The following is a 56,483-nucleotide window of genomic DNA, read 5'->3' on the forward strand; positions in this document are numbered from 1 at the left end:
TACGCTGGCCGTGCTCACCGCAGGCCGCTGGCAGCCTCTGGGCTACGACGTGCGAGCCGAGATCCTGGGGGCGCAGGGCAATTTGCTCGCCGGCGTCAATGAGGCGCAGGAGCCCGGCGCCCAGATCACACCGCATCACAGCGGGTACTGGGATCGATTCGCGAGCGCCTACCGGGCCCAGGTCGAGGCGTTTCTTGTCGAGGTGGCCGGCGGCCCGCACGATCCGGCTGCGGGCTGCTGGCGTGACTCGCACGCCGCCTTGCGCTGCGCGCTGGCCGCCGAACGGTCCGCACGGGCCGGGACGGCACCCACCACTCCATGACCGGACGGGCCCGTGTGATGTCCGGTCCGTCTCAATCAAGAACCCGGCGAAAGGAAATCATGAGCGACATCCGTGTTGCCATTGTGGGCGTGGGTAACTGTGCCTCGTCCCTGGTCCAGGGCGTGCAGTACTACAAGGACGCGGACGAGAACTCCACCGTTCCCGGCCTGATGCACGTGAAGTTCGGCGACTACCACGTCCGCGACGTGAAGTTCGTCGCCGCGTTCGACGTCGACGCCAAGAAGGTCGGGTTCGACCTCTCCGAGGCGATCAACGCCAGCGAGAACAACACCATCAAGATCGCCGACGTCCCGCCGCTGGACGTCCCCGTCCAGCGTGGCCCCACCCTCGACGGCATCGGCAAGTACTACGCGCAGACCATCGAGGTCTCCGACGCCGAGCCCGTCGACGTCGTCAAGGCCCTGAAGGACGCCCAGGTCGACGTCCTCGTGTCCTACCTGCCGGTGGGCTCGGAGGAGGCCGACAAGTTCTACGCGCAGTGCGCCATCGACGCCGGTGTCGCGTTCGTCAACGCGCTGCCCGTCTTCATCGCCTCCGACCCGGAGTGGGCCGAGAAGTTCCGCGCGGCCGGTGTCCCGATCGTCGGCGACGACATCAAGTCGCAGGTCGGCGCCACCATCACCCACCGCGTGATGGCGAAGCTGTTCGAGGACCGCGGCGTCGTGCTGGACCGCACCTACCAGCTGAACGTCGGCGGCAACATGGACTTCAAGAACATGCTCGAGCGTGAGCGCCTGGAGTCGAAGAAGGTCTCCAAGACGCAGGCCGTGACCTCCAACCTCAACGGCCCGCTGGCCGGCAAGGTCCACGACCGCAACGTCCACATCGGTCCCTCGGACTACGTGGAGTGGCTCGACGACCGCAAGTGGGCGTACGTCCGCCTCGAGGGCCGCGCGTTCGGTGACGCCCCGCTGAACCTGGAGTACAAGCTCGAGGTCTGGGATTCCCCGAACTCGGCCGGCATCATCATCGACGCCATCCGCGCCGCGAAGATCGCCAAGGACCGCGGCCTGGGCGGCCCGATCCTGCCGGCGTCGGCGTACCTGATGAAGTCCCCGCCGGTCCAGATGGCCGACGACAAGGCGCGCGCCGAGCTCGAGACCTTCATCAGGGCGAGTTCCGTTGCATCAATACAGCTATGAGTGGGAGGGCACGCCCGCGTCGGCCCGAACCAATAGGATTACATTCGAACATGGTGCCAGCAGTAACTGCGACTTCGGAGCAGACGCTCGGACGAGACTTCCGTTTGCTTTGGATCGGCTCCGGAATCAGCCAGCTGTGTGGTATGGCGACGGTCATCGCCTTCCCACTGCTCGCCGTCGATACACTCGGCGCGAATGTTGGAGAGGTTGGTCTCATCACCGCGGCGGGATATCTGCCGTGGCTGCTGCTGACCCTGCCTGCGGGCGTGTACGCCGGCCGACTACGCCCACGGGCCGTGCTGGCGACTGCCGACGTGAGTCGCGCGATAATCGTCGCGATGGTGCCGGTGCTGGCGGCCACGGAACATCTGGCGCTGTGGCATTTGTACTTGTCAAACGTGCTGGTGAGCTGCGCGACAGTGTTCTACGAGATCGTGTATCTGTCCATGCCGCCGAAGATGCTACCTCGGGACAAACTGTTCTACGGGAATGTCCGGTTGCAGGTCGCCCGCGCGGTCTCACTGGCATTCGGGCCGGCACTGGCCGGATTCACAGTGCAGGTGCTCGGCCCGCACGTCGCTCCGCTGGTCAATACGGCGGGATTCGCCGTTTCGGTGATCTGCAATCTACTAATGCGGTCGCATATCGAGGCGTCGGCACCGCAGACCGCCGGTCGCGGTGTACTCGCCGACATGGGCGAGGCGATCCGGTTCGTGTCCGGGAATCCGGTCATTCTCGCCTCGACAGCAGCCTCCGCGGTCGGCAACTGCTGCTTCGCGGCCTACGAGGCTTTGGTGGTGATCTTCCTGGCGAAGGACGTCGGGGTCACCCCTGGCACGCTAGGTTTTCTACTGGGAGCGGTCGGAATCGGCGCGCTGATCGGCGCGTCCATTGCGGGCCGGATCAGCCGGTGGATCGGCACCGCGCGGGCAGCATGGATACCAGCCGCGGTCCTCGCTCCCGCGGGCTTGCTACTTCCGTTCACCCACGAGGGATCCGGACTGCTTCTTTTCATCACCGGGGCGTTGCTGTTCCACGCCGGGTACACGGTGTTCACCGTGGGCCAGGCGACCCTGGTGCAAATGCTGACTCCGGATCAACTGCTGCCGCGCACCGTCGCCTGCGTCCGGTTCATCAGCCGCGGCATGTTGTTCGTTGGTGGTCTGGTCGGCGGTGGACTGGGCAGCGTATTCGGTCCTCGGCTCGGGCTGGCCATCGTGATGGTTGTGTGGCTCAGTGCCCCGATCATCACCGCAACCTCACGGCTACACACGTGGCGGGACATCCCCGCATTGGAGTTGGAGAAGGAACATGACTGACACGATCGATATCGTCATCACCACGATCGGTTCCGGGGAGTTTCTGGAGCAGTTCACCGACACTCTGGCCGAGACCGGCGCCCGGCTCGTCGTAATCCCCGACCGCAAGACGCCGGCCGCGTTCCACAACGCGGTCGAGCGTGCCCGCGGCCGCGGAGCCATGATCGTGGCACCAGATATCGACGAACAGGACCGACTGCTCGCCAAACTCGGGGTGCCGGAGTTGATTCCGTACGACTCCGACAACCGGCGCAATATCGGATACCTGCTGTCGTATCTGAACAACAGCTCCTTCGCAGTGTCGATGGACGACGACAATCTGCCTGTCGATCAGCCCTTCCTGAACGAGCACAAAGTCGTACTGCAGGGCCCAACAAGCTATCGGGTCGTGTCGACCGACACCGGGTGGTATAACGCCTGTGATCTGTTGACCGTGGATCCGTGCCGGATTTTTCCGCGAGGATTTCCTTATGGGCCAAGGGAGGGCGCGACGCGGATGACTACGTTCGAGTCGACCGAAGACGTCCGAGTCAATGCCGGGCTGTGGCTGGACGATCCAGATGTGGACGCGGTCACCCGGCTGGCCATCCGGCCTCAAGTGATCGGCTACGGCGGCGAGACGGCGGTACTCGCACGAGATACCTGGTGCCCCATCAACTCCCAGAACACCGCCGTTCACCATGACTCCCTGCCCGCGTACTACTTCTTGCGGATGGGCCAGCCGATTGGTGGCGCACCAGTGGAGCGGTTCGGAGACATCTTCAGCGGCTATTTCGTCGCGGCGTGCGCCAAACACCTAGGTCATGCGGTCCGCTTCGGGGGCCCGCTGGTCGACCATAAGCGCAATGTGCACGACCTGCTTGACGATCTCGCTATTGAATTGCCCGCGATCCGGTTCATGGACGAACTGCTGGACTGGCTCACCGGTTTCCATCTGGATGGCTCCGACTACGCCGAGGCGTACGAGTCGCTCAGCTACGGCCTACAAGACTTCGCGGAACAGGCAGGTGGACGGGCGTACACACCAGAGGCACGGGCTTTCCTGCATCGCAGCGCACACCACATGCGGACCTGGTTGCGCGCCATCCGCATCATCCACGGTGGATGATGCGGATGGCGCACAACGGATCTGACTCTCAGCTCCTGTCGAGGATCGTGTCGACGGTTTCAGTCAGCGTCAGGTTGGTACTGTCGATCCAGGTGCCTTCACCCTCAAGCTCGGAGCGCAGGGCCTCGTCGAGGAAGGACCAGTCATCGGCTAGCTTCTTGTCGCGCGCCGCGATCCGGTTTCCTGCGGTCTCCGGCGTCGGTGCCAGCACAATCAGCCGAAGAGGGAGGTCCTTCATGTGCTCCTGATAGAACTCCAGATGCGCGCGACGAACCACCACGTCGTCGATGACCGGCACTACACCGGCGGCGTGGAAGCTGCGGGCCAGCACCGAGGCATTTCGGGCTCGCAACAGAAGCTGCCGGTCGGCCTCCCGATCTTCCTCCGGGGAGGGAAGATGCCCGCCAGAGACAATCAGGTCCTGCAGGTGGTCACCCTCGATATGTGCGCTGATCGGAAACCGTCGCGCCAATTCGTCGGACACCGAGCTCTTTCCGGATCCCGGGATGCCGATCACGAGGAATGCGTGTGAGGCCGGGACAGTATCGACGACTGTACCTTGGAAGGAATCTTCTGGCATGCTCAAATATCCCATCTCTTCGAATTGTCGACGGTTTTCGTCGAACGGCAAATATTTCGAACCCTCGCCCTGATTGAACCCGACTCTTTATCAATCATGCAATGAGAGAAGTAGCACGAATTTCGACCCGAACGCAAGGAGGGGGTTATGCTCAATACCGACGGGACATCGGCGGTACCACCGTGGTTGTTGCTCTATTCAGCGGCCGATCACTCAGGATTGGCCGATGCGGCGCTGGCGGACGCGAGATCCCTTTCCGAGGGCAACGATCCCGCGGCGGCCGGCCGCCGCGGACCTGGGGCCTATCGTCTGGCTGTTGCGGCGGGGGACCGAGCTGGGCTCATCGAGGGACTGACCTACTTCGCCGACGGCCTGGCCAGCCCACGCTGGGTGACGGGAAAGGCCGACAGCGCCGCCGCACGTGTCGCATGGTGCTTCGGCGGGCACGGTAGCCAGTGGTCCGGCATGGGTCGTGCGCTGCTGGACTGGTCGCCAGAGGCCGCGGAAGTGCTCACCGAGCTGGACGACTTGTTGCCCGGCGGTGTGCTCCGCTCACTGACTGGGCAGGCGGAAACGTCGCAGGACACTCCGGCCGCAATACAGCCACTGATCTTTGCAGTGCAGGTTGCCACCGCACGGTGGTTGTGGGCGCGTGGGCTTCGCCCTGCGGCGGTCGTTGGACATAGTCTGGGGGAGGTCGCAGCTGCACATGTCTCTGGGGCGCTCAGTCTAACCGAGGCAGCGCGGGTGGTGACGGTACGAAGTCGGCTGCTGGACGCTGCGGGTGACGGCGGCGCGATGGCCACCGTCGGATTGGATCGCGAGACCGCGGCGGCCCGGTGCGCCGCGGTCATCGGCGGCACAGTTGTTGTCGCCGCCCACTCGGCGCCGGAGGAGACGGTGATCACCGGCGACGAGCAGGCCACCACAGCGCTGATCGAGAAGCTCCAGGCGGAAGGAGTGCGCTGCCGGATGATCCGCATCACCGCAGCCTCTCACAGTCCGCGGGTCGACAGCGTACTGCCCGAATTGCGTGCTGAGCTAGCGGATCTGGCCCCGGCCCGAACACACACCGCCTGGGTATCGACCGTCGATCCCGGCTCGAAACCCAGCGCGGACGCAGACTACTGGGCCCGCAATCTGCGGCAACCCGTGCGGTTCACCGAGGTAGTCAGCACGCTGGCGGGCCGCGGTATCCGGGCGTTCTTGGAAATAGGCCCACATCCGGTGCTACTCAAGCCATTGCGTGACACCCTTCATGCGAACGGTATCGACGCCCCATTACTGATAGCCTCTGGCCACCGCGGCACCCCCGAGTCCGTTTCGCTGTTGCGGGCACTGGGCGCCCTCTACTGCCGGGGTGCGAATGTCCCGGTTCTGACCGACCAAGAACTGGGACGGAAATGACCAAGACTGCTCCTCTTGACCGTTCGGCGACAGTGTTGGTGGCCGGATCGACGGGACTCGTCGGCTCGGCTATCGTCCGCCACCTGCGCGACCAGGGGTTCACGTCAGTAGTCGGCGTGCACTCCGTCGACGTGAACTTGACCGACGCTGTGGCCACCACGGACTACTTCGACTCGGTCCGGCCCGCGGTGGTCGTGGACGCCGCCGCGAGGGTGGGCGGAATCAACGCCAACAACACCGAACCCGTCGAATTCCTCAACGACAACCTGCGCATCCAGACCAACCTATTCACCGCTGCACACGCGGTCGGTGTCGATCGACTCCTATTCCTCGGCTCGTCCTGCATCTACCCCAAGCAGAGTCCACAACCCATTCCCGAATCGGCATTGCTGACCGGCCCGTTGGAAGAGACCAACGAAGCCTATGCAATCGCCAAGATTGCGGGTGTGATCGCGGTGCAGTCCTACCGCCGGCAGTACGGTAGGCGGTGGATCTCGGCCATGCCCACAAATGTCTACGGCCCTGGAGATAACTTCCACGCCACCCGCTCGCACGTGCTGCCCGCGCTGATCCGCCGCTTCCACGAGGCGGTCGAATCGGGTGCGGAGGAGGTCGTCGTCTGGGGTACCGGAACACCGCGTCGAGAGTTCATTCACGTCGATGACCTCGCGGCGGCCTGCCTGCACTTGCTCGACCACTACGACGATGCCCAATCGGTCAATATCGGAATCGGGACGGATATGAGCATCGCGCAGTTGGCCGCCATGGTCGCTGATACCCTTGGATTTACCGGCCGAATCATCTGGGATACAAGCAAACCAGACGGCACCCCCCGCAAGCTTCTCGACATCTCCCGCCTGACAGAAATCGGGTGGAAGCCCACGATCGGGCTGGCCGATGGGCTGCGCGACACTGCGCAGTGGTATGCAGATTCGGTCCGGGCATCGTGAGCGGTTGGTCACCCAGAGCGGGTGAACAGACCCGCATCCATCGCGATTCCGCGCTCGGTGGACACCTGGAACAGCGCATCGTTGCCGCGCTCCCAGATGCGCACCGACAGCGTCTGTCCAGGGAAGACCGGTGCGGTGAACCTGGCGGAAATGGTCCCAAATTGGGCAGGATCACCGCCGCACAGCGCGTGCAGCAGCGCCCGCCCAGCGAACCCAAACGTGCACAGGCCATGCAGCAGCGGACCTCGCAGACCAATTCGGGCCGTGACTTTCGGGTCCGAATGCAGCGGATTACGGTCGCCGCTCAGCCGGTAGAGCAGTGCCTGATTCGGGGCTGTGCGGTAATCGATCACCTGATCGGGAGGGCTGTCTGGACGATCCCACGGGTCGTCAGGGCCGGGCTCGCCGCCGAAGCCACCCTCTCGCCTGATCGTCAGTCCGGTACGCAGGTCGGCCAGAGGTCTTCCGGTGCTCGGGTCCACGCAAGTCGAATCAATGACCGCGAGGGCGCTGTGCCCCCGATCGTAGAGCGCGGTCAGACGTGAGGTTGACGCGGCAGTGCCGGTGGTCGGCAGCGGGCCATGCAGGGTCAACGACTGGTGGCTGTGCAGTAGCTGGACCGGGTCGAAATCGCCGAACGACGGCTGCCGCTCTCGCGAGAGCAACGTCGTGGCGAAAGTGGGCAATACCGCCGGCGGACAATCGACCGAATTATCGGTGGTGAATTGTAACTCGGCACCGGGGTTGTCCGCACCCGCTCCCACTCCGAGCGCATAGAGTGCAGTGTCGGAAAATCCCCAATTCCGCGTTCCGGAATCCCAATTGTAGCCGACCAGATCGTGCCACAGAGTCATGATTAAGTAACCAATCTTTTATGGAGTGTCGAGACGTTGTTTCTGCAAATGACAGGATGGAATTGGTGATGATCACAACGCTGTTGGTGGACGCGGGTGGGGTTTTGTTCAACAACATCATCGAGGAGACCCGTTTCGTCGGGGACCTCGCGCGGCGTTACGCTGCGGACCCGGATCGACTCCTGGCGCAACTGAAGGGCTCGGCGTATCAATACGAGAGCGGCGATGATCATGTGCATGCGGTCTTGCGCGACACGCTTACCTCGGCGGGCGCTGCCCGAGCCCACGAGTTCGATGCCGATTGGGCGGATCGGCTCTACCTCGCCAACGTGCACTGCTACGACGACAACGTCGCCGCGCTGGCCGAGGTCGTGCGGTCCCATCCAGGATTGACCGTAGTCCTGGCCAACAACGAGGCCAAGCACTGGGACGAGTTGAAGAATTCTCGCTTCGGCCACTACAAGCACTTTCACCGACTGTGCTCGTCGTGGCGAATGGGCCAGGTCAAGCCGTCGGCTGAGTACTTCGCCACAGTGTTGGACCACTGCGAGACGCATGCGCAGGAATCGTTGATGATCGACGATCGTGCCGAGGTGATCGATATCGCCCGAGAATTGGGGATGTCAGTGCTGCATATCAGAACCCCCGAAGTGCTTCGTTCCCAACTGCGTTCAACCGTCGCGGGCGTCACAACGTCGGTCAGAACTCGCTGATTCCGGCATCGATGGCCATCGCGTGCGCAGTGATGTGCCGCGAGGCATCGGAGGCCAGGAAAAGCACCGTCTCGGCCACATCATCGACGGAGATCCCCGGAACCGGCAGCATGTTCACCAGCATGCCGCGCAGCCGGGGATCGGCCAGGCTGGCGTTGGACAACTGAGCCAGCATGGCTCGGCCTCCCATATCAGTATCCACGCCGGTCGGATGCACGCTGTTGACCCGGATACCAAAGCGCGCCAATTCGGCGGCGAACCCCTTGGCCATTCCCCGGACGGCGAATTTGCTTGTGGTGTAAGGAATCATGAACGGCTGTGCTTTGAGGCCTGCCGAGGAGCTTATCAGCACGATCGAGCCGCCACCGGCTTCGATCAGATGCGGCGCAGCCGCCATCACTGTGTTCCATGTGCCGCGCACATTGACACCGATAGTGTCGTCGAAGTCTTGCTCGGTGACCTTGTCCCAGGCCCGCGGGATACAGATGCCCGCGTTGGCCACGACGACGTCGAGGCGCCCCAGCTCGGCGACCGCCTCGTCCACAGTTGCACGCAGATCTGCGAGATCGCGGACGTCAGAGATCGCGGCCACCACCTTCGCACCAGCCGCTCGAGCCAATTCGGCGGTGGTGTGGAGGTCGGTCGGTACGGGCGATGGATAAGAGACACCGGGCAACGTGGCGCAAAGATCGACGGCGATGATGGCCGCGCCCTCGCCCGCCAACCGCAACGCGTGTGCGCGTCCCTGTCCACGTGCGGCACCGGTAATCAATGCGACCTTGTTGTGCATGAGCAGAGTCATCTGAACGTCCTTTCCGGACACGAACTGCTCCGCGTCCGACAAGCGAATCGGTATGTGAAGAGCAAGCTGTGCGGGACCGCAATCAGCCTGCATTGGTAAGTCGGCGTTTGTCGGCATCCGTGATCCCTGGGCCGACGGTCGGACGGGCAATGACCCGGTCTGGCTCGAGTGTCGTTATGGGGCCTTCATACTCACCGGCGCTTTTCGAGAGCCAACCCAGCGCGGACTCGTGCATAGGCAGGTAGCTGTCCGACTCTGCGATTGTTATGTGTGGGTGCGCGGTCAGCCACACGGCAACGGCGCGCAGAGCGAAAGGCAGGTAGTCGCAGCGTCGGGCGACGCGGGCTAACGCATCGGGCTCGGCACCGGCTCGGCGGTCCCCGATCACCGATCGGATGAGATCGGTTGCGGCATCGAGAGTCAACGGGCTCACGGGAAACCGAGTCGCGGGTGCGGGTGCCATCAACAGGCCGGTCAGTGGCATGCGGCTCGTTACCACTACGGCACACCCCTCCGTGCCAGGTACCAGCGGCCCTACCTGTGCGGATGTTTCGGCGTTGTCCAACACCACCAGAACCGAACGGCCCACCAGCAGCGAACGAAAGGCGGCAGCCCGCTCGGCTTCGCCGTCAGGAATGCAGTCGAACGGTGCGCCGAGAGCGCGCAGAAATCGGCCCAGCACGTCCACCGGCGCCTCTGGTGACCCGGTCGAGGTGCGGCCACCGAGGTCCGCGTAGAGAGTTCCATCGCCGAACCTGTGCGAGACTGCGTGGGCGCAATGCAGCGCCAAGGTGGTCTTCCCGATGCCGGCCGGGCCATCGACACAGACCACCGGTACACCGCCCGGCGCGCCGTCACCTATGAGGAGCCGTTCCAACTGCTCAAGTGCCTGCCTTCGGCCGAACACGTGGCGGGGCGCTGCGGGTAGCTGTGCCACCCGCAGTCCTTCACCGCGAATCTTGGGTGCCGCAGCTATGACGCATCCGACCAGTTCCCCGCGGGCGGCGAGAACCCGATCGCAGGCCTGAGCCAGTTCCATCGTCATGGGCTTTCTGCCGTTCTCCACCTTGGACAAGTATCCCTTGTTGTAGTGGGTGAGTTCGGCGAGTCGGGCTAAGGAAAGACCGGCCTCCCGCCGCAATCGCCGTAGCGCTCTCCCTGCGTCGTCCATTCCTGTTTCTGCCATCAATCAACCTCCACAGAAGAGAGCAAATTGAGCCCAAAGCACTTGGATAACGATGGTCTATCGAACCGATGAAGGTCATACTCGCGCAGGTCTTTTCTCGGTCCTGGGCCTTGACGGTGACGAATGCGTCGACGATGGTCGTGCCATCGGATTCGAGGAGGGGATCGTGTCAGGCCTGGTGCATCGGACCACCCGCTGGGCCTCGGGTAGATGGAACCGGGGAGGGCTGTGGCTTTGGTGTTCGACAGATGGATTCTGCAGCAGGTCCGCGGCACGGATATACGCTTGCGGTCGTCGGAGGCTACGCGCGAAATCACGTCGGGCAGATAGGCAATGTTGGTGGTCTCGGCGGCCAAACTGTAGGTTTCGACAGAACCACGCGTCTTGATCGCCCGGTCCTCCTCCGCCGGATCGGGAGCCTTGCCCCTCAACGTCACAGTTGACGCACTGGGAAGTCGCGGTGTCAAATCTCGGACAGTGATAGCGTCGGCGCCGATTGCGGCCCAAAAGGCTGGCTTCTTTGGCACAGATCATCTCCTAGTTTCGGACCGGGGGAGGAGACCAAGCGCCACCGCATTGCGAGCTCCCAGGTTCCTGTCAAACAACAGCTGGCCTAGACAGGGCCGAGCCGCCCTCGGTCATCTCTCAGGGGACAGACTCTCACATACCGGTCAGCCAGTCTTGTTATGGCCTCGCAAACACAGAGCAAGTTGGTCGCCTGCGAACGTCACTGTCTGACAGATGTTCTGAGGACTACGTAGAATCGGGATAGTTCTAGGGAACGGCAGCTGAGCTGCGATGACACCTTGACGTGGATGCGACCACACAGAAGGGCGATTTGAAGCCCCGTCCATCGGATCGAGACGGAACATCGGCCCCGAAAGCCCCGGCCTATATGGGCGTGTCGAGAGTGGTTGGCAACCGCTCAGGATCCTGTGTGGCAACAGGTGGGATGCAATCGACGAGTCGCAACCCCTTCCTGGGAGCCATATTCCAGCTATCGGCGTTTGTCGACCTCCGGGTTCTCTAACAGTGTCGGCATCGATGGAGGCAATGTCCCGAGGTGTGGGCATTGCGCTGCCGGACCGTTTCCCTTCCCGCTCGACACCGTGTTCTACAGCGTGTCATCTCATCCCAGTGATGCAGAGTATAAAACCGACGCACCGGTATGGTAGTGCGTGTCGGATGGGCTGTTCGCTGCGAGAGTCTTGGAACCGCGAATGTCATTGACTCGAAGACTGATTCTGCAAACCCAGACATTTCGCAATGCGGATGGGGCTATAGTCCGTATCCGGGGAAAGCCGGTTGGTTGGAATGTTGAGGACAGGCGCGGGGGATGGATCGAGTGTTGAGCTTTCAGTCGGCTGTCGCGAGGCGGTTCGTGCATCGGCAGGCGATCGCGGAGGTGTATCTCACGGATTGCGCACCAGTTGATGACGGCCGGTTCCTTGTCGGGGCGCAGTGGCCGCGACTGCACGCCTTCTATCGCACCTGCACGGGACGCTACGACACGATGCTCCTGGCGGAGACGGTGCGACAGTGCGCGATCTATCTTGCGCACGTGCGATACGCGGTGCCGATGGACTACAAGTTCACGATGCAGAGGATGCAGGTCGAATGTAGCGTGGATCTGCTGGCGATCGGAGCCCGGCCGGCGGATGTCACCATCGATGCGCATGTGACGGGAACCGCCCAGCGCCAGGGGATTCTCTCGGCGTTCAGCGTGACGCTCGAGTTTCGTCTGGACGGAGTCATAATCGGCCACGGTTCAGCTGCGGCGAATGTGCTCTCCCCATCTGCGTACGAGCGCGCGCGGTGGCAGGGGAATGCTGCCCGGGCGGTCGGGCAGCCGCAACAGCTGCCGCCCGTAGACTCGGATGCGGTGTGCGTGCCGGATCCGCGGGCAGTCGTCCTGGGACCGCATCCCGCGGGAGCGCAGCGTGGAAAATGGCTGCTGAGAAGCGATCCGACCCATCCAGTGTTGTTTGACCATCCCTTGGACCACGTGCCGGGCGTCCTGATCCTCGAAGCCGCGCGGCAGGCCGCTCGACTGCGGTTGGGCCAGTCGTGTGCGGACGTCGAGCACGTCGACATAAGATTCCGCCGGTTCCTCGAACTCGACGAGCCCACCACCGTCGCAGCCCGAATCCTCGAAGGCGAAGAAGGCGGCGTCGAGGTTGAGTTTTCACAGTGGGGTGAGACACACGCCTCCGGGAGCGTGCGGCTGTCGATCCCAGTGAAGCCTCGCGATCACGCGATGGCCGGGACCCAACGCGCATGACGGATCCGGTCGATCTTCGCGCGTCGCCGCGGTGGGACGATCGCGGCGAGGACGAACGTGAGCATCTGGTCGATACGCTCATCGAGGTCGGCCCGTTCGGTGAGCACGTTCGAGACGAGCTGGACGCCGGTGAAGGCGGAGACGAAGTAGTGGGCGAGGTGTGCCGGGTCGACGGTGTTGAGCACGTCGCCTTGCTCGATCGCGGCGTGGAACATCTGCTCACAACTGTCGATCCAGTCGAGGTACGGCTTCGGCGGGCCTGCCACCGCGCTCATTTCGAGGGTCAGACGAATCCCGGCCCGGACGATAGGATCGTCAACCATCTCTCGCTTCATCTCGTAACAGAACATCACGATCTGCTCGAGTGCTGGTGCGCCCGTGCGATTAATCGCGTTGACTGCGTTCATCGAGACAGCATGCTGTTCTTCGATGACAACCGCGGCCAATTCGTCCTTGGATTTGAAATGAAAGTACAACGCGCCCTTCGTCAGCCCCGAGTGATCGACGATATCGGCCAGGGTCGCACGTTCGTAGCCTTCTCGATCGAACAGCTCGGCTGCACTCTTGACGATCTGGTGCCGGGTCGCGAGCGCTCTCGCCTGTCTGACCACTGTGTCGAATCCTCTCTATCGCCGACCGCCCATCAGGGAGCACCATGACCGACCACACGCCGGCCGAACGGCGCCGCACCGAAACGGCCTCAGCAGTGTGCATGCATTCGGTGCAGGAGTGCCACCTACGTAGTATTGCAGTAATAGGGTCATCCGGTTTCATTGGTGCCGCCACCTTACGTGCATTGACGGTGCTTCGCGTACGCGGCAGCGCACTGACGTAGGCAATGCTGTCGGCCCCGCGTGTAATAGTGGCCATAGGAGGTCGACCGGATCTCTACATCGACGCCGGGTATCTGCTTGCGTCCGCCGCAACGCGTGTCACTGGCACCTCGCTGCACAGCGGGATCCACGGAGAAAACCGAGAAGACTGTCAGCAGGGAGCTGATCGACGAGGTCGCGGCACGGGTTCTCGTATCGTTCCAGGAGAGCACCACCGCTGGCGACAAGCTGCAACTTCGACGTGCGAAGCCGTCGATCCCACGAGACAACGACCGTGCGCTGCTGCTCGACGCGTCCGACGTGATGCAGAAGTACGACCTGGACGAGGGGATCCGATACCGGTGGCGTGCGCGCTGCTGGGAGAAGTACGACGAGGCATGAACCAGGCTGCCGGCCGACCAACGGTGGATCCGGGCTGGCCCGACCCGCCCCTTTCCACGGTTCGGCGCTATGGGATGAGGAGGATGACGAGCCAGAAGACGATGGAGATGTAGCCAAGGACGAGTCCAGCGATGGCCATACCGCGACCGCTCTCTCCGGTGCGCCGTATCTGGCTGAGGGCGATGTGGCCGAAGACGAGGGCCAGCAGTCCGCCGAGGATGCCGAAGACGAGGGCAAGGATCGCGAAGACGTTCGTTCGCTGGGAGTGGATCGGCGCGCCGTAGACGGGTTGTCCGTCAGCGGTATGGCCGACAATGGGTGCTGCCAGGGGGCCGGTTGGTGCCGGGGTTGGTTCCTTCGAAGCCTGCACGGCCGCCATGATTCCGCCGACGATCAGGGAGATGAGTCCGGCGAAGCTGACGAGACCGGCGATCACTGCGAAGAGACCCAGGTCTGTTGCACGGTTGAGCGAGTGGAGGAAGAGGCTAGTGCCGAAGGCGGCGAGCAGCAGATGCCACCACTGGATTCGCGTGCTCTGGCGGTACGCGCTGAATGCTATTGCGCCGCCACCGACGCCGATCGCAAGCGCAATCAACGCGACCGCTACCCATCCCGGAGTCTTGGCCTCCATCCCCCCCCCGACCACGAACAGCACTGAGCTGACAATGCTTCCGAGTACTACGCCCAACCCGATCCATACGAGGAACTGTCCAAGAGGCGGGCGGATCCCGTGTCCAGGCATAGGTGGAGCAATCGTGCGCGGCTGCGGTTGCATATCAGACATCCGGCCATCATGTAGCACCCCAGGACATCGTTCGGGCGCTTCCACCTGGATGTGTTCGACGTCATGCAGACGCGCGACTTGGATGAGCCATCCTGGGCCGACTTGATCCGAATGTTCGATGACGCAGTACTCGAACCGGCTCTCCGATAGTCGATTCCGACGTCCCTCTGTCGCCGCGGAGCGCCGATCGGGGTCGCTCTCGATCGATCTATCGAGTCGAGCGTCACGGGCGCTCAGGATCGCGATCAGCGCGTCGGTTCCTGGCGGGCCCTACGTCAGCACCTCGCTCGCTTCGCCCTGAGCAAGAGAGAAGAGCTCGTCATGTCTGCTCGGATTGTCGAGCAGCTCGATGGGCATCGCTTGGTCTTCCGTCCAGGGATTCGGGGCGAACCACCACGATGCGACCGCCCAGGGATCGTCCTGCGCCTCGAGAAGGGCGTTGATCTCTTCGACGAGCTCCCGTGTGGCGTCCGATCGGAACTGGAACGCGGGGTAGAGGACCGTATCGCCGGTCTTGAGTCTGATCAGGCCGGCCCGCGACGCCATCTCGATCGGTACCTCGTCGGATGACCGCATCGGAAAAGACAGGATGTAGTCGATTGCGGCCTGCAGAACGGCTTGTTCTCGGCTGAGATCCGTTTCTTCCATAGGGATTTCACTCCTGACTGGTAGGTGCTCGACGCAGCCTCACTTGAGGCTAGCCTCGGTGCTCCCGTCCCGCCCAGGACTTCCAACGGGTGCCTCTGTCGGAGGATCCGGTTCACTCCGAACAGCATTTGCTATCCGAAGGAGTCCCAGTTTCGACGCCTCTTCTCCCAGCCGTCAGGATCGGTTGGAGGGTGGTCGATGATCGTCCACACGAACTGCTCGAAGGTCATCGACAGGCCGTGAGAGAGGCCAGCATCGAGGTTCGACCCTTCGATCCAAACTTCGGGATCATCCCGGAGAGCAAAACGGCATTCTCTCCACATTCCGGTTACATTCTTCACCTCAACGTCAGGCCCTGCGGTGCCATCCCACATTCCACGAGACCGGGTCAGGGGCGAGGCTATCGCTCCGGGTTCTTGACTCACTGACAGCATCGGCAGCGTAAGCCTTGAGGGCATCCGCGAACCGCGCACACTTAGTTTCTGGCTGTTCGTAGCCTCGCTCGTCGCAATTCACGAGGTCATAGCCGTGATCGGCCTTACGGATTCCGCCATAACCAACGAAACCCATGAGAGTGGGACGATCGATGCGCTCGGTGAGCACGTAGCCGTCTCCCGAGTAGGGCTGATGCGACCACTCCTTGCCCAATCCCTGGGGAATCGCCGACTGAAGGAACGTCACCGCCGCGTAGAACCGAGCCACCTCGTCGTCGGACAGGGTGCCAGTTCCCTTTGAGCTGTTCTTCTCGCCGATCGTATGCGGATGGCGAGTCTCGACTGGAAGAACCACCATTCGGATCTTCCTTCGTCGGATCCTCTTGATGAACTCCGAGTACCAAGTCATGCTCTCCCCCTCCAGACGGTTGTTCAGGTGACCTACGCCGCTACCCTCGATTGACCTTCTGGAATTCCTGCCAGTAGAACCGTGCGGAGGACAGCTTCACGAAGATGCAGGCGACGAGAATGTACGCGACCAGGTCCGGGAAGGAGATCGCCGTCGCCACGGCAAGAAGGACGATGGATACAGGGGTCAGGACCAGCGACACGACGATGGCCTTCTTGGGATGCTCCTCGCTGCGCTTCCGAAAGACCACGCTGGCCAAGACGGTCAGAATGATCGAGATGGCCAAGAGAATCATGTAGTAATCCACCACTGCTCCTACCTACTGTGCTGACTCGGTCGACCCGGAACGCCTGTACGCGGAGAACTTCTTCCAGGAGTTGAAGGCGGAAACACCCTCGAGGAATCCTGTCGCAATGATTGCCATCCCCACAAAGCTGTCGAAGACCAACAGAGCAAGACCCGACCCGAGCAGGAGATAGACCGCAGCGAAGTCGGTCAGGAACCGGGTGAGAGGATGACCCTTACCGTTCTTCATCCTGTTGTTCAGGGCCGCAATGAGGAGAGCGACACAGATGCCGAGAAGGAGATAGGGGATGGCGTACTTCATGATTCACATCCTGTCGTCGTAAACCTTGACCAGCATGAAGGGGAGGCCGAGGGTGTTGGAGGGAATACTTCGATGCGACCCATTCCGGCCCCATGGACCGCTTTCCGATCCGCGGCGATGCAACCAGAGAGCAATCCGGAGCCGAGTGCTGAGGGATTGGACGGAATCAGCAGCCGCTGATCGTGAGCAGCTCCGCCGGCAGGTCTGATTGCATCACCACTGGGTCTCTGCTCCAAGTGAACGTCGTGGTCGCCAGCCCCGGGCTTACGCGGCGCATGGCGTCCTTCGATTGGACGACAATGGGTGGTAGAGATCGTCAGGGCTCAGTGAGGAAGCTGGGATGAAGAGACCGCCGTCGAATCGACGCTGGGTGCCTCTTCCGGCAGCGGCGACCCGGTGCGGTCCGCCTCTCAGATTGTTCCCCGAGGAAGAAGTCGCCGCCTTGTCGGCTGCCCATCTCCCCGGGGTATACGTAGCTGCACACGCCATGAATCCCCTCCGTCATGCGTTCATTACCTCCCCAGTCGCATGTCCCTTTTGTGAACCTATCAGCCGGTGGCGGCGCGGACACAGAGGTGGTGTGGCATCGACCAGCTCGCGACTGCCCCGTGATCATTAACTGCATCCAGATGGACGTTGATCGTCCGCGACGAGCTCAGATGAGATCCTTTTCGCTCATTGTGATTTCACTTCTGACGGGAAGGCGCTCGACTTGCTTTCCCATGAGGATGGTCCCGATCTTGCGTGATTCCGGCGTGCCAGGCCTGAGCGGCTTCGGATTGGATGTCTCTACCGTGGCGTCCAATCCGACAGCATTGGGGCGGCCGATGCAGACGAGCGGCGGCTGCAACCATCAGGACGCCACGAGACCAGAGCGCCAAGTATCTAGGAGTTACGAAGTGATTGACCCGCGCCAGATTTGGGATACGCCGCAGATGATGAAGGCCGACTCCGCGACGCCTGTTCTGGACAGGCCTGGGCGGATCCGGGTTCTGTCCGATTCTTATGAGGTGATCGAGAAGTCGGGACTGATCTTGTTCTCAGTTCTTTTGGAAGGAAAGCCAGGGGTCATCTTCGACACGGCGACGGTTCCGACGAGCCTCGTGCAGCGAACCTACTATGACAACTTCCCGAGGGTCGACTACCAGCCCTACCTGCTGGAAGGTGGAGCGCTGCTTGATGATGCTCAACAGATTTGGGGAATCCCCGATGCGCCGCTCGCGACATTCTCCATCCTCCTCGAATAAGGACGTGTACTCGAACCGCATCGTGGGCTACTCGATCGACTCAAGGATTAACGCGCGTCTTGCTGTCGGCGCCCTCGACTCGGCCGCCGCCCGTCGGGCTACGGCGGGTGACCGGTGGTCGGCCGCCGACGAACAGGGGAGTGGCGCCCAGGCGAAGCAACTGACAGCAAGAAGATCGGCCGACCCGTCGGCACCGGAGGCAACGTCGAGCCCAATAGCCGCAGCGTCACCACCACCCTGTCTGTCCTCGAGGAGTCCCCTCAACGCCGTCGACCACCTCAAGGACAACCCCAACGCCCCCATGGACATTCACCCAACTCCTTGACCAGGCACTCTACGAGACGAACGCCGAACTCTGCGCGCAGTACAACAACGGCGAAACCTTCCTCAGCGTGAAGGTAGTCTCCGCCTCGCACCCCGCTGAACAATCCGAGAGGGAAACACTTTGATCGCCTACCTCGCAGTACTCCTGGCTGTCGTGGCCGTGGGTCTCCTCGTCCCGACTTACCTCAATCTTCGACTACTAAACGGCCACGTACGACAGAGCATCACGGCGAAAACGACCGGCCACCAGGTCGCCGCACTGCGTCTCCGCACAGTCCTCCTCGGAACCTGTACGGCCTGCGCCGGATCCGGAGCAGGGCTTGCTCTCCAAAGCCAAATAACCAAGCAAGACCTCCCCACCGAGGTCCTCGTCCTCCTCCTGATCGCCGTGGCCGTCACCGTCGGAGGCGGTTGGATAGCGGCCAACAAGGCCGTCAAGATCCACATCGGAAAGGCACTCGAGGGCCCCAGCGAACATCGCCACTGATCCCCCACCGAACACGAATGCCCGGCCCGTCGGCGGACTCGCCGCCAACGGCGCGTTGGTACTCCGAGGGCCGCGCCCGACCGGGACCGTCGCCGACGAGCAGGGGAGTGGCGCCCGTGCCACGATCGATCTGCCGAATACGAAGGTCGACGCGCTCCTGGCGGACACCGAGAATGGACTGTTCGTCGCTGCTTTGACCAGCACCGATGACCGCGGATACAACAACAACCGTGCCGCGATCGCCGCTACGATGGCCGCCGTCGCCCCTGAGTCGAAGAAGGTGTTGTGGCAGAAGGATGATCTGCTGACGTCGAACCCCGATGGGGTTATCGACCGTGGGATTCTGCCGGTCTACAGCACCCCTGAAGGCGAGTGCAAGGGATACACCTTCGCACGGAACGTACAGGTACTCGACACCAAGACCGGTGAAGCGAAGTGGACCACGCACGTGTCCGAGCTGCCGCGGGCCAAAGCAAAAAGACCAGTGCACCGAGGACGTTGTCTACGCGGAGTGTCAGTGCTGGGGTCCGCCGTCAGCAATGAGCTCGCCATCCCACTGCGATCTCGATGCTGTGTAGACCTGTGGTCGTGGAGAGAGGCCGTCTCGCGCCGACGCACTGGACAAATAGATGATCTAGCGGAATTTTTTAGGATACTTAAGGTCGAGGGGTTGACTGCCTGAAGTTCTTCACTATAGTTACGGGAGTCCTGGTTTGTGAGTTAGGTCACCGATTGGAGGGTTGTCGGATGGCGACCGAGGGTGCCGCTAATGTCTCCGCGACCGCGAGCGCTCAGCTGACGGTCGTCGGCGACAAAGTCCGATCCATGCGCAAGGAGAAGGGCATGACCCTTGCGCGGCTCTCCGAGATCACCGGACTGAGCCCGGCAATCGTTAGCCAGATTGAACGCGGTCGGGCGAACCCCTCCTTCACCACCTTGTGGCAGCTCGCCAACGGACTTGGCATTCCGGTTGGAAAGTTCTTCATCGGCCAACCCGAGAGCAAGTCCCCCGTCGTCCGTAAACACGAACGGCGCAATCTCGTCGGCGTGACCAAGAAGTCGATGGGTGAAGCGGTCTATGAACTCTTGACACCGGATCTCAATGGAACCTTGGAGGCCCAATGGATTGAAACACCGCCTGGACACGACACGAGCGCAACCCCGTTCCGCCACAGCGGCGAGGAGTTCGGCATCATTCTCTCCGGCCGCAAGGACATCTATCTGGATGGCGAATGCTATTCCCTGGAGGCTGGCGACTCGATTACGTTCTCCTCGGAGATTCCTCACTGGTACAAGAACACCTACGACGAAGTCTGCCAGGCGATCTGGGTCAGTGCACCCCATGCATGGTAGCCCCGCAGTGCACCGTCCGATCCTCGTGCGCCCTGAGTGCTCCGCTCCCGGGGATGGTCGAGCAATCGCCGTTCCCCCGGGTATTCCAATCGCTACGAAGAGGTTTGCGTAGCCGCCGCGGACAAATGCACACCGCACTGTGCGCCGGCGCCCACCTCGGGTCGATCGACTCCTGAGCACGCATACAACTACATCTCCCTTCCCGGAGACAGGCGAGTAGTCGCCGTTCCCCCCGGGTATTCCAATCGCTACGAAGAGGTCTGCGTAGCAGCCGCGGACAAAGGCACACCACCTGTGCACCGGCGCCCATCGCCGGGGCGTCCGCTTCCCTTCCTTACTGTCGGGCCGTCGAGTCGGCCGGACATCACGCGTCCCCAAAGCGGCGATGCGTCATACACTCTCGCGCCCGTCAGGGTGCCAGCGTAAGGACAAGACCAATGCTCGACTCCCTCACCCCTACCCAACGCATTCAGTACCGACTGAGCCCTGAAGCCCGACGGGGCCTACGAGGTCTCGGGTTCGGCAACGCCCTTGAGTGGTACGACTGGATGGTCTTCGGACTCTTGTCGGCTTTCATCGGCCCCAACTTCTTCCCCTCGACCGATCCCCTCAGTGCTACCCTCCACACCCTGGCCGTCTTTGCGGTCGGATTCGCCTTCCGTCCGATGGGCGGCGTCATTCTCGGAACGATGGCAGACCGCGTCGGTCGCCGACGGGTCATGCTGATCTCGATCAGCTCGATGGCTGTGACCACGCTCATCATCGCGGTCACGCCCAGTTACGAACACATCGGTGCTTGGGCCGGTGTGATCCTGGTCGGCTGCCGCATCGTCCAGGGAATCTCGACCGGTATCGAAGCGCCGCTATCTACAGCGCACGCGGTCGAGCTCGTTCCCGAAGGTCGCGAGGGTATGGTCGCCGGCGTCATGGGTTTCTATGTCAACCTCGGTGTGCTCCTAGCTTCCCTCGTCAGCTTCCTGTGCAGTCTGGTCCTGGACGGCGCGACCATGAGTGAATGGGGTTGGCGAGTACCATTTTTCATCGGCGCCGCGTTCGGCGTCGCGGTGATCTACATGCGCCGAGGGCTTCCCGAGACCATGCGTCAGGAAGAGTTGGAGGACAACACGACCGGAGCGGTCTGGACCTCTGTCCGGAAGTACTGGCTCAGCGTCCTTGCAATTATCTTCGTGGTCGGCGCGGTGCAGGCTTACAACTATGCGTGGAACGTGGGGCTCCCGACTACGGCTCGCAGCAACTTCAACGAAGATCCCTCGGAGGTCTTCGCTGTGACCACGGCGCTCGGTATCCTCCTGGTCATCGGCAGCCTCGTCATCGGGAAACTGACCGACCGCAGATCCATCTCCTCCTGGTTCCTGTGGACGCGCGCCCTCGTGATTCCTGCGGTTTTCCTCATGCTCCTCTACTCGCACAATGGAATCGGCGGTTTCGCCGTCGTCCTGCTCGGTGGAGCCATGGTCCTGATCCCGAACCTGACTCTGTACAACGTGGTCAGCACCTCCCTCATGCCCAAGTCCTGCCGAGGCGCGGGCGTTGCCCTCGGCTACGGAGTCGGCGTCGCCGTCTTCGGCGGTACCGCCTCCTACCTTCTGGTCTGGTTCCAGTCGATGGACGCCCACTGGATCTTCCCGGCCTACGTAGCGGTCCTCACCGTCCTCAGCATCGTCTTCTATCTACTCGCTCGCCGTGTCAACGGCATCTTCGTTGGAAAGTAGGGCCTTCTAGTCATGACCTCTGTCGATCTGCGCATCACGAGCCAGGATCTGCGCGCCCCGGTCGTCAACCGTTCCCAGGTTCTCGTCGTCGGCGGCGGACCCGCCGGTGTCGCGGCCGCCGTCACTGCCGCCCGATCCGGAGCGAGTGTCACTCTCCTCGAGCGTTATTCATCGTTGGGTGGGCTCGCGTCCGGCGGCATGGTGTTGGTTCTCGACGACATGATCAACGGGCAGGAGATCACGGTCAAGGGAATCGTGTCGGAGTACGTTGAACGTTTGCAGGCTTTGGGTCTCGCCATCGTCCCGCCCGCCGAGGATTTCGGTGCCTCGACCGAGGTGTGGAACCGGTGGGGTCGATTCGGCACTTTCGACTTCCACACTCACACCAGTCCGAAGCCGATCTGCTATGCCGCGGCCTTCGATCCCGACGGCTGGAAGCGGGTCTCCAACGACCTCATTCGGGAGGCCGGCGTCACCCTGCGTCTGCATAGCTGGTTCTCACGGCCCATCGTGGATGAGGGCGTGATCAAGGGCGTGGTGTGTGAGACGAAGTCCGGACCCCAGGCATTCCTGGCAGACGTCGTCATCGACACCACCGGCGATATCGACGTCGCGTCTCGAGCCGGGGCCAGCCACATCAAGGACAGCTACATCACCACACTCGTCTTCCGTCTCGGCGGCGTTGACACCGCGGCGGCTGAACGCTTTGAACAGGAGAACCCGAAGGAGGCCCGGGCGATCAACCGCAAGATCAAGCGCCTTCTCGGCGGGGCCTGGGAGCTGTGGTGGCTCAAGACCCCTCTCGACGGCGTCGTATGGTGCAACGCACCGCACATGAGCGGCTTCGACGGCACCGATCCCGCTGACCTCACTGCCGCTGATTTCGCGGCTCGCGATCGCATCTACGAAGCCGTCGAGCACGTCAAAGAACACCTCCCCGGCTTCAGCAACTGCTACATCCTGGATGTCGCGTCCCAGATGGGTGTCCGGCAGACCCGCCTCCTCGAGGGCGAGTACGTGATGACCAAGGACGACGTGGCCACGCGTCGGCACTTCGCCGATTCCGTCGCCCGCGGGCGTGATTACTACTACCCGTATCGCTCACTCCTTCCCAAGGAGGTCGATCAGCTGCTCGTCGCCGGGCGCCACTACTCGGCGACCCCCGAAGCACAGAAGATGTCGCGCGAGATTCCGCCGTGCATGGCCATGGGTCAGGCTGTGGGTGTCGCCGCAGCCCTCGCCGTCGGAGACGGCATCACCGTGCGCGAAGTGTCCGCAGCTGACATCCAGGCCGGCATGCACCAGCACAACGCCGACCCCGGCGATGTCCCCTCTGCCAACGCCACCATCGATACGGAAGAGACGGTTCGAGCATGAGCACCACCGACAACGTGAACGCCAGGAGGGCCGGCGGCGCGGTACTGCCGCTGTCGGGCATCAAGATCGTCGACTTCACGCAGGTATACATGGGGCCCAGCGCGACACAGCTGCTCGGGGATTACGGCGCCGACATCATCAAGGTCGAGCGCCCCGGGGTAGGTGACATCGCACGAAACTCCTTCCCCGACCCCGATGGCCAGGACAACCCGATCTTCCTGTCGATCAACCGCAACAAGCGCAGCATCAGCGTCGACACCCGCACCGACGAGGGCAAGGCGTTGCTGCGGCAGATCATGAAGGACGCTGACGTAGTCGTCAGCAACTTCCGTGCCGGTGTGATGGAACGGATGGGATTCGGGTACGAGGATCTTAAGAAGGACAACCCGGACGTGATCTGGGCGTCGGGCACCGGCTTCGGCACCGAAGGACCCTACGCGCACAAGGGTGGCCAGGACGCGATCGCGCAGGCGTACTCCGGTGTCATGTGGCGACGTGACTCGGACGACGTCCCGCTGACCGTCTACCCGACCACGCTGTGCGACTACACGACCGGCATGCATCTGATGCAGGGAATCCTGTTGGCACTCCGTGCCCGCGACCTCCACGGCATCGGCCAGAAGGTGGAGGTGACGATGTACGACTCGATGTTGCACATGCAGATGCAGGAGGCATGCGTACAGCTCAATCGCGGGTTCGAAGTCAACTGGGGCGCAATGCCGTTCACCGGTGTATTTCCGACGACCGACGGGGCCGTCTGTATGGTGGGCGGATTCACGCCGGATCCGCTCCTTCGTATTTCGCGGGCCTTGGGCCTGGACGAGGACCTTACGCTCCGGGCGGAGTTTTCCACGAAAGAACTGCAGTTCGAGAACAAGCCCGCACTTCAGGAGATCTTCCGGAAGCGCTTCGCGACGAACTCCACTGCATACTGGACCGAGAGGCTCGAAGAAGAAGGCCTTCTCAATGCCCCGGTGCACAGCCTCGAGCAGACCTTGGCCGACAAGCAGACTTACGTGAACGGGATGATCGTCGAGGCCGAGCATCCGACCGTCGGCACGGTCAAGATGCTGAACGCGCCGATCCGCTTGTCAAGCACGCCGCCGTCGATCCGGCGCATTGCACCTCGCCTGGGCGAACACAACGCGGAGGTGCTGAAAGAGCACGGTCTGGACGACGCCGCGATTGCGCAGCTGACCGAGGCAGGTGTACTCCGGTGACCGCCTCCACCGACGGAGTCCTTGTGACGATCGAGCGTGGCGTAGCCACGGTGACGATCGACCGGCCGCAGGTCCTCAATGCCATTGACGGACCAACTACCGCCCGACTGAACGCAATCTGGGAGCAGCTCGAACAGGACCGTCGCATCCGTGTGGTCGTCGTGACGGGTTCCGGGCCGAAGGCCTTCTGCACCGGGGCCGACATGACGTCCTCCGCCGTTGGCAAGACGGGACTGCAGTACTGGGCCGAGCTGGACCCGAACGGGTTCGGCGGGTTGAGCCTGCGGACGACCCTGGACGTGCCGGTCATCGCGAAGGTCAATGGCTATGCCCTCGGCGGCGGCATGGAGATCGTGCTCGGTGCCGACATCGTGGTCGCCGCAGACAGCGCCCGTTTCGGTCTGACGGAACCGCGGGTCGGACGGCTTGCACTGGACGGTGGCGTCCACCAGCTGGTCCGTCGTGTCCCGCACACCCAGGCCATGGGAATGCTGTTGACGGGCCGCAAAGCCGACGCGGCCGAGATGCGGGAGATGGGCCTGGTCAATGAGGTTGTTCCGGCCGCAGAGCTCGATGCGGCGGTGGACCGGTGGATTGAGCAGATCCTCGCATGTTCACCTAGAGCGTGTCTCCTATTTCGTGAGGGACCTCAGCCAGATACAGACCGCTGAGAGGACCACGCCGGCCCGGTAGGTGAGTGCGAGTTTGTCGTAGCGGGTGGCGAGCCCGCGCCACTGTTTGAGGGTGGCGAAGGATCGTTCGACGACGTTGCGGCCCTTGTATTTCTCGGTGTCGAACCCGACCGGGCGGCCTCCGCGGCTGCCCCGCCGGAGGCGGTGACGTTTCTGGTCGTCCGGTTCGGCGATGATCGCTTCGATGCCTCTCGCTCGCAGGTGGGCGCGAATCGCTTTCGACGAGTAGGCCTTGTCGCCGAGCACCGCGTCCGGGCGGGTTCGGGGTCTTCCACGGCCGAACCGGGGCACCGACAACGCGCCCATCAGGATGGGGAACATTGGCGAGTCACCGGCCTGACCTGGCCCGATCAGCAGGACGAGTGGCCGGCCGTGTCCGTCGGCGAGCTGGTGGATCTTCGTGCCGAGCCCGCCACGGGAGCGACCGAGGGCGTGGTCAGCCGGCTCGTTCCGGAGGTTCCTGTAATTCGACAGATCCCCCTGTGTCGCGGGTGAGGTTGGTGCCGTGTTGGTGGGCTCGGCAGATCGTCGAGTCCACCGACACTGTCCAGTCGACCAGCCCGTTCGCATCCGCATGCGCCAGCAGGGAAGCGAGGATCTTGTCCCAGGTGCCGTCCCCGGCGTAGCGGCGGTGCCGCTTCCAGATCGTCTGCCACGGACCGAAATCCGCGGGAACGTCCCGCCACGCAACTCCGGACCGGTAGCGGTAGACGATGCCCTCCACGACCCGACGGTTGTCCCGGAACGGGCGGCCCCGACATCCGTCGGACGTGGGAAGCAACGGCTCGATCAACGCCCACTGTTCATCAGTCAGGTATTCGGTGCGCGACACACGGAACAGTGTCGCCGATCCCACCGCCCGGATTTAGGAGACACGCCCTAGTTCGGTTCGTGCGGTGAAGCAGATGGTCACCCGCACCGGGCACCTGACCGCCGCCGAGGCCCGGGGCATGCGGCTACCGGCACTGATGTCTGCCCTGGACAGCGAGGACGCCGCCGAAGGCGTCCTCGCGTTCCAGGAGAAGCGGTCACCGGTGTGGTCGGACTACTGATTCGTCATCCGAAGTTGTGATTCACGAAGGAAGTGTGATGAGTTCGCAAGCAAATCCCACCCGCGAGAGTCTCGAATGTGGCGTGTGGGGCGTGGTCGCCACACCGTTTCAGGGCAGTACCCAGGATGTGGACACCGACTCCCTGGCCCACCTTGTCGAGCACTACGAATCGATCGGGGCTGTCGGGCTCACCGTGCTCGGGGTTTTCGGTGAGGCTGCTGCATTGTCCCTCGATGAGCGTCAGGTGGTGCTAGAGACCGTTGCCGACGCCTCCGACCTGCCGCTGGTGGTGGGGGTGACCGCGCTCACCACACGTCAGGTGCTCGACGAGATCGTGGCAGCCCGATCCGTGGTCGAGGACCGCATCCGAGCGTTCATGATCCAGGTGAACTCGGCGAACAGTGCGGTGGTTACCGAACATCTCCAAGCCATTCATCGCGCCACCGGTGTGAACATCGTGTTGCAGGACTATCCTGCCGCCAGCGGTGTCTCGATCTCGACCTCTGCTCTGATCGACGTCGTCCAGCGCTGCCAGTTCGTACTTGCAGTCAAGGCGGAGGCCCCGCCCACTTCCGTGGCCATCGGCGAGATCACGCGTGCGGTCGACGTATCTGTATTCGGTGGGCTCGGCGGGCAGGGGCTTTTGGACGAACTTGTTTCCGGTGCCGCGGGCGCGATGACGGGCTTCTCCTTTCCGGAGGCTCTGGTGGCCTGCGTCCGGGCCTGGCAGACAGGCGGATACGACGAGGCTCGCGACGTCCTTCAGCCCTTCCTCCCTCTGATCAACTTCGAGCAGCAGGCACGGATTGCCCTCGCCATTCGTAAGGAACTGTTCCGGCAGCGCGGTCTGTTCAATGATTCGGCTGTGCGTGCGCCGGCTGTGAAGTTCCCCGATGTGCTCCGCGTCGGCCTGGCACAGCATTTCGCTGAGGCTGAGCAGGCGCACGAGGCACTGAAAGTAAGGGGTATCTGATGGATCTCGGAATCAAAGGCAAGGTCGCTCTCATCGCTGCTTCTACGGGCGGGCTCGGCCTGGCGGTGGCCCGTGCCCTCGCCGCAGAAGGTGCACGTGTGGCCATCACCGGGAGGCGCCAGGATCGCGCCGAGGAAGTCTCGAAATCCCTCGCCGGATCGATCGCGATCGCGGCTGACCTGACCACAGCCGAGGGCATCGCCACAGCCGTCGATCGCACGGTCGACGAACTAGGACCGGTCGACATTCTTGTCCTCAACGGGCCCGGACCTCGACCCGGCGCGGCGGCAAGCCTCGGTCCGGACGATCTGGACGCGGCCTTCGACCTCTTGCTTCGCCCGCACCATGCGCTCGTGTCCCGGGTCCTTCCGGGGATGCGGGAGCGTCGCTGGGGCAGGATCCTGGCGCTCGGCTCGTCCGGGGTCGCCGCACCGCTGCCGAATCTGGCCGTATCCAACACGGGGCGCGCGGCCCTGGCCGGATATCTGAAGACGCTCGCCGCCGAGGTCGCATTCGATTCGGTGACGGTCAACCTTCTGCTGCCGGGCCGGATCGCCACTGAACGGGTGGCGGAACTCGACGCCGCCGCTGCCAAACGTCGAGGTGTCACCGTCGCCGAGATCGAACTCGAATCTCGCAAGACAATCCCTGCCCGACGCTACGGCCAACCGGCCGAGTTCGGTTCTGCTGCCGCGTTTCTGTGTAGCGCCCCGGCCTCGTACATCACCGGTACCGCGCTCCGCTGCGACGGCGGTCTCATCCGGAGCCTCTAGTCCAGCGCACCCCGGCCTTTCCCAACCAGTTGAAGGACCACGATGACTGACACCAATACGGACTCCACCGCTACTCCACTTCAGCCCGACGTTCCTACGGCACAGCACCTCATCAACGGGGAATGGCTGGGCGGCACTGACACTCCGCGCTGGAACCCCGCGCGACCAGACGAGCTCGCCGCCTACTCGGCGAGCGGGGGTCGCACCGATGTCGACGCCGCCATCGAGGCGGCGGCCGCCGCTCAGCCGGCTTGGGCCGCACTGCCGGCACCGGCACGCGGAGCAATCCTCATCAAAGCTGCGACGCTGCTGTCCGAGCGTGCATCCGACGTTGCCGCGGACCTGGTTCGGGAGGAAGGAAAGACTCTCGCTGAGGCCCGCGGCGAGGTGGCCCGGGCAGCGGATGTCCTCCGGTTCTTCGGCACTCTCGGGTGGGCATCTACCGGTGAGGTGTTGCCCAGCGGCCTGCCGGGCACATCCGTCACCACCCATCGTGAACCCCTCGGAGTGTTCGCTCTGATCACACCGTGGAACTTCCCCATCGCCATTCCTGCGTGGAAGGCAGCTCCTGCACTGATCTCGGGCAACGCGGTGGTTCTCAAGCCTGCCGAGCTCACTCCGTTGTCTGCGACGCATCTGGCACGGGCGCTGCACGACGCCGGACTTCCGGCGGGTGTCTTCAACGTGGTCCACGGGAAGGGCCGGATCGTCGGCGACGCGCTCGCCCGCGATCCCCGGGTGGCCGGGCTGTCTTTCACCGGATCGACCACGGTCGGGATGAATCTCCGTGAAGTCCTGAACGAGCGCGGCGCTCGTGTTCAGCTGGAGATGGGCGGCAAGAACGCCGTGCTGGTGCTCGACGATCCGCGCCGAGCGGCAGCGGTGGTGGCCGCAGGTGCGTTCGGGCTGACCGGTCAGGCCTGCACGGCGACCTCACGTGTGTTCGTCACCCCGGACATCTACGACGAGTTCGTCGAGGCCCTGGTCGCCGAGGCTGCACAGTACGTGCCTGGGGACGGCCTCGACGGCGCCGCCCGAATGGGCGCGGTGGTCAGCAGCGCACAGTTTGAGCAGGATCAGGCCGCCGTGCGTTCCGCCGTCGAACGCGGCGCATCGCTCCGCCACGGAACGTACTCCGCGGACCCGTCCGCCGGATACTTCTTCCCGGCCGCGGTGCTGACCGATCTGGAACCCGACGATCCGGCGGTGACGGAGGAGATCTTCGGTCCGGTGGTGGCGGTACTGAAGGTGGCGGACTACGAATCGGGTCTGGCCGCCGTCAATGACTCCCGCTACGGGCTCACTGCGGGCATCTGCACCGACAGCCTGGCCCGTGCCACGGATTTCGCTGCGCGGGCACAGGCCGGCGTGATCAAGATCAACCGCCCGACTGCGGGACTCGATCTGAATGTCCCGTTCGGCGGAGTGAAGGATTCCTCCACCAACACGTTTCGTGAGCAGGGGCGTACCGCAATCGAGTTCTACACGTGGGGCAAAACGGTTTACACCGGCATCTGACCCGGATGAGCGTGGGCGCTGGTACTGCAACGGCACTTTGCTTGGCAGGTCGTCGATTCGTGATGAGTGGTTGTCGATGTGGTTGCAGCCGAGCTGGAAGAGCTGCATCAGATGGACTTCGGGTCGGTCCGGTCGGTGAGGGTCGGGGCCTCGGTCCCAGATCCGTCAGTACGTGGCGGGCCTGGAGCGGAGGAATCGGTGGACACTAGGCCGAGCGTGCTGGTGACGTGAGCCCGGATGGGATGAAATGGTTGCTGGGGCGGGCGAGCTGGGAGGTTGACGGGATCCGTGAGATGTCCGCGACTACTTGGTCGACCGCCTCGGCGACCGCTCAGGGGTGTTGATCGTCGACGGCACCGGCTTCCTGAAGTAAGGGCACCCGGCGTGCGTGCAACGCCAGTGCTCGTGGACCGTGGGTCGGGTGGAGGACTGCCAGATCGGGGCGTTCCTCGCCTACGCTTCCAGTGCCGGGCACGCGCCTATCGACCGGGAGCTCGACCTGCCCGAATCCTGGCCCTCCGACCGGACTCGATGCCTTGCCGCGGGAAACGACGACGAGGGTGGAGTTCGCGACGAAAGACTCTCCGGCGCAGCGCATGATCGGCGCATTCCCTGGACGCGCAGATTCCATTCTCCTGGGCTGCCGCCGACGAGGCCTGCGGTCAGCCGACGTGCCAGTACCTCTCGATGCTGATTGGCTCGTCCCGCTTGGGATGGGGGTCGTTCGATCCAGAGACATGTGCACTGCAGATCAATGCACACCCTGGGTCTGCTGCACGATCCGGTGGCAGGTTAGGTCACCCGTCCTGACTGGCTGACGTGGTGATGATTGCTTCGTATTCGGCAGGGCCAATCGATGTCTTGCTTGCGGCGTCGATGGTGCATCCGTTCGATCCAGGTTGCGCTCGAGTTCCGCAGCTGTCACCTCGCCCAGAACCGACGGTCGAGACGTTCTTCTTCAGCGAGGGGAGGAAGATCTCCATAGCCGTGTCGGCGCCAGGGGCGCCGACGTGTCCAATGGCCCCGCCCTGTCGTGATAATCCAAAGAAAACAAGAACATTCGGGCCCGAGTCTGCGACCCGCGATCCGAAGGCTGGGCGCAGCCGGCAACGTCATCACGGCGGACGCCGGCGTTGTTCAGCGCCCTGACCGCGAGACGGAACTTCATCCGCGAGACGATTGGAGTACCCGACTACACGGTTGCCGTAGATGATCTTCGATCCCGCACAGGTACATGTGGCGCTCTGTCTGTCGTTGAGCCACAGCCGGTTCGGGGCGCCAGCGATGTATTTGCGGATGACGAGATCATCGTGGATCGGAGGTCCAGGCCTGCCTGCCATGCGGGCCCGTTTGTGCTTGCCGAACCGATCGGCACCGCCACATCACTCTGTCGATGGCCGCGGACACCTTCCTCACAAGTCTGCGTCGAGGAGCTGAAGAGGTTGATCCTCAGCCCGTGCAGGAGGTCTGATAACTCTGGCGGCCAATAGTATCCGGCGATTGTCCAACCGTGCTGCCTGCCCGTCGACACGCGTTCGTCTATGTCTGGCACTCCGGCGAAAAGGCTCCCCGCCAGTCCAGGCAGTGACCTGCCAGAAGCCCTGACGTGCTAGACCGCAATCGATTTCATCACAAACTGTCGTCACAGCATTCGGGCTGCGTGTGTTCCCCGCTGCTGTTCGACGCTGTGGAAGAATCCGCGTTCGAGCGCCGCCGCCAGACGTAGCCCGCTCTCGCGGGCTGTCTCAGAACCGACGATCTGCTGAGTCACCAGTTGCGCACTGGGCCACTTCGTTTCGGAACGTGCACGTGGTCTGCATCGGCGAGGGTCGGCGGAGGCGTTGGTTTGACTGGGCGTGTCGGCAGGTTCTATGTTTGCTGCTGCACGCAGTTATGTCGGGACGCTCCGTCGTCCTAGTCATTGGGTTTGGGTGTCGACGGTGTTGGTGGGACGTCGACACACCGCTTCGGCGTACCCCGACAAGGCATTGGTGTGTCTGCTCTAGATCAACAACATCTCACCGCATCCGATAGACCGTTCGCGTTGCTCGCACGCCATTCCGGGCTGTGGTTCTTCCCGATCGGTGTTCTGGCGAGGATGCCGTTTGCCATGCTCACGCTGGGCATCAGCACCTACGTGGCATTAGTACGAGATTCATACACCCAGGGCGGTCTAGCTGCCGGCTGCTACGCACTCGGCGCTGCGGTCGGAGGTCCGTTGGCTGGGGTGTGCGCCGACCGGTTCGGCCAGCGTTGGGTCTGCTACGTGTTGATCATCGCGAACTCTGCGTCGATCTCGGCGGTGTTCTTCACTGCGACAGGGGGTTTGCCTCTACTGCTGATGTTCAGTGCGTTTGCTGGTTTCACCATCGTTCCTGCGGGGCCCTTCTCGCGTATTCGATGGTCGGCGATCATCGACGCCCATGTTCCGAGGGCCGATCGCAAGCGTGTCACGGGCGCGGCGTTCGGCTATGAGACCCTCGCTGACGAATTGACCTTCGTGTTCGGTCCGGTCATCGTCGGCCTGATTGCCAGAGGATCGGCGGGAGCGCCACTGGTGGCATGCGTGGCGATCGTGCTGGTGTTCGGCTTCTTGTTCGGCCAGCACCGCACCGCTCGGGCGGTGCCACGGAAGACGGGGGACACCGCTGCGGTCACGCCGGTGCGCACACTGGTGCGAGCCGACCGGGTGACCCTTGTGGTCACGATGATCAGCATCGGCACCCTGTTCGGCGCTCAGGTCAACTCCGTCGTCGCCTTCGCTGGAGAACACGGGGCGATCTCGAACGCGGGTCTGATCTACGCGGGATTCGGGATCGGTTCTGGTGCCGCTTCTATCGCCGTCGGCCTGATCCGGCTACCGCTGAACCTGCACCAACGATGGCTCGCATCGGCGGCCATCGCCGTCGCAGCTGCCACTGCGGCGACGTTCGTCGACTCTCCACTGCTGCTCGCCGCCACTCTCACCCTGCTCGGCATCGGTATCGGTCCGGTCATCGTCGCGGTGTACGAACTCGCCGCGGTGCACATGCCGATCGGACGTGAATCGTTCTACATGACTGTGCTAGCTAGCGCCCTCGTCGGAGGAAATGCTATCGGTGCAGCCCTCGCCGGATCCGTGGTCGAACAACACGGATCTACCTGGGGATTCTGGTCCATCGCCGCGCTTTCCACCTGGCTATTCGCACTCGGTATCGTGTCTTGTGGAAGTGGGCGTCGCACCGTCACTCCTGAGCGCGTCGAGGATGCGGAGTGATGCCGATCAAACGGATATGTGCTCTGCGGCGCTGATGCGTGCGGTCCCACGTCATGGGCGTGTGCACATCCTGGGTGGAAGGTACTGGCGCCGCGTAGTGAGACCGACCGTGTGAAAGACGTCGACCACCCCGGTCGGGGGAGAGGTCCGTTCGGAGCCGGAGGGCGCCGAGGGCGTCGGTGAGGCCGGACGTCGAGCGTGCGGCGCGGTTGCCGTGCTTGACGACTGGGACGCCGCATGCGGAGGCGACGGAGATATTGAGGACTGCGCTGTAGGGGTCTCCGCTGGTCCCGACGAACGGGCGCGCAGCAGCCGCGATAGGCGAGAGATCCTGCAGGGTGCCGATGGAACCGAGCATGCGCGGAGCTCTTCACCCCTGGCTCGCGGTGGCTGCTCTTCGCACACGGAGATCGTGGGCTTCCGCGACGCCGTACTGGCCGCCGCGGCGGCCGTTTCAGTTCTCTCCGTAGTCGTCGCGATGACGACATGCGGGCGAGTCTTTCCTGCCTACTCTACGCAAAGGGAAATCCGACCAGCCGTAACGTAATCGGGGTCGGCGCAGCTAGGGCATGTCTGACAAAAGGCTCGCCCAGGGGGCCGGATTCGGCGCTGCGTCTACGCCGCCGCTGCCGCAGAACCGCTCTGTGGTGTTCCCAGGCGCGGGATGGCCTTCTGCATTACGGTGGCGACCAATCCAAGGGCCGCAAGCGGGACAGCGAAGAGAAGCGATCCCCAAAACGAGGTCCAGTTCACCAGCCCGGCGATGGACAAACCAACGAGTGCGGCGACGGCCAACCAGGAGACCCACTTTCGCATTGCTAGCGCGGCCACCACAGGTGGTGTCGAGAGCAGCAGTCCCAGGCCGATCAGCGGCCAGACTCCGAGCACGTGGATGATGCGGTCATCGCACCGAAAGGAGGATCCGCTCTCGCCGGTCTTCGAGCACGCCAACGACACCTCAGCCATCGTCCATGAGGTCCCGACCCACACGGTGAAGGCCAACGCAGCCCCCACGGAGACCCACCACACTGCTCTCGACACGCCCGCAGCCTAGCCCGGCGCGCGGCCACCAATCGGGATGTCAACGGCAATCGACTCTCGGTGCGAGACCAGTGGGTAGCCGATGATGTCCGGGTGACTCGATTCCAGGTGCTTTCGGACGCGCAGTGGGACGCGATTGCGGATCTGCTTCCTGCCCGTACGGGGCGGCGGGGACGGCCGTTCTCCGATGCCCGTTCGATGATCGAAGGCATCGTCTACCGCTACCGGTGCGGGATCGCCTGGCGGGATGTGCCCGAGGTGTTCGGTCCGTGGCAGACGATCTGGACCTGGCATCGGCGCCTGGCCGGTGACGGCACCTGGGGTCGGGTCCTCGAGCGACTGCTCACCGCCGCGGACACTGTCGGAGCGATCGACTGGGCGGTGTCGGGGAACTCGACCATTGTCCGTGCTCATCAGCACGCTACGAACACTGCCCGCTACACAGGGGGCACGGTCGAATTACACGAATCCGCGGATCGAGCCGCCTGACCATGCCATCGGCCGCTCCCGGGGCGGCCTGTCGACGAAGATCCATCACCTCGTCGACGGCCACGGTCTACCACTGGTCGTCCTCGTCGCGCCCGGTCAGTCGGGCGACTCACCGGCCTTTCCGCATCTGCTCGACCATCTGAGGGTTCCGCGTCCCGGCGGTGGACGGCCACGCACCCGGCCGGACCGGGTCCGCGGCGACAAGGCCTACTCGTCCCGATCCCACCGGGAATTGTTGCGGCGCCGCGGAATCGGCGCGGTGATCGCCGAACCCTCCGATCAGGCCGGGCACCGCCGCCGACGGGGCGCACGCGGTGGACGGCCCCCGGCGTTCGATCCGATCGACTACCGCGGCCGCAATGTAGTCGAACGCCGGTTCTGCCACCTGAAACAGTGGCGGGGTCTGGCCACTCGCTTCGACAAACTCGCCATCGTCTACCGGGCCGCGATCGTCCTGAACGCCGTCATCGCCTGGACACGACATTTGTCAGACACGCTCTAGCGGACGAGTGCGATACCGACGCTGGGGCCGCCGTCAGGGAGTCGGACGAGTGGGCTGTTCCACCACGTTTGCGGCGTCGCATCGTAGGTAAGTATTTGGAAGGGCTGCACGGTTGCCGGCGGGCGCACGTTGACCACGATCGGTTCGAGGCCCTGATGGACGACGGCGAAGCGGTCTGGCGCGGCGGCGCCGACCCCGACAAACTTCGTTGTCGGCGAGTTCAGGGCGTCGATCTCGTAGACGCGCCGGTACTCGGTCGCGTATGTCGCGCCCATCTTCGTTGCGTAGACGGGCACCTCTCGAATGGCCTCGTAGATCGGGAATCCCGCGTTGCGGGCAGCGATCAGTGTCTGAGTGGTGATTCCTTGCGGGGCGACACTGTCGCCGGAGGCCAGGCTGGACGCTGCCGCGGCGACCGGCGCCAACGGATCTGCGTTCGGGATAGCTGCTGCGGGAACGGCCCCACCCAGCACCGCTGCTGCGGTAATCGCTGCCGCAGTGACCAAGTGCCTTAATCTGCGTACATTCATGACGATCTCCCCCTGTTTGTTGTGGCGTTGCGTGACCGCAGGAGACGTCGAACGCCCCTCCCCGCCGTTCTCTCTGATGTCTCGTCGAGTCGTCCGACTCCGTTACTGACCCGTCCGCACCGTTCTGGCGGTATCGCTGAGCGGGGTGGCAGGTGTTGGTACAGCGGCTCGCTCAGGAGAGGTCGCTAAGTCCTTGGAGGATCGATCTCCAGGCACCGTTGACGACGTCATGAGGAAATCCGAGCAGACCACCGATCGCGTCGAATGCCAGGCCGAAGGGGATCAATGCGATCACCGCGCTGCCTGTGAGAAGGAGGTCGTTCACCGCGACCCCGTCGAAGACCATACCGAGAGAACCCATCGAATCTCTTTCCCTTCCAGTGGAATGCGCGGACACCGAAAGTGTCGCGCTGAATCGGGTCTGCGTTACGGCATTGGTTCAGCTCGCGAAAACTCCGTGGCCAGCAGCGACGTGTCTCCCGCCGGAGTATGCCTTCGCGGCGCACGATCCCGTGGCAGTCGGCGTGCGATGGCAGCCGCGCCGGCCAGAATTGCTGCGTAGGCCAGGACGTAGAGGTTCACGAGTACGTCCCACGGGATCCATGTGGGCGGGAACAGGTACAGCCCGACGACCAACCGGCCCGGGAACTGGTAGGCCCATGATCCAGCGACGCCGAAGAGCGCGAGCACTCCCAGCCACCACCACGCGTTCGTCAATGCCCGGTGTGCGAGGTAGACGGCCAGCGGCACGAACCACACCCAGTGGTGGCTCCACGAGAACGGGGAGACGACCGAGGCGGTGAAGCCTGCGATGGTGACCGCAAGCAGAGTCTCTCCACCGCGGTGCAGTCGCGCCACCACCCACAAACTCACGGCGATGATGATTGCCGCGAGCAGCAGCCACAGCCACCCAGGAGTCGGTTCGCCGATGATCCGGGTGAGCGCCCCGCGCAGTGACTGGTTCGCCGCGTGCCCCTCATCGGCGATTCGGGTGGAATCGAAGAACGTCTCTGTCCAGTACTGCCACGAATCTCTCGGCAGCACAGCCCAGCTGACACCTATCGTCGCGGCGATGGTGACGGTCGCGACCGCGGCGGCGCGCCACTGCCGCAAAGCGAGGTAGTAGAGCACGAAGTAGGTCGGCGTCAGCTTGATTCCCGCCGCGATCCCGACCCCGATGCCCTTGAGCCTGCTGCGCTCGTCCCGGGAGGCATCCCACAGCACCAGAGCCATCACCACCAGGTTGATCTGCCCGTAGAACAGCGTCGTGCGGACCGGTTCGAGAAACACGAAACTACAGGCCAGCAGCGCCGACACGGCAAGGACGCGGCCAGTGAGGCAGTAGCCCAGCATCCGCAAGCAGAGCGCGACGATGACGGCGAGCAGAACGACATTGACGCCCATCCACAGGTACTTGTCGATCCCACCCGGCAGCAGCCCGAACGGAATGAACATCAGCGTCGAGAACGGCGTATAGGTGTACAGCAGACCGTGAATCACCGGTTCGGTGTACAGCGGCAGCCCAGCCATCACATGCCGAGCCCCGTCCCGGTAGACATCCAGATCAGCACCGCCCCTGAACAACCCGACCAGGGGCGTCCACGGGTCGACCGTGGTGAACACCAGCACCGTCGCCGCCGCCGTGATCACTGCGATGACAACAATTGTCCGCCATCCCGCGGGGAATCGTCTGCCCTGTTTCTCGGTGACATCGGAATCCGATGCCCGTGGATCTTTCGTGGTGTCACGCATGATGAAAAGTCCCTCCCGGACCCCGCCTCAGCCCCTCTGCAAGACGATGCCAAACCAAAGTAACCTTCCGGACGGTATAAAAATTGACCGGGTCCAGCGACAAGCCGGTGCGGTACGGGCTCGGGACGCTATCCGCGTAGACCCTACGCACATGTGTGGGAGGAGTGCCGCTGCCTACAGTTTCGGTAGCCGTCAGAGGTTGAAGTAAGCGCTACTCGGGGGTTGTCTCGCATCGTGTGCCAGCGCGCTCGCAGGGGCAGCGCTCTGCTTGCTGCTCAGCTTCCGAACGGAAGGCTCAGGCTGCCAGCAACTTCCGGTATCTGAGGGGCATCTACGAGAAGGGGGACTGCTGCACGATTCGGTGACAGATTCGGTCACGCAGCCTCAGCGGCTGGCGTGGTCATGATGGTCTCGTATTCGACGGGGGTCAACTTGCCGAGCCTGGCCTGGCGTCGGCGGCGGTGGTAGGTCCGTTCGATCCAGGTGACGATCGCGATCCGGAGCTCGGCGCGGGTCGCCCACGGACGGCGGTCGAGGACGTTCTTCTGCAGCAGGGCAAAGAACGATTCCATTGCCGCGTTGTCGCCGCAGGCGCCGACCCGGCCCATCGATCCGACCATCGAGTGCCGGCCGAGAGCGTGGACGAATTTCCGTGAACGGAACTGCGATCCGCGGTCGCTGTGCACAACACAGCCGGCCAACAGATCACCCGCCGCAGCCCGACGAGCGGCGGCCGAATCGAGGGCATCGACAGCAAGACGAGCCTTCATCCTCGAGTCGATCGAGTAGCCCACGATGCGGTTCGAGTGCACGTCCTTGATCGCACACAGGTAGAGCTTGCCCTCACCGGTGTGATGCTCGGTGATGTCTGTGAGCCACAACCGATTCCGCTCATCGGCGGTGAAGTTCCGGGCGACGAGGTCGTCGTGGACCGGCGGTCCGGAACGGACGTTCTTGGTGCCGCGTTTCTTGCCGAACGAGCTCCACCACTTGTTCTCCGAACAGATCCGCCACCCGGTGCGCGGCGCCATCTTCTGGCCGGCGTCGGCGGCCTCGTCGACGAGGAACCGGTACCCGAATTCGGGGTCGTCGCGGTGGGCGTCGAACAAGGCGTTGGCCCGATACGCCTCATCGAGGTCGGCAGCGGTCACCGGCTCGGCGAGCCAGCGATAGTAGGGCTGACGCGCGATTCTGAGGACCCGGCACGTCACCGCGACGGGGAGGGACTGCTGCACGGGTAGGCGACATCTGATCTGTGGTGCCAGGAGGCACTGCTGGAAGGATGATCCCTGTGCCGAAACCGTATCCCAAAGAGTTCCGTGACGAAGTCGGCGAGCGACATCGGAAACGAACACCCCGTCGGGGTCTGTGCGATCTCGGTAGCTCGCCATTCGTCGAGTGTCGGGTGAATCCGGGGGATGCGCTCGGGCACGGCGCGGGTACTCCATGCCGGTCACGCGTGAACCGTGCCGGAAGCCGGACGCGGACATCGGTGCCGAACAGTCGCAGTCGTTGCCGCGCGTAGCCGAACGACGATCGAGTACGTTGTGGGGCGTGCTGTGGTTGTTGGTGTCGCTCTTCCTGCTGCTCACGGTGGGTGGGTATCTGACGCTCGGCGTACTGACCGCGATCGGCCAGCGTCGACGCGATGCCGGTCTACTCGCCGCTTCCGGTGCCGTCCTGTTCTTCCCGGTCTATTGGGTTGTCTGGTACGTGCACGACACCTGGCCGTCAACCACCCGACAGGCCAACACCTGGAGCCCTGAACCGCGCTGAGGGGCACGCCGTTTCAAACTGATGGAACGGGAAGCGCCTGTCGGCGCATCGACAGGGCGGGAGGTTATTGCCGCGGCGGCCACCAGAGGCAAGGCGCGGGTTGCCCAGCAAACGGATGGTCGCATTGGGTGTGGCAGACGAATCCTCAAGAAATCCGCCGGTACCGCCCTCTATGGCCAACATGTCGGCCGTCTGCGTTGCGTTCACGCGGCCTTCAGCGCGTCACAGGTAGCCAGAGGGAGTCGTTCTAGGAGGCGATCCCCCCATGGACTTCCCGTTCTCGGCGGATACTGCCTGTAGGAGGCGATGACGATGCTCGACTATTCCATGTTCTGGGGGCCGCTCAGCCCGCTGTACGTGGCCGCTATCACCTGGCTCGTCTCGATCGGGGTGCTCTGATGGATTCCTGGATCTGGTTCATCCCATTTCTCCCAGAGGACACGCGACTGTGGCTCATCAGCGTGCTGCCGTGCTCCCTCGGGGGCCGGTGCAGATGACTGGCCAGTGGTGTACCTGAAGGACCTTCCGCTGGCGTACGGGACTGGATCGCCACCACCCCATGGATCCCGTTCTCGGCGGATACTGCCCATAGGAGGAGGTGAGTCGAATGGGAGCAACAGCTTGGGCTTTTTGGGGAAACCTCGCACCGCTCGCCTACGTTCTTTCGTTACTCGGCGTGCCGGTCGACTGACACCAGACGACAGCGGGCCAGCAAATCCGGGGGTTACTGGCCTCCTTGGAGGTCACCATGATCGACAACACTCCCACGCCGCTTGGCGTCTATTTCGTGCCGAAGTGGTACTACGACATCGTGTACCAGCTCTGGCTGTGGGGCATCCCACCGCACTGACTTTGTAGGTGATGACGATGCTTGACTTGCGGTACGTGCCGTTCCTGAATGACCAGACCAGAGGGTGGCTCTTCGACATCTCCTACCAGCTCTGGAAGCTAGGCGTTTTTCCCGGCTACCCACCGCCGCCGTGAGCTGATCGACAGTGCTGTTCTTGGAGGTCGCCATGATCGATTTCCTGCGCCGGTCGGTCGCCGGCGCGGCCATCGTGGCCGGTTCGGTTCTGGCGCCGGCGGCCGCCGCCTCCGCCGCGGTCACCGTTCCGTTCCAGATCGACCCGTACGGCAGCTTCGATTTTCCCGCGGTCCGCTGCGTGGCCGAGGTCGGCGAACAGCCCGGGACGGTGACGATCGCCGGTCCGGAGGAACGCAGACGGGAAGGCAGATCAGGGTGCCTACAACTGTCCGAAGTGCGCTGGCTGAACCTGTCTAGCGGAGCCTCCGGCTCCACCCCGATGTCGGCCGGAGTGGACGGATACCCGGCAGCGGTCCTGCCGACCGGGACCGGGCAGGTTGTTGTCGTCGTCGTACACACCGGCAGCTCGTTCGTCACACCGGGCATCGCAACCGTCTACGTCCCGTAGTCGACGGGAGGACAACGCAACACCTTCCGCGTCTGCATCCCGTGTGACCTCGGCGGACACTGCCCCTGATTGGAGGCGACTGATGAACGACAACTCCCTGGTGCCACTCAACGGCATCCTCATACCGCAGTGGCTCTACGAGGTGCTGTACCAGGCCTGGCTTGTGTGGGAGCCGCTGGTCGGCCCACCAGTAACCCATTGATCGACCGAGACCGACAGTGGGCCAGCATGTTTCGAACTTTGCTGGCCCACTGTCGTGTGTTCAGTTTGTTTTCAGGGATCGGTCGCCGAGACCGCCGTCAGAACGGACACGCGACGAGCGCCACGGCGCGCCGCCAAGCGGCACGCTTCGCCGGACCGCCTCAGCGGGCCGGCGCGCACTCAACCGGCTGTTCCTTCTTGCCTGAGCGGAGCCCAGGATCGCATCGGTACGCTCGCGCGTATGGGGGAATTACTAGTGCTGATCGTCATGATCGGCCCGTTGGTGCTGTTCGGGTGGGGGGCTATTCGGGCGAAGCGCCGCGGGCTTGGGGGGTCGTTCGTCGGGCCATTTCAGGAGATGTTTGATCCAGGTGCGGCGCGGGCACAGATCGTCATCGAGGCGAGTGCGGAACTGCCCGATCCTGCGGACTCGGGCGACCCGGACAACAACGACGATGTGCCGTACGCAGTGGTGCATGAAGGTGTTCGGCTCAACATCAACCCTGGTGCTGCTCGGCGGCGCGGAAGTGACGGGACCACCGAGCGAGCGGGGTGAACGTATAGGCGGGGGGTGAGTCTCGGATTCCGCCGTGAACTCGCGGACACGTAACTCTCGGGCGCGGGATGTGCGGCACGGCGCGCATCCCGCGGTCACCCGAGGACAACAGGCGTGCCGCGAGCTCGAGTCGATGTCGCCTGCGGCGAGGCGGGTGTCACCACCCGTCGGAGTGGATATCGTCTGCATGATGCGGCGATGGGATGTGGGTACAGTCATCCTGGTAGCTGGCCTCGCGGCCGCCGGGTTGGTCTACCTGCACGAGCAGCCCCCGGGTCGACCGGACGCGGCGCAGGTGGTGCCGCAGGTGACCTGCCTGGACCCCGGCATGTTCGCCGGCCACTTCCCGCCGCCGTTGCCGCAGAGCTTCACACCACCTCAACCAGGCACGGTCCCCGACGGTTTCGACCCGGTGGCCGTCGTGAAATGCGACTCCCTCGGGGGCGGAACCTACTTCGGCCCAGACGGACAGACTCCCGCCGGGGAGACCGCGATAGTGGATGAAGTGCGGCGCGAGGGTGACCTCGGCGAGCCATTGACCGCACTGTCCGAACGCTCGGATCCGCAGGCGTGGTGGATCGAGGCGGCGTGGGGTGGCAAATCAGGCCGAGGATTCACCGACCGCTGCACCCCCGGCGCGACATGTCCGCTGCTGTGGCTGGTCGACCGCGACGGTCGTGCGATCCGCCCGTGGATTCCACTCGACCGTTCCGGCGAGCAGAAGGTCGATGCCCACTATGCAATCGCGCGCCTCCCAGTCGTCGATCGGACAACGCATCAGCTGGATGTGCCCAGCTCCACCCCCTAATCAGGTAGGCCTCTGGGATGGGGAGACGAGCGGCCGAGACCGCCGTCAGACCGGGAACGGGACGGGCGCCACGGCGGGCCGCCCAGCGGCACGCTTCGCAGGACCGGTCACGGGCCGGCGCGCACCTGGCAGTCACCCCGGGGCGACCGGCGCGCCACGGCTGAGGGTCGAAGACGGATGGAGTCGTCCGCTGTCGGCCTAGCTCTAAATGACCGGACAGCGGGCTTCCGCGTCCGTTAGCGTCACTAACCGGACACGGCATCGAGACCCGATGCCACTGCCGAAGGGGGAAGAGATGAAGGAGTGGGATCCATCCCGAGTACACCGTCACGGAAGTGACGTGTAGCTGCGGGAACACCTTCAGCACGCGCAGCACAACCGCCGCGGACACGATGCATGTCGAGCAGTGCTCGCAGTGCCACCCGTTCTACACCGGGAAGCAGCGGATCCTCGATACCGGTGGCAGGGTTGCTCGGTTCGAAGCCCGCTACGGGAAGCGGAAGGTCACCTAGCCGAAGAGTGGTCGGTGACGCCTGCGGTGAGCGGCGCCACCATCCTTTCGGTGGGGGTGTTCCCTCTCGTTGGTGCTACACCGCCTGGTTTATCAGCAGATCGACCTCGCCACCCGGCGTGGTCGGGTCGAAGCCGTGCTCGACCAGCCAGCGGACTCCCCGCAGGCTTCGTAACGACCACCACGCACGGATTACCTCGAGGTCGACGTCGGTGCCGTAGCCGGCGACGACGTCGCCGAGGTGTTCCGGGTGTCCGAGCGTCAGAGTCGCGAGGTCGTAGAGGGCATCGCCGCAGGCTGCCTCGGACCAGTCGATCACGCCGGTGATCTGGTCACCGGCCGCGAATACGTGGTCGACCTGGAGGTCGCCGTGGGTGAATACCGGTGTCCACGGTCGCAGCGCAGCCCCGGCGATCCGGCGGTTGCGCGTGACCACCTCGCTGGGGAGGACGCCGTTGGTGACGATCCACGCACATTCGCGGTCGAGCTGGGATGCGATCTCGTCGAGATCGTGGCCGGGCCATGGCGGCAATGGCGAGTCGTGCAGCACCCGTATTGCGGCGCCCGCCGCGGCCCACGCCGCCGACGACGCGGTCGAGGGTTCGCCGAGGCGGCCGAGTGCCGTCCCAGGCAGGGCGGCGAGCGCGAGCACGGGTGGTTTGCGCCACAGGATCTGTGGAGTCGGGATCGGCGCCATGGCCATCGCCTCGACCTCGACGTCGGTGTGGCTCTGATCAGCGTCGATCTTCAGGAAAATGTCGCCTACGCGTAGGGTCACGCGCTCGTGATGGGCGACGACGACCTCGACTTGTTCCACGTCGGCCATTATCTCGGGGATAACCAGCACCGTCGCCGGAATTATCAACGGGCGGTCCCCGCCAGAACGGGCACGGGACGGGCGCCACGGCGGGCCGACGCACACCCAACAGTCACCCCACCACGACATGCACACCACTCAAATCAAGGGCGCTCGAACTGTGCATCGGTTCGCATGCAGTCGGGCACCTGGCCAGTAATGTCCGTTCTGGCCGAAATTTTCCAATAAGGGGGGCAGAGCTGGTGGACCCATCAGAGTTACTGGGACTGACGATCCCGCTGTCAGCGATGACGCTTCTGGTCGCAGTGGCCGCTGGATTGCTACCTCGACTCGTTGGAGATGAACCGAATCTCGTTGTGGGCATACGCACGAACGCGACGATGTCGAGTCCAGAAGCGTGGCAGTTTGCCCATGAGGTTGCGCGGCCTTTCTTCTGCCGGACGGTGTGGACAGCCGTCGTGGGATTGTGCATTCAGGTAGTAATCGGAGTCATGGCCGGTTTCGGATCCGTGGTGTCAGCTGTCGCTGCAGCGATCGTGTGTGCGGCGGCATTCACCGTCCTGATCGCTGGGGCATTAAAGGGCAACGCCGCAGCGAAGACCCTAAGTCGTTAAACCGCCGGTCGAAGGGCGCTGGTTGCGCGCACGGGACGGCCACCCGCGATAGCGACGCCGGACTGTTGAAAGGCGCGTGACGCATCCAGATCTGCGTGATCACAGGCACTCGAACGGTGTGACTATCGACCAGTCAGGCAAACGAGTCCACCTGTGCCCCAGCTCTGCACGTCATTGGTGAACACCCCCGGCTCTGGCCTCTCTCTTGTTCCCATCCATCCAGTCCAGTCGTCCTCTCTGCGCCACCCACTGTCTCTCGCAGTCTCTTCTCCCTCAGCCTGTCTCATGGGAACCGCTTCGTGATTGCCGAGACGATCTCTTCAGGGGCATGTTCCTGGATGAAGTGCCGCGCATGGGGCAGCTCGACGACGTCGAGATCGGCGAATACGTCACGTATCCGTGGGATACACGATTTCGGGCGGAACACCACGTCCCGCATCCCCCACACCGCGAGAGTCGGCTTGCGCCCCAGTAGAGCAGGAACCTCTCGGGAGAGGTGGTCCAACAGCGGGCGTGCCGCACGAATTTCCCTGGGCGTCACCGCGAGGGCACGTCGCGCTTCTGCTGTGGGTTGGACCATGCGGTAGTGGTCGGCCTCCGCCTTGGTGAGCTTGCTGCCCAGCTCCCCGAGCAGGAACCGCTCCACAAGGAGATTCTCCCCGAGTATGCGGCGTTGCATCGGACGGCTGCCCATGATCACGCTGAATGCCCGGTTGGCGAGTGGCTCGATCGGCCAGAACGCCGTGTTGCCCAGCACAATCCCTCTGACGCGATCTGCCCGCACGATGGCTGCGCCCAGCCCGATGGGCCCACCCCAGTCCTGCCCCATCACGACAAAACCGTCCAGCTGCAGATGATCGATCAACTCACTCAGGACCGTCGTGTGCTCGGCGATGCGGTAGCCGAAATCCGTCGGCCGTTCGGACAGTCCGAACCCCAGGTAGTCCGCGGCGATGCACCGGTACCGGTCGCGCAAGCCCTTCACGATGTGGCGGTAGACGAAGCTCCATGTTGGGGAGCCGTGGCAGAACAGAATCGGCGGACCGACCCCCTCGTCGATGTAGTGAACCCGACCGGCAGATGACTCGAACCAGCGAGATTCGAACGGGAACAGCTTCTCGTCCGGAACGAAATCGATCAGCATTGAGCATCCTCCCCTGGTCGGACCATCTCTTCACACCTCGCGACAGGCCTGGCGTCCGGGCAGACAGTCCGGCCTGCATGGCCGCCATATGAGCACGGTCGATAGCCGAGCCGGGCCACCGAGTCCCACTCTTTCCGCGACAACCCACGCAACCGGTCGCTACATCTGTAGCGGCGAGGTTCCCTCACGCTACACCTGTAGCATCGGAGCGTGTCTACGCGAGCAACCAATCGCTACGAGCGCCGAGAACGCATCACAAGCAGCGGCATCCGCATCATCGCCCGGGACGGCCTTCGCGCGCTCACACACCGAGCCGTTGACCAGGAAGCCGGGATTCCGCAGGGATCGACCTCCCACCATGCAAGAACCCGGATCGCGCTACTCGAACTGATCGTCAACGCACTCGCGGAACGCGCGATTGCTGACGCCGAGCGATTTGCAGACTCCCTGAACGCCACGCCCCAGACCGAGCACCGACTGAGCATCGCTGAGCTCGCGGCCGCGATCGCGGCACTCGTAGACACACTTGCGGAGCGCCGCGACGACATGCGAGCCCGCTACGCACTCATTCTCGAGCTCGATGACGCACCCCTGCTGCGAGGGAAACTGATGAGACAGTCCGAAGTCCACGCCATGACCCGAGAAGCGACCGCGTTGTTCCTTGCCCGAGCAGGCCTTCCCAGTTCCGACGAACGGGTCGAGGAACTGATCTCCCTCACAGACTCCCTGGTGTTCCAACAAGCCATCATCGACGGGCCGACCTCCCCAGCATCGATCCTTAACGCCTACCTCTGGGGAGTCGCCCACCCGTCCAACCCAACCGGGGACACATGACGGGTCGCGCCAGCGCGGGATGACGCTGCGGATCGCGCGCTGCAAAGAGGAACGCAACCAGATTCTGCGTAATCAAGAGTCGTCCTCGGTTGTGATCACCGAACGGTCAACCTATCCAATCCGCATGCAGCTCAGCGCGGCCCGGAATTGGTGAACACCCTTCTCCGCGAAGCGTTCAGCGGGTGCGACGAGATCTTCGCGGCGGGCGGCATTCGCGATGCTGTCGCGCGGCGTATGGCCTTGAGCGTGGGCGGATGCTGGCAGGTTACTGATCGTCGGAGCTATCGCGCAGCTCGCTGTATTTACCGAGGACGTGCTCCTTTTCCGCGCCGAACGGGTAGCCGGCACCAGTTGAAGAACCCACTCTCAGGTCGGCATGACGCAGAGCCAGATAGATGTCCTCGTCGATCTCGCCGAGGTCGCCCACACCGCGTATTCCCACCGACACGACCACATCGCAACTTTGCTGTTGCTCTACGAGATACTCGGCTGAATCATCAACATCGAGTTGGACCGGGTCGAGGATCTGCCACCTCGCCCATCTGCCAACCCGCTCCTCGAGCGTGGATCCGATGACCTCGATTGCAGCGGCAGCGTCAGCGTTGGTGGTGTCAAACTGGAACTCGACGATCTCTTTCTCGGTGATCGGCCAGGAACTCGGCGGGTTGTCCCAGAGGCTCCCAAGTCGGATCGGTCGTCCGTCGACGGGACCGAGGTCCTCGGCGGTCGATTCGACGATGCACAACATTGGGTGCGAGAAGAGCGCCGCCAGGCGCGCATGCTTCGCGAAGATGGTCAGCAGCGCATCTGCCGTGTGACGGTCCAGGTTCACCAGTGTGTCGTAGCCGGCAAGGGCGAGGACCGTGCCGGTGGAATCCGGGTCGCTGCCGTATCGAAACTCGCCGACGTCGTACATCAGGTCGTTGAAGGCATCGAGGTTCTTGCCATAGGAGGAGGGGAACGACAGTGCACCGGCCAACGCCGTGTGCACGTCGGTGACGGTGATGCTGTGCTGCAGATCGATCCGATGGACCAGGTAGCCGAGTTCATCGAGTCGCCCAGAAGCACAGTCGAGCCCGAATCGGGTGTCGTACCTGTACACGGATCCGTTCTGCAACAGGCTCCAGTCGAAGCGCTGCCGTTGCGTGTCGAAGAGCTCTCGATCAAGCGGGTCGAAGACGGGACCGCGAGGCATGCGCAAATCGTAGATCAGCGGTCGGTCCGACCAAGGTGCGTCTTCGAGACGCGGAACAGGAGAATCTGCACTAGACGACCGGAGCACTCGGGATTAGCCGGGAGGACGGAACGTCGGCGGGCCCGCCACCCTTTCTGTTCAAAACTTCAGGATGCGCTCAGCGCCCAACTGCGCGGTGGAACCGCCCCTAGGGGCAACCTGCACGCCACTAACCTGGAACTCATCCAGATTGGTGTGATCGGGAGCCCTCCTTAAGTGTGATTACCGACTGGTCAACCTATCCAATCCGCATGCAGGCCAGAATGAACCGGCATTGGTGAACACCCCTCGGCGGCCTCTCGGCGGCTCGCGCGCAGCTTCGCGTGAGGGCTCCGGTGGCCCTCATCGCCGGTGCCGTGAATGCGCCGGGGGTTGTTCCTGTACTCGATCACCGGAACGAATCTCTGGCGTGAGGAGATCGCCGGGAATGAGAAGTTCCCTCCACTGTACGGCTCGTCCGAAGAATCTGCCGCCGACCGCTGCTTCCGTTCGACTCCAATCGCCGAGACGTACGGGGCGCCCCGAGTCCCGGAGTCGATGCGCGGGTCTAACCCACTCGTCGCCTGACGCCAGTGCGCGGCCTTGGCAGAGGTCGTGCCTCAGCTCCCACTCGCGATCGGGCCCGATCTTCGCCGCGGCGGAGCGGCGGTGCCCGTCTCATAGACGAACTTGGTCTCAACAGGTCGACGCATCACCGGAGATGGGGCCGATGGTGTCTCGGAAGGCGTGGGCCTGCTGTATCTCTCGGGACGTCCACCCCTATCGGACGTGTCATTGGCTGGCATGCAACACCGCCGCCCGATGCGGCGTCCGAAGGGCTCTCCCTGGATACGACGAAACCCGAAGCGGATGCAGGCACACTTCGGGTACGTCGAGCGGCTACGTCACGGGCTGCAACGTCGAACTCGCCACACATGATCATGTTGTCGTCGTTCAGGTCGCCATCGACAATGCTGAGCTTCGATTCACTGTCCCACTCAGACTTTCGTGCGGTCGCCCGAACCACAGTGAATAGTCCGGCGGTTCCAGCACCGGGGCGGTTCCACGGAGCTCTCGATTCGCGGCGTCACTATCGCGGCGTGTCGTAGATGGTGTCCCCGGTCAGCCTGTTGGCCTACGACTGCCGCCGAGGCCGACCGCCAGAGCTGCGTCGATGGCGGCATCGATGTGGCCGTCCTCGGTGTAGAAGAAGCCCGGCATCGTCTCGCCTGTCCGCGCCAGCGCGACGAGGAGCTGGGTCAGTCGCAGGTCCGGGTTCGCGTGCCAGATCTGACCCAGCTTGGTCAGGATCGGATCGATTCTCTCCGGATCGCGCATCGTGCCTCCTCGTGTCGCCGGCCCGCTCGGGCGTTGTCCTGTCTATCGGAGCCTGGTCGGTGGCATCCTGTCCAGCGGATATCGGATCGAGAGGGCAGTTGCGCGGGCGGATGTACCAGAGTCCGCCAGGGACGGAGCTTCTGCGGCCTGTCTCGCTGATGCGGGTCGTGTGATGCCGGTCGAATGCCTTCCGGTGGAGCGCCAGTCAGCGTCCTTCTCCTGTTGTGCTGTCGGGGTGCGCGGCCACTGCGTGTGTGCGGTGGTGCGGGTGGGCGTCGGCCACCTCGACCAGGGTGCTTCCGGCTCTCCGCGGTGGCGGGCGGCGTCAGTGTCCGCCTCGGGCGTAGCGGTGTCCGATCTCCGCAGTACGGTTCCGGATCATGTCGACTGACACCCGAACCGTCCCATTCGAGGAACTCGCTTACGCCGACTTGTACGTCGGCGCCGTCTACCTCGGAGGCGCCAAGGGCAACGCCGCGGATGACCCGCTGGCCAAGCTGCTCCCGGTGGGAAACCAGGGCGGCTTCCGGCACGCGGGGTCGCCGACGAAGGGCACAGTCCGGTTGTCAGTGCTCTACACCAGCGGCGTGGAGAAGGAATGGCCGGACGAGCTCGACATGGAGACGGGGGTGTTCACGTATTTCGGCGACAATCGCAAGCCCGGCCGGAACCTCCTCAACACCACACGCGGCGGCAACATCCTGCTGCGCGATGCCTTCACCGCGGCCCGCGGTGCGGCGACGGACCGGCTCTTAGTCCCGCTGTTCTTGCTGTTCGAGAAGGCCGGACGCGGCCGCGCCGTACGGTTCGTTGGCCTCCTGGCCCCGGGCGAACCCACATCGAGTGCGGAGAACGACTTGACCGTGGTCCGACACCGACTCTCAGGGCAGGAGTTCGAGAATTACCGCGCACGGTTCACCGTTCTGGACACACAGGTCGTACGGCGCAGCTGGCTGACGGCGGTTCTTTCCGGGGACAGCACCACGAACGCCGAGTGCCCAGACGCGTGGCGAGTATGGGTCGGACAGAGCACTCGCGGACGTCCGGCCCCCTCGCGCGCTTCTGGTAACGGTCGCTCGTACACCCCTGGTTCCGCGAACTCATCCGGCGGCGACAATGCTGCGCACGACGGCACCCCTGGTTCCTTCGGCGGCGGCATTGCTCCCGCTAGTGAGCCTCACCCCGCAGGTGGAGATCTCCCCCGGCATGAAGACCCGTCGCGGAGAACCGATGGATCTCGGCGGGCGGAACTGCTCGACGCCCTCCATCGGCTGTCCGTGCACCGTCAGGACGGTAAGGCGGCGTTCTATCAGTACGTGGTGTTGCTGTGGGCGATCTCGAGAACGTCGGCCGCTCGACTAACGCCGTTCTCGGCCGCACGAGAGTCGCTGAACGGGCTGCTAGCTCCCTTTGCGCTCACCAGAAGTACACCGGACCCGGCGATGCCGTGGATCGCGCTGGCGGATTCGCCGTGGTGGGAGATCGACCTGCCCGACGCCGATCACCGACGAGGGCTACGTCCGCGGGATGTCGTGCGCCGCTTCGATCCGGAGGCTGGCCTGAGCGTCGAGGCCCATGCTCTCGTATCCGAGGATGAGAAGTTCCGGCAAGAGGCAGTGGCTGCCATCGCCGAGATCGGAAGCGCGCACCCCGCCCTGGACGGCCTACTGGAGACCTTGAGCCTGCGCGTCGGTGATGAGACACCAGTTCGTGGGCACGTGGCCTCGAGTGCCTCCGTGGAAGCGGTGGGGGAGGACCGCCGATCAGCGGCGGACTTGTCGGCGGCGTGCGTGACTTCTATCCCTCCCGAGGTCTGCACCACAGAGACATTCGAGCGGGAACGTCCCAGTCTGGTAGTGGCCGAGCGCCGAGAGTCGGCGCTGCAGGACCGATACTTGCGATTCCTCGAAGCTCAAGGGCACCGAGTGTGCCGTCAGATGGTGGTGCTGCCGGGGGAGTCGAATCGGCTGTACACAGACCTCTTCGACGTCACGACGGGTGAGCTGATCGAAGTGAAGTCAGATAGCGGCCGGGCGACGATCCGGCTCGCGCTCGGGCAGATCCTCGACTACGCCCGGCACATCACTCACACCACGAAGGCTGTGCTCGTCCCGGACGAACCTGCGGCGGATCTGGTTGATCTACTGCAGAGTTGGGGAATCGCTGTGGTGTGGGAGGCCGCACCGGGTGTCTTTCAGAGGAAAGATCCATTGTGACGGGTCCGGTAGGAGCGCCGCCCCACCCCGACCGCGCGAAACTCGAACTGCCGTACCAGTATTTCGGGCTCGCGACCGGTGGGTTAGCGCTGGTGGGTGACCAGTGCTCGTAGTGCTGTGACGCATTCATCTTCGGTGACGGGGAAGCGTTCGAACGATACGGAGTGCCCACGCATGGTGCGCCAGGGGCCGCGGCGCTCGGCGTGCGCGACGGTGTGCTGGTCGGGGAACTGAACGTAGGCTAACGCGCCTCGCGGTAAGGGGTCTGATGTGTGGGAGGCGAGGTAGGCGTTCAGTTGATAGAGGTCAGCGCGGTCGACGCCACGTGGGTCGGCTAGCGGCTTGTACTTTGCGTCGATGATCGCGGTCGGCTGGTCGATGGGGCCGATCACCAGGTCGGGGTAGAGCCGCCCGAGTGTTGCTGTTTCGTGCTGCTGGCTGCGGAGGAGCGGGCGCCCGTCGCTCAGGTGGGTGCCGTGGGTGACGTCGCTGGTGCCGAATGCGCGTTTGGCGCAGACCAGGGGGTGGTCGAGTTCCTGGTTTCGTTCGATTCCCCAATCATGGTGATCGGGCGCCCGGTTGTGTTTGCGCTGGTGGGTGTACTGATCGCACTGTTCCTGACCTATCACAGCGCGGACCTGACGATTACTGACGCCTCGATCACCATCGTCGAGGGCGACGATACGAGGGTCATCTCCCGGCACCAGGTGGGCGGGGTGTTCCGCAAGAACGGAAAGGTCACGATCGAGTCCTCGGAGGGGCGCAAGCTTTTCAGCGACGATGTCGAGGGCGGTCGCGACAGAATCGCGCAAGCTTTCCGTTCCCACGGATATCCGTGGGAAGGGCGCTGAACACCGCACGGGCAGCGGTCGCGGGTCGCTGGCCATCCCAGTGCCGGGCTACCCGCGCTGGCGGCGTTTCCCGGTTATCTCTGCGACGACGTCGGAGTACGCGCGAAAGAGGCGTGGCTCCGCGGACTTCGGGCTCGCGTCGACGAGGATCGACCAGCACTCGGCCACATACCGCCTCGCGTCGCGCCCTGGCCAAGGATCGGGAAGCAACTCGGGCGGCAACAGCGGATCGGGCGCCGTGGCCCGGGTGAACTCGGATGCCAGTTCGATCGCGATCGTCATGATCTCCGTCTCGTCCGTCCGGTCCGTACTGCGCAGACGTGCGAGCCGATCCTGCGCGACCGTGGAGAGTCGACGGTGTCCGTCGGCGATCGTGGCGAGGGGCCAGAAGAGGGCTGCGATCGCACGCGGGTCGGCGATGCCCCGAAAACTGGCGTCTTCCGTCGTGATGTACGAGAGGTGCTCGGAAACGCCGAGTCGCGACGCAAGGACCCGAACATGGTCCTCCCACGGGTTCGCAGACAGGTATAGCCCTCCCTGAACCGCTGCACCACCCAGATGAACGATGCCCTCTCGCATGGCATCTCGTGCCTGTCGCATCGGCTCGGGTATCGCGAAGCCTGCCAGACGCCATTTGCCGTCCCACGGGGCGTCCCCACGATCCTGTGCGTACATGAAGCGCACGAACTCGACGTTGGGGGACACCGCGATCTCGCAGTTTTCCGTCGCCCGTAAGACTGCTCGCCGTCCCCGCCCTTCCTGGACGAACTGCCCATCGGTCACCAGCCGCCGAATGCAGAGCCGGACCTGCTGGTCCGACATTCCCAGGGCATTCGCCACCGAGTACAACTCGCCGGCGTCGACGGTGCTGTCCCTCCCGAACCATGCTCTCGACGAGCATTCGGGTCGGCACTTCGACGGGGTAATTGGACACGTCGCTCGCTCCCTCGCGCCCAGGTGGTGCATATTGCGGACACGCTAATATCGTTTTCGATGCGATAGTTTACGCCCGGATCGATACGTCGGATGCCGCTGTCTAGACGGTATGGAGTGACACACGACAAGTCGTGTGTCACTCCATACCGTCTAGCGCTTCGCAATTCGGTGCTACTCGGCACCTATTTCATGCTGAGCTCGTCGGCTTCTTCGGCGTCGAGTGTCCCGACGAGTTCGGCGATCTTCACGACAATGTCCTCCATAGGCTCCTCCGCCGTGCTAAAACCACCACGCGACGCGAGCGTAGGGCTGACCTGGTCGAGCTGCTCGAACGTCACACCATGCATGACCGGCACCAGGAGGTTGCGGCGCAGCAGAGCACTGAGCTCGTTGCTCGCGATGCTTCGATCGGTGCTCAGTTTCTCGAGCATGGCCGGCGTCACTAGAACAATCCCAATGCGCGAACTCACGAGTCCCTTGTCGATAGCTACGCGCATGTCCGTGCCGGGCCTCAGGGTCACCTCGCTGAACCACACCGAAACGTCCGCGCCTATGAGCAAGTCGTAGACCTTTTTCGCATCAGCCTGACGGTCGGGCCAAGCGTGGCAGAGGAACACATCCTTCCCCTGCGTTCGGACCAAGACCGCCGTACGTATGGGCTCGAGGTCGCGCACCTGCTGCGGAGTGTAGGAGACAGTTGAGGTACTGGGCGACCAACTGGGACGGGTGGTGCGGCCTCCACCACGCCCACCTCCGCTGCTCGTCGAGCCTCGAGTCCTGACAGCAGAGGTGACCGGCGGTGGTGAGTAGGGCTGGTACGACGGTGTTGAGTAGCCGTATCCTCCACTGCGTCCGTGAACTGGGCAGTCGGCACCGCCGCCCCTGATGTGGCCTCTGACGGGGGCTGTGCACTGGGGCATAGTTTGGTCCTCCTTGGAACCTTGGACAGTGGCCCAAAATGGCTTTCCGACCGGCCCTATGCGGACATTCGGGCGTGAGGCTATTTTACTTGCAGCCACCGACAGTCCCGCCCGCCGCAAGTGGCACTACCGCGTCGCGGCCGGTGATTTTGAGGGCTGCTAGTTCACCCAGGTTTCCTCTGCACACCACTGCTGAAAATCGTGCAGTCGCCTTCTGGAACTGACAATGCGACCAGTGTCAGTTTCAGACGTCGACTGCACGACGTCCTGGGTGAGCAGGGTGTCGTGACGAGGTCGTCTGAAACTGACAACAAATTTTGGCAGTGGTGTTCATGGTCAGCTACCGACCGTCGAATTGGTCTGTGGGCGACGTCGAGGGGTGCCCGGGACGCCCCGTAGAAGAGGGCTGCCCGGAGAGCATTACCGCTCGCCGGGCAGTCCTCATTCCATCGTCATACTGACGGTCGAGCGCAGTCAGTTCTGCGAGTTGACCGCCTCGTAGTCGTGCCAGTCCGGATACGTTACAACCGGATTGGGGCCATCTGCTGACCCTTGGACCATGCAGCTTCCCCTGAAGCCCGCTGGCCCGCCGGGGTGCTCTCCAAGCCCGAGTGCGTGCCCCATTTCGTGGCACGCGGTCTTGAGTCGCTGGTTGGGGGTGACGGCAAGGGTCGTGTTGAGCTGAATGTTCGCTCCGCGGAAGTTCCCGTTGCCGTCAAACTGCCCGAGAGTTGCGCCGTAGGCCTGGCCTATACCTGGGAGAGTTAGGCCCGGGGTCTCCCAGATCATGATGCATCCGTTGAGTTTGGTGCAGTCCCACCAGCGGTAGGTGAGGTTGATCCGGTTGCTGTCGAGTCCGTTGTCCCAGGTCTGGGTCGCCTGGTCTATCGGCCAGGGCGTTGTCCGGTCGGCCACGTCCACCCAGTCCGTGATGTAGTTGCCCTCGGGGCCGGGGATGGCGTGATGCGCGGACGCAGGTGCCGCAACAGTCAAGAGTCCGGCGACTGACAGCGCAGCGGCTGCGAGAGTGCCAAAGAATTTCTTCATCACTGCACGCTCCTTGCGAATCCGAAGGTGCGGCAGGCGCTGTCGCGTTGCTCCCTGGTTTCGATGGGCTTCGGTGCGTCTATGTGGAGGGTGCTGGCATATCGGCCGTCCTCGAGATAGCAAATCCAGCCGCCGCCTTGCACGGTGCTCGCACGGATCTTCTCCACGACCTCGCCGCAGGGACGTTCACCCAAGTCGGGTGAGTTGTCGACTTCATCGAGCGACAGAGGCGCCACGTCACCGCCCTTCGGCTTCCCGGTGCTCGGGTCGATCGGCGGTTCGGGCCGTGGAGCATCACGCTCGAAACCCGGTTGTGTCGGCGGCCACTGTTCCGGCCCCGGCGTCACGCCGCGCACCTGAGCCGCTTTGTCGAGCCCGCGTACTGTGTCGCACGACAGGGCCGGCGCGGCTTGTTCTGTCTCAGCCACCTGTTGAATCGCCACGGGCTCAGACGAACCCGACGTCGTGACGATCACACCGCCCAATACGCCGGCGGCGAGTGCCCCGGCGCCCACAATCCCAACTAGTTTTTTCATATCCCCCTCCGACTGTGATGCACGCAACACGTGCAAGCAGAGGGTAAACTCTTAGCAATGCGCCGTCAACCGACCGGTAGGTTTGTTTAGCATTTGAGTGACGCTCGATGTCGAGACACGGCAGTTCAAGATCGAAACACTGTGCAGAAACACAGGACTGAAACGATCAGCTCTCTACAACAACCTCAACCTCGCCCGTCCTGAACGAGCCGCGCGCCAGCGAGGATGAGTAGGTAGTGCACAGCACTCCTGACACCCGTCCATTCGACTTCTGAAACTGGCAGGAACAATTCGAGCATGGGTGAACCGTTCAGGGTGGGCTACTGTCGCTTTTCGACCGACGAGCAGGATGTCGAGATCCAGACCGAGCAGCGGCTGGCCCTCGGAGTGCCGTGCGAGCGGATCTTCATCGACAAGGGGTTCTCCGGCACCACGCGCAAGAACCGCACTGGCCTGGACAACGCGCTGACCGCGGTCACCTCCGCCGCCGCAGCCAGCAACGGACGGCAGGTCGTGCTGACCGCGGCGAAGTTCGACCGGTTCGCCCGCAACATGGCCGAGGCTGGCGAAATCTTGACCGGCCTGCGTGAGCGCGATGTGCTGTTCGGGCTCGGCAGCTCGATCTACGACTGGGTCGACCCGTTCGGCGAGCTGTTCCTGCAAACTCTCGCCATGGTCGCCGAGTTCGAGGCCAACAGCGAAGGAGCACGAAAAGTTCCACCAGTGGTGGGTCAACGCCCTCCGGATGACCGAGGACAACCGTGCCGTGACAGAAGCACGGTTGACCGCTTGACTTGACCGCTTGACTGGTCGAGAATGGTGGCATGAGCACGCCACTGAAGAAGGTTGTCGACGACGCGATCGAAGCGAGCGGCATGCCCGCAGAGCGACTCGACGCTGCCGATGCCCAGTACGTCAAGGCCGGTGTCGAACGGGTGCTCTCGAACCTCAAGGCCCGTCGCGCGTGGGAGAACCACATCGGCCCGATCCTCACGCCTCGGCAGATGCTCGACATCACCGAGTGGACGAAGCAGGCACTCAGCCAGGCCGTGCAATCGCGTCGAGTCCTGCGCCTCCAAGCAGAGGACGGCACCTTCGGCTACTGGTCGGGAGGACTGACAGAGACCTCGCCGCACCGCCCCCTCGCGGGCCTCAAGGAGACGCTCGCCGCCTGGGCGGGTGACGTCGATCCGTGGACAGTGGCCTCCTGGCTGTCGACCGAGCAGCCCGAGTTGGACGGCCGCACTCCGCGCCAGGCCCTCATCGACGGCGACACCGCCGACGTGGTGACCCTTGCCCGCCAGGCTGCGGGTCGACTCGCGTCGTGACGTCGCCGCGAGCGAGCCAGCATCTCACCACGCCACCGGCGCCGGACCAGCTGCGCGGCCACTTCCCACAGATCACTGTCCGCGCGGGAGCCCCCCTGTTCCGGTCCCACTCGGCGAAGCTGAACCCGTGGTGGTTCGGCACCAGCCTCGACAACCGCTTCGACCTACCCGGCCCGGCAGGGACCTGCTATGTCGCCGAATCGGAATTGGTGGGCTTACTCGAGGCGTGGGCCGGTATCCGGATCATCGCGCGGACGGACGCGGCGGTTCGTGCGATCTCGACGTTGAGCGTGGGCCGGGATCT

At 63.7% G+C, this 56,483-nt stretch carries 57 protein-coding genes and 4 pseudogenes (2 of these 61 cut by a window edge); 35 read left to right on the forward strand and 26 right to left on the reverse strand.

Annotation, left to right across the window (positions count from 1 at the left end; all coding sequences use genetic code 11):
- The 4 genes in view from ABTV10_RS26910 to ABTV10_RS26925 are tightly spaced (at most 59 nt apart) and all read left to right on the forward strand, a layout consistent with a single transcriptional unit that may run on beyond the window.
- Positions 1-322: the 3' end of a Gfo/Idh/MocA family protein gene (locus tag ABTV10_RS26910; protein WP_499035361.1), read on the forward strand. The gene continues 662 nt to the left of window position 1, outside the view; only the last 322 of its 984 coding nucleotides appear in the window; its start codon lies beyond the left edge, outside the window; it ends in the stop codon at positions 320-322.
- Positions 323-381: 59 nt separating this feature from the next.
- Positions 382-1,485 carry an inositol-3-phosphate synthase gene (locus ABTV10_RS26915; protein WP_499035362.1) on the forward strand — a complete coding sequence of 368 codons (1,104 nt, stop codon included), beginning with the start codon at positions 382-384 and terminating at the stop codon, positions 1,483-1,485.
- A gap of 50 nt (positions 1,486-1,535) precedes the next feature.
- Entirely contained in the window at positions 1,536-2,804 is a 1,269-nt protein-coding gene (locus ABTV10_RS26920; RefSeq protein WP_499035364.1) for an MFS transporter, read from the forward strand.
- Positions 2,797-3,912: a hypothetical protein gene (locus ABTV10_RS26925; RefSeq protein WP_499035366.1), complete on the forward strand. Its 1,116-nt coding sequence runs from the start codon at positions 2,797-2,799 to the stop codon at positions 3,910-3,912. Before ABTV10_RS26920 ends, ABTV10_RS26925 begins: the two co-directional genes overlap by 8 nt.
- 28 nt (positions 3,913-3,940) lie before the next feature.
- On the opposite strand, the gene ABTV10_RS26930 is transcribed toward ABTV10_RS26925, so the two are convergent.
- Complete coding sequence (locus ABTV10_RS26930) at positions 3,941-4,492, reverse strand: AAA family ATPase (RefSeq protein WP_499035368.1); 552 nt, start codon at positions 4,490-4,492, stop codon at positions 3,941-3,943.
- Between the two features lie 147 nt (positions 4,493-4,639).
- Here ABTV10_RS26930 and ABTV10_RS26935 point away from each other — a divergent pair, with 147 nt between their 5' ends.
- Both ABTV10_RS26935 and ABTV10_RS26940 read left to right on the forward strand, forming a co-directional pair.
- The gene (locus tag ABTV10_RS26935; protein WP_499035370.1) at positions 4,640-5,899 is read left to right on the forward strand and encodes an acyltransferase domain-containing protein; all 1,260 of its coding nucleotides are present in this window, start codon (positions 4,640-4,642) and stop codon (positions 5,897-5,899) included.
- Positions 5,896-6,849 carry a GDP-L-fucose synthase family protein gene (locus ABTV10_RS26940; protein ID WP_499035371.1) on the forward strand — a complete coding sequence of 318 codons (954 nt, stop codon included), beginning with the start codon at positions 5,896-5,898 and terminating at the stop codon, positions 6,847-6,849. The genes ABTV10_RS26935 and ABTV10_RS26940 overlap by 4 nt, the downstream gene beginning before the upstream one ends.
- Positions 6,850-6,857: 8 nt before the next feature.
- Here the strand turns inward: ABTV10_RS26940 and ABTV10_RS26945 are convergent, their stop codons facing one another.
- Positions 6,858-7,703 carry a MaoC/PaaZ C-terminal domain-containing protein gene (locus tag ABTV10_RS26945; protein WP_499035372.1) on the reverse strand — a complete coding sequence of 282 codons (846 nt, stop codon included), beginning with the start codon at positions 7,701-7,703 and terminating at the stop codon, positions 6,858-6,860.
- Positions 7,704-7,771: 68 nt separating this feature from the next.
- Here ABTV10_RS26945 and ABTV10_RS26950 point away from each other — a divergent pair, with 68 nt between their 5' ends.
- Positions 7,772-8,416 (forward strand): HAD family hydrolase, encoded by a 645-nt coding sequence (locus tag ABTV10_RS26950; protein ID WP_499035373.1) that lies wholly within the window; start codon positions 7,772-7,774, stop codon positions 8,414-8,416.
- Here ABTV10_RS26950 and ABTV10_RS26955 read toward each other — a convergent pair.
- Positions 8,403-9,218, reverse strand: coding sequence for a mycofactocin-coupled SDR family oxidoreductase (locus ABTV10_RS26955; RefSeq protein ID WP_499035375.1), 816 nt, complete (start codon positions 9,216-9,218; stop codon positions 8,403-8,405). The two genes, ABTV10_RS26950 and ABTV10_RS26955, sit on opposite strands and share 14 nt — an antisense overlap.
- 82 nt (positions 9,219-9,300) lie before the next feature.
- A complete protein-coding gene (locus ABTV10_RS26960; RefSeq protein WP_499035376.1) occupies positions 9,301-10,404 on the reverse strand; it encodes a helix-turn-helix domain-containing protein in 1,104 nt (367 codons plus the stop codon).
- Between the two features lie 1,336 nt (positions 10,405-11,740).
- Between ABTV10_RS26960 and ABTV10_RS26965 the strand changes: the two genes are divergently transcribed.
- Positions 11,741-12,685, forward strand: a complete 945-nt coding sequence (locus tag ABTV10_RS26965) for a ScbA/BarX family gamma-butyrolactone biosynthesis protein (protein ID WP_499035378.1) — start codon at positions 11,741-11,743, stop codon at positions 12,683-12,685.
- Here the strand turns inward: ABTV10_RS26965 and ABTV10_RS26970 are convergent.
- Positions 12,655-13,296 carry a ScbR family autoregulator-binding transcription factor gene (locus ABTV10_RS26970; protein WP_499035379.1) on the reverse strand — a complete coding sequence of 214 codons (642 nt, stop codon included), beginning with the start codon at positions 13,294-13,296 and terminating at the stop codon, positions 12,655-12,657. The genes ABTV10_RS26965 and ABTV10_RS26970 overlap by 31 nt on opposite strands.
- 318 nt (positions 13,297-13,614) lie before the next feature.
- Between ABTV10_RS26970 and ABTV10_RS26975 the strand changes: the two genes are divergently transcribed.
- Positions 13,615-13,899, forward strand: coding sequence for a hypothetical protein (locus tag ABTV10_RS26975; RefSeq protein WP_499035380.1), 285 nt, complete (start codon positions 13,615-13,617; stop codon positions 13,897-13,899).
- Between the two features lie 67 nt (positions 13,900-13,966).
- On the opposite strand, the gene ABTV10_RS26980 is transcribed toward ABTV10_RS26975, so the two are convergent.
- The 5 genes from ABTV10_RS26980 to ABTV10_RS27000 all read right to left on the reverse strand — a co-directional run bounded on the left by ABTV10_RS26980 (position 13,967) and on the right by ABTV10_RS27000 (position 16,781).
- On the reverse strand, positions 13,967-14,554 hold the full coding sequence (locus tag ABTV10_RS26980) for a DUF4190 domain-containing protein (protein ID WP_499035381.1): 588 nt from the start codon (positions 14,552-14,554) through the stop codon (positions 13,967-13,969).
- Positions 14,555-14,953: 399 nt separating this feature from the next.
- The gene (locus tag ABTV10_RS26985) at positions 14,954-15,331 is read right to left on the reverse strand and encodes a hypothetical protein (RefSeq protein WP_499035382.1); all 378 of its coding nucleotides are present in this window, start codon (positions 15,329-15,331) and stop codon (positions 14,954-14,956) included.
- A 348-nt stretch (positions 15,332-15,679) separates the two neighbouring features.
- Positions 15,680-16,123: a hypothetical protein gene (locus ABTV10_RS26990; RefSeq protein ID WP_499035383.1), complete on the reverse strand. Its 444-nt coding sequence runs from the start codon at positions 16,121-16,123 to the stop codon at positions 15,680-15,682.
- Positions 16,124-16,214: 91 nt separating this feature from the next.
- On the reverse strand, positions 16,215-16,481 hold the full coding sequence (locus ABTV10_RS26995) for a hypothetical protein (RefSeq protein WP_499035385.1): 267 nt from the start codon (positions 16,479-16,481) through the stop codon (positions 16,215-16,217).
- Positions 16,482-16,493: 12 nt separating this feature from the next.
- Positions 16,494-16,781, reverse strand: a complete 288-nt coding sequence (locus tag ABTV10_RS27000) for a hypothetical protein (RefSeq protein ID WP_499035386.1) — start codon at positions 16,779-16,781, stop codon at positions 16,494-16,496.
- Between the two features lie 740 nt (positions 16,782-17,521).
- Between ABTV10_RS27000 and ABTV10_RS27005 the strand changes: the two genes are divergently transcribed.
- The 7 genes from ABTV10_RS27005 (at position 17,522) to ABTV10_RS27035 (ending at position 25,193) form a co-directional block, all read left to right on the forward strand.
- Positions 17,522-18,028: a hypothetical protein gene (locus tag ABTV10_RS27005; RefSeq protein ID WP_499035388.1), complete on the forward strand. Its 507-nt coding sequence runs from the start codon at positions 17,522-17,524 to the stop codon at positions 18,026-18,028.
- A 445-nt stretch (positions 18,029-18,473) separates the two neighbouring features.
- The gene (locus tag ABTV10_RS27010) at positions 18,474-18,839 is read left to right on the forward strand and encodes a hypothetical protein (RefSeq protein WP_499035389.1); all 366 of its coding nucleotides are present in this window, start codon (positions 18,474-18,476) and stop codon (positions 18,837-18,839) included.
- Between the two features lie 747 nt (positions 18,840-19,586).
- A complete protein-coding gene (locus tag ABTV10_RS27015; RefSeq protein WP_499035390.1) occupies positions 19,587-20,192 on the forward strand; it encodes a helix-turn-helix domain-containing protein in 606 nt (201 codons plus the stop codon).
- 437 nt (positions 20,193-20,629) lie between these two features.
- On the forward strand, positions 20,630-21,925 hold the full coding sequence (locus ABTV10_RS27020) for an MFS transporter (RefSeq protein ID WP_499035391.1): 1,296 nt from the start codon (positions 20,630-20,632) through the stop codon (positions 21,923-21,925).
- 12 nt (positions 21,926-21,937) lie between these two features.
- Positions 21,938-23,302 (forward strand): FAD-dependent oxidoreductase, encoded by a 1,365-nt coding sequence (locus tag ABTV10_RS27025; protein ID WP_499035393.1) that lies wholly within the window; start codon positions 21,938-21,940, stop codon positions 23,300-23,302.
- Complete coding sequence (locus ABTV10_RS27030; protein WP_499035394.1) at positions 23,299-24,522, forward strand: CaiB/BaiF CoA transferase family protein; 1,224 nt, start codon at positions 23,299-23,301, stop codon at positions 24,520-24,522. The genes ABTV10_RS27025 and ABTV10_RS27030 overlap by 4 nt, the downstream gene beginning before the upstream one ends.
- Positions 24,519-25,193: an enoyl-CoA hydratase-related protein gene (locus tag ABTV10_RS27035; protein WP_499035395.1), complete on the forward strand. Its 675-nt coding sequence runs from the start codon at positions 24,519-24,521 to the stop codon at positions 25,191-25,193. The genes ABTV10_RS27030 and ABTV10_RS27035 overlap by 4 nt, the downstream gene beginning before the upstream one ends.
- Here ABTV10_RS27035 and ABTV10_RS27040 read toward each other — a convergent pair.
- Positions 25,155-26,046 (reverse strand): IS5 family transposase gene (locus ABTV10_RS27040; protein ID WP_499035397.1). Its coding sequence is split into 2 segments (ribosomal slippage): positions 25,155-25,685 and positions 25,687-26,046, totalling 891 coding nucleotides; the frame shifts between segments, so codons are not numbered across the junction. The two genes, ABTV10_RS27035 and ABTV10_RS27040, sit on opposite strands and share 39 nt — an antisense overlap.
- Before the next feature lie 46 nt (positions 26,047-26,092).
- On the opposite strand from ABTV10_RS27040, the pseudogene ABTV10_RS27045 reads away from it, so the two are divergent.
- From ABTV10_RS27045 to ABTV10_RS27070, 6 genes and pseudogenes are all read left to right on the forward strand, one after another.
- Positions 26,093-26,266 (forward strand): annotated as a pseudogene (locus ABTV10_RS27045) (enoyl-CoA hydratase-related protein); the annotation flags it as partial.
- A gap of 37 nt (positions 26,267-26,303) precedes the next feature.
- Positions 26,304-27,239 (forward strand): dihydrodipicolinate synthase family protein, encoded by a 936-nt coding sequence (locus ABTV10_RS27050; RefSeq protein WP_499035399.1) that lies wholly within the window; start codon positions 26,304-26,306, stop codon positions 27,237-27,239.
- Positions 27,239-28,012, forward strand: a complete 774-nt coding sequence (locus tag ABTV10_RS27055; RefSeq protein ID WP_499035401.1) for an SDR family oxidoreductase — start codon at positions 27,239-27,241, stop codon at positions 28,010-28,012. Before ABTV10_RS27050 ends, ABTV10_RS27055 begins: the two co-directional genes overlap by 1 nt.
- 42 nt (positions 28,013-28,054) lie before the next feature.
- Complete coding sequence (locus tag ABTV10_RS27060; RefSeq protein ID WP_499035403.1) at positions 28,055-29,530, forward strand: aldehyde dehydrogenase family protein; 1,476 nt, start codon at positions 28,055-28,057, stop codon at positions 29,528-29,530.
- Positions 29,531-29,596: 66 nt separating this feature from the next.
- A pseudogene (locus ABTV10_RS27065) lies at positions 29,597-30,196 on the forward strand (IS701 family transposase); the annotation flags it as partial.
- A gap of 1,261 nt (positions 30,197-31,457) precedes the next feature.
- The gene (locus ABTV10_RS27070; RefSeq protein WP_499035405.1) at positions 31,458-32,786 is read left to right on the forward strand and encodes an MFS transporter; all 1,329 of its coding nucleotides are present in this window, start codon (positions 31,458-31,460) and stop codon (positions 32,784-32,786) included.
- Here the strand turns inward: ABTV10_RS27070 and ABTV10_RS27075 are convergent.
- Both ABTV10_RS27075 and ABTV10_RS27080 read right to left on the reverse strand, forming a co-directional pair.
- On the reverse strand, positions 32,755-33,144 hold the full coding sequence (locus tag ABTV10_RS27075) for a hypothetical protein (protein ID WP_499035407.1): 390 nt from the start codon (positions 33,142-33,144) through the stop codon (positions 32,755-32,757). The two genes, ABTV10_RS27070 and ABTV10_RS27075, sit on opposite strands and share 32 nt — an antisense overlap.
- A gap of 257 nt (positions 33,145-33,401) precedes the next feature.
- A complete protein-coding gene (locus ABTV10_RS27080; protein ID WP_499035409.1) occupies positions 33,402-33,752 on the reverse strand; it encodes a hypothetical protein in 351 nt (116 codons plus the stop codon).
- A 168-nt stretch (positions 33,753-33,920) separates the two neighbouring features.
- Between ABTV10_RS27080 and ABTV10_RS27085 the strand changes: the two genes are divergently transcribed.
- Positions 33,921-34,818 (forward strand): IS5 family transposase gene (locus ABTV10_RS27085; RefSeq protein ID WP_499035411.1). Its coding sequence is split into 2 segments (ribosomal slippage): positions 33,921-34,271 and positions 34,273-34,818, totalling 897 coding nucleotides; the frame shifts between segments, so codons are not numbered across the junction.
- Here ABTV10_RS27085 and ABTV10_RS27090 read toward each other — a convergent pair.
- The 4 genes and pseudogenes from ABTV10_RS27090 to ABTV10_RS27105 form a co-directional block, all read right to left on the reverse strand.
- Entirely contained in the window at positions 34,815-35,324 is a 510-nt protein-coding gene (locus ABTV10_RS27090; RefSeq protein WP_499035412.1) for a hypothetical protein, read from the reverse strand. The genes ABTV10_RS27085 and ABTV10_RS27090 overlap by 4 nt on opposite strands.
- Before the next feature lie 196 nt (positions 35,325-35,520).
- Positions 35,521-35,709 (reverse strand): hypothetical protein, encoded by a 189-nt coding sequence (locus tag ABTV10_RS27095; RefSeq protein ID WP_499035413.1) that lies wholly within the window; start codon positions 35,707-35,709, stop codon positions 35,521-35,523.
- Between the two features lie 65 nt (positions 35,710-35,774).
- Complete coding sequence (locus ABTV10_RS27100) at positions 35,775-36,998, reverse strand: glycosyltransferase 87 family protein (protein WP_499035415.1); 1,224 nt, start codon at positions 36,996-36,998, stop codon at positions 35,775-35,777.
- 476 nt (positions 36,999-37,474) lie between these two features.
- Positions 37,475-38,323 (reverse strand): annotated as a pseudogene (locus tag ABTV10_RS27105) (IS3 family transposase); the annotation flags it as partial.
- Positions 38,324-38,654: 331 nt separating this feature from the next.
- Between ABTV10_RS27105 and ABTV10_RS27110 the strand changes: the two are divergent.
- The 5 genes from ABTV10_RS27110 (at position 38,655) to rpmE (ending at position 42,386) form a co-directional block, all read left to right on the forward strand.
- A complete protein-coding gene (locus ABTV10_RS27110) occupies positions 38,655-38,876 on the forward strand; it encodes a hypothetical protein (protein WP_499030294.1) in 222 nt (73 codons plus the stop codon).
- Between the two features lie 1,016 nt (positions 38,877-39,892).
- Positions 39,893-40,309 (forward strand): hypothetical protein, encoded by a 417-nt coding sequence (locus tag ABTV10_RS27115; RefSeq protein WP_499035416.1) that lies wholly within the window; start codon positions 39,893-39,895, stop codon positions 40,307-40,309.
- Positions 40,310-40,766: 457 nt separating this feature from the next.
- The gene (locus ABTV10_RS27120; RefSeq protein WP_499035417.1) at positions 40,767-41,066 is read left to right on the forward strand and encodes a hypothetical protein; all 300 of its coding nucleotides are present in this window, start codon (positions 40,767-40,769) and stop codon (positions 41,064-41,066) included.
- A gap of 205 nt (positions 41,067-41,271) precedes the next feature.
- The gene (locus ABTV10_RS27125) at positions 41,272-41,874 is read left to right on the forward strand and encodes a hypothetical protein (protein WP_499035418.1); all 603 of its coding nucleotides are present in this window, start codon (positions 41,272-41,274) and stop codon (positions 41,872-41,874) included.
- Between the two features lie 308 nt (positions 41,875-42,182).
- On the forward strand, positions 42,183-42,386 hold the full coding sequence (gene rpmE / locus ABTV10_RS27130; RefSeq protein WP_499035928.1) for a 50S ribosomal protein L31: 204 nt from the start codon (positions 42,183-42,185) through the stop codon (positions 42,384-42,386).
- A 75-nt stretch (positions 42,387-42,461) separates the two neighbouring features.
- Here the strand turns inward: rpmE and ABTV10_RS27135 are convergent, their stop codons facing one another.
- Complete coding sequence (locus tag ABTV10_RS27135) at positions 42,462-43,211, reverse strand: phosphotransferase family protein (protein WP_499035419.1); 750 nt, start codon at positions 43,209-43,211, stop codon at positions 42,462-42,464.
- A 278-nt stretch (positions 43,212-43,489) separates the two neighbouring features.
- Between ABTV10_RS27135 and ABTV10_RS27140 the strand changes: the two genes are divergently transcribed.
- Complete coding sequence (locus tag ABTV10_RS27140; protein WP_499035930.1) at positions 43,490-43,816, forward strand: SdpI family protein; 327 nt, start codon at positions 43,490-43,492, stop codon at positions 43,814-43,816.
- Positions 43,817-44,099: 283 nt separating this feature from the next.
- On the opposite strand, the gene ABTV10_RS27145 is transcribed toward ABTV10_RS27140, so the two are convergent.
- Positions 44,100-44,960: a haloalkane dehalogenase gene (locus ABTV10_RS27145; protein WP_499035420.1), complete on the reverse strand. Its 861-nt coding sequence runs from the start codon at positions 44,958-44,960 to the stop codon at positions 44,100-44,102.
- 210 nt (positions 44,961-45,170) lie between these two features.
- Between ABTV10_RS27145 and ABTV10_RS27150 the strand changes: the two genes are divergently transcribed.
- Positions 45,171-45,794 carry a TetR/AcrR family transcriptional regulator gene (locus ABTV10_RS27150; RefSeq protein WP_499035421.1) on the forward strand — a complete coding sequence of 208 codons (624 nt, stop codon included), beginning with the start codon at positions 45,171-45,173 and terminating at the stop codon, positions 45,792-45,794.
- Positions 45,795-46,059: 265 nt separating this feature from the next.
- Here the strand turns inward: ABTV10_RS27150 and ABTV10_RS27155 are convergent, their stop codons facing one another.
- Both ABTV10_RS27155 and ABTV10_RS27160 read right to left on the reverse strand, forming a co-directional pair.
- Positions 46,060-46,989: a barstar family protein gene (locus tag ABTV10_RS27155; protein ID WP_499035422.1), complete on the reverse strand. Its 930-nt coding sequence runs from the start codon at positions 46,987-46,989 to the stop codon at positions 46,060-46,062.
- Positions 46,990-48,129: 1,140 nt separating this feature from the next.
- Positions 48,130-48,345 carry a hypothetical protein gene (locus ABTV10_RS27160; RefSeq protein ID WP_499035423.1) on the reverse strand — a complete coding sequence of 72 codons (216 nt, stop codon included), beginning with the start codon at positions 48,343-48,345 and terminating at the stop codon, positions 48,130-48,132.
- A 380-nt stretch (positions 48,346-48,725) separates the two neighbouring features.
- On the opposite strand from ABTV10_RS27160, the gene ABTV10_RS27165 reads away from it, so the two are divergent.
- A complete protein-coding gene (locus tag ABTV10_RS27165; RefSeq protein ID WP_499035424.1) occupies positions 48,726-50,561 on the forward strand; it encodes a phosphorothioated DNA-binding restriction endonuclease family protein in 1,836 nt (611 codons plus the stop codon).
- Between the two features lie 83 nt (positions 50,562-50,644).
- On the opposite strand, the gene ABTV10_RS27170 is transcribed toward ABTV10_RS27165, so the two are convergent.
- A complete protein-coding gene (locus ABTV10_RS27170) occupies positions 50,645-51,112 on the reverse strand; it encodes a 5-methylcytosine restriction system specificity protein McrC (RefSeq protein ID WP_499035933.1) in 468 nt (155 codons plus the stop codon).
- Here ABTV10_RS27170 and ABTV10_RS27175 point away from each other — a divergent pair.
- On the forward strand, positions 51,038-51,412 hold the full coding sequence (locus tag ABTV10_RS27175; RefSeq protein WP_499035425.1) for a YqeB family protein: 375 nt from the start codon (positions 51,038-51,040) through the stop codon (positions 51,410-51,412). The two genes, ABTV10_RS27170 and ABTV10_RS27175, sit on opposite strands and share 75 nt — an antisense overlap.
- A 48-nt stretch (positions 51,413-51,460) precedes the next feature.
- Here ABTV10_RS27175 and ABTV10_RS27180 read toward each other — a convergent pair.
- The 4 genes and pseudogenes from ABTV10_RS27180 to ABTV10_RS27195 form a co-directional block, all read right to left on the reverse strand.
- Positions 51,461-52,313, reverse strand: a pseudogene (locus ABTV10_RS27180) (PaaX family transcriptional regulator C-terminal domain-containing protein).
- A gap of 217 nt (positions 52,314-52,530) precedes the next feature.
- Positions 52,531-53,022, reverse strand: coding sequence for a toll/interleukin-1 receptor domain-containing protein (locus ABTV10_RS27185; protein WP_499035426.1), 492 nt, complete (start codon positions 53,020-53,022; stop codon positions 52,531-52,533).
- Positions 53,023-53,742: 720 nt separating this feature from the next.
- A complete protein-coding gene (locus ABTV10_RS27190; RefSeq protein WP_499035427.1) occupies positions 53,743-54,318 on the reverse strand; it encodes a hypothetical protein in 576 nt (191 codons plus the stop codon).
- Entirely contained in the window at positions 54,315-54,851 is a 537-nt protein-coding gene (locus ABTV10_RS27195) for a hypothetical protein (protein ID WP_499035428.1), read from the reverse strand. The genes ABTV10_RS27190 and ABTV10_RS27195 overlap by 4 nt, the downstream gene beginning before the upstream one ends.
- A gap of 297 nt (positions 54,852-55,148) precedes the next feature.
- Between ABTV10_RS27195 and ABTV10_RS27200 the strand changes: the two genes are divergently transcribed.
- The 3 genes in view from ABTV10_RS27200 to ABTV10_RS27210 are tightly spaced (at most 26 nt apart) and all read left to right on the forward strand, a layout consistent with a single transcriptional unit that may run on beyond the window.
- Complete coding sequence (locus ABTV10_RS27200) at positions 55,149-55,649, forward strand: recombinase family protein (protein ID WP_499035429.1); 501 nt, start codon at positions 55,149-55,151, stop codon at positions 55,647-55,649.
- A 26-nt stretch (positions 55,650-55,675) separates the two neighbouring features.
- Positions 55,676-56,179, forward strand: coding sequence for a hypothetical protein (locus ABTV10_RS27205; protein ID WP_499035430.1), 504 nt, complete (start codon positions 55,676-55,678; stop codon positions 56,177-56,179).
- On the forward strand, positions 56,176-56,483 hold the 5' portion of the coding sequence (locus ABTV10_RS27210) for an RES family NAD+ phosphorylase (protein WP_499035431.1). The gene runs 343 nt beyond the window's last position; only the first 308 of its 651 coding nucleotides appear in the window; its start codon is at positions 56,176-56,178; the stop codon falls past the right edge of the window. The genes ABTV10_RS27205 and ABTV10_RS27210 overlap by 4 nt, the downstream gene beginning before the upstream one ends.

It is taken from the genome of Paraburkholderia sp. RHO2 (assembly GCF_050955445.1).
In the GTDB taxonomy this organism is placed as follows: domain Bacteria; phylum Actinomycetota; class Actinomycetes; order Mycobacteriales; family Mycobacteriaceae; genus Prescottella; species Prescottella agglutinans_A.

Coding starts and splice junctions, on each gene's coding strand:
- ABTV10_RS26915 (WP_499035362.1), top strand. CDS start 382: ATGAGCGACATCCGTGTTGCCATTGTGGGCGTGGGTAACTGTGCCTCG.
- ABTV10_RS26920 (WP_499035364.1), top strand. CDS start 1,536: ATGGTGCCAGCAGTAACTGCGACTTCGGAGCAGACGCTCGGACGAGAC.
- ABTV10_RS26925 (WP_499035366.1), top strand. CDS start 2,797: ATGACTGACACGATCGATATCGTCATCACCACGATCGGTTCCGGGGAG.
- ABTV10_RS26930 (WP_499035368.1), bottom strand. CDS start 4,492: ATGCCAGAAGATTCCTTCCAAGGTACAGTCGTCGATACTGTCCCGGCC.
- ABTV10_RS26935 (WP_499035370.1), top strand. CDS start 4,640: ATGCTCAATACCGACGGGACATCGGCGGTACCACCGTGGTTGTTGCTC.
- ABTV10_RS26940 (WP_499035371.1), top strand. CDS start 5,896: ATGACCAAGACTGCTCCTCTTGACCGTTCGGCGACAGTGTTGGTGGCC.
- ABTV10_RS26945 (WP_499035372.1), bottom strand. CDS start 7,703: ATGACTCTGTGGCACGATCTGGTCGGCTACAATTGGGATTCCGGAACG.
- ABTV10_RS26950 (WP_499035373.1), top strand. CDS start 7,772: ATGATCACAACGCTGTTGGTGGACGCGGGTGGGGTTTTGTTCAACAAC.
- ABTV10_RS26955 (WP_499035375.1), bottom strand. CDS start 9,218: ATGACTCTGCTCATGCACAACAAGGTCGCATTGATTACCGGTGCCGCA.
- ABTV10_RS26960 (WP_499035376.1), bottom strand. CDS start 10,404: ATGGCAGAAACAGGAATGGACGACGCAGGGAGAGCGCTACGGCGATTG.
- ABTV10_RS26965 (WP_499035378.1), top strand. CDS start 11,741: ATGGATCGAGTGTTGAGCTTTCAGTCGGCTGTCGCGAGGCGGTTCGTG.
- ABTV10_RS26985 (WP_499035382.1), bottom strand. CDS start 15,331: ATGGAAGAAACGGATCTCAGCCGAGAACAAGCCGTTCTGCAGGCCGCA.
- ABTV10_RS26990 (WP_499035383.1), bottom strand. CDS start 16,123: ATGGTGGTTCTTCCAGTCGAGACTCGCCATCCGCATACGATCGGCGAG.
- ABTV10_RS27000 (WP_499035386.1), bottom strand. CDS start 16,781: ATGAAGTACGCCATCCCCTATCTCCTTCTCGGCATCTGTGTCGCTCTC.
- ABTV10_RS27015 (WP_499035390.1), top strand. CDS start 19,587: ATGGCGACCGAGGGTGCCGCTAATGTCTCCGCGACCGCGAGCGCTCAG.
- ABTV10_RS27020 (WP_499035391.1), top strand. CDS start 20,630: ATGCTCGACTCCCTCACCCCTACCCAACGCATTCAGTACCGACTGAGC.
- ABTV10_RS27025 (WP_499035393.1), top strand. CDS start 21,938: ATGACCTCTGTCGATCTGCGCATCACGAGCCAGGATCTGCGCGCCCCG.
- ABTV10_RS27030 (WP_499035394.1), top strand. CDS start 23,299: ATGAGCACCACCGACAACGTGAACGCCAGGAGGGCCGGCGGCGCGGTA.
- ABTV10_RS27050 (WP_499035399.1), top strand. CDS start 26,304: ATGAGTTCGCAAGCAAATCCCACCCGCGAGAGTCTCGAATGTGGCGTG.
- ABTV10_RS27055 (WP_499035401.1), top strand. CDS start 27,239: ATGGATCTCGGAATCAAAGGCAAGGTCGCTCTCATCGCTGCTTCTACG.
- ABTV10_RS27060 (WP_499035403.1), top strand. CDS start 28,055: ATGACTGACACCAATACGGACTCCACCGCTACTCCACTTCAGCCCGAC.
- ABTV10_RS27075 (WP_499035407.1), bottom strand. CDS start 33,144: ATGCTCGGTTCCATCGGCACCCTGCAGGATCTCTCGCCTATCGCGGCT.
- ABTV10_RS27080 (WP_499035409.1), bottom strand. CDS start 33,752: ATGGCTGAGGTGTCGTTGGCGTGCTCGAAGACCGGCGAGAGCGGATCC.
- ABTV10_RS27095 (WP_499035413.1), bottom strand. CDS start 35,709: ATGGGTTCTCTCGGTATGGTCTTCGACGGGGTCGCGGTGAACGACCTC.
- ABTV10_RS27115 (WP_499035416.1), top strand. CDS start 39,893: ATGATCGATTTCCTGCGCCGGTCGGTCGCCGGCGCGGCCATCGTGGCC.
- ABTV10_RS27135 (WP_499035419.1), bottom strand. CDS start 43,211: ATGGCCGACGTGGAACAAGTCGAGGTCGTCGTCGCCCATCACGAGCGC.
- ABTV10_RS27140 (WP_499035930.1), top strand. CDS start 43,490: ATGACGCTTCTGGTCGCAGTGGCCGCTGGATTGCTACCTCGACTCGTT.
- ABTV10_RS27145 (WP_499035420.1), bottom strand. CDS start 44,960: ATGCTGATCGATTTCGTTCCGGACGAGAAGCTGTTCCCGTTCGAATCT.
- ABTV10_RS27155 (WP_499035422.1), bottom strand. CDS start 46,989: ATGCCTCGCGGTCCCGTCTTCGACCCGCTTGATCGAGAGCTCTTCGAC.
- ABTV10_RS27160 (WP_499035423.1), bottom strand. CDS start 48,345: ATGCGCGATCCGGAGAGAATCGATCCGATCCTGACCAAGCTGGGTCAG.
- ABTV10_RS27165 (WP_499035424.1), top strand. CDS start 48,726: ATGTCGACTGACACCCGAACCGTCCCATTCGAGGAACTCGCTTACGCC.
- ABTV10_RS27195 (WP_499035428.1), bottom strand. CDS start 54,851: ATGAAAAAACTAGTTGGGATTGTGGGCGCCGGGGCACTCGCCGCCGGC.
- ABTV10_RS27200 (WP_499035429.1), top strand. CDS start 55,149: ATGGGTGAACCGTTCAGGGTGGGCTACTGTCGCTTTTCGACCGACGAG.
- ABTV10_RS27205 (WP_499035430.1), top strand. CDS start 55,676: ATGAGCACGCCACTGAAGAAGGTTGTCGACGACGCGATCGAAGCGAGC.